43 protein-coding genes and 2 tRNA genes (2 of these 45 only partly in view) are annotated in these 57,671 nt (G+C 58.3%); 16 read left to right on the top strand and 29 right to left on the bottom strand.

The window, feature by feature from the left end; translation table 11 throughout:
* From V6F78_RS11680 to amaB, 4 genes are all read right to left on the bottom strand, one after another.
* Positions 1–821, bottom strand: partial view of an ABC transporter permease subunit gene (locus V6F78_RS11680; protein ID WP_047273149.1) — the 5' portion only. 94 nt of this gene lie to the left of the window's left edge; the window shows 821 of its 915 coding nt (coding positions 1–821); its start codon is at positions 819–821; the stop codon falls past the left edge of the window.
* A gap of 166 nt (positions 822–987) precedes the next feature.
* The gene (locus V6F78_RS11675) at positions 988–2,124 is read right to left on the bottom strand and encodes a branched-chain amino acid ABC transporter substrate-binding protein (protein WP_070414969.1); all 1,137 of its coding nucleotides are present in this window, start codon (positions 2,122–2,124) and stop codon (positions 988–990) included.
* 342 nt (positions 2,125–2,466) lie between these two features.
* Positions 2,467–3,750: an L-pipecolate oxidase gene (gene amaA / locus V6F78_RS11670; RefSeq protein ID WP_169858735.1), complete on the bottom strand. Its 1,284-nt coding sequence runs from the start codon at positions 3,748–3,750 to the stop codon at positions 2,467–2,469.
* Positions 3,751–3,841: 91 nt separating this feature from the next.
* Positions 3,842–5,332 carry an L-piperidine-6-carboxylate dehydrogenase gene (amaB, locus tag V6F78_RS11665; RefSeq protein ID WP_047273146.1) on the bottom strand — a complete coding sequence of 497 codons (1,491 nt, stop codon included), beginning with the start codon at positions 5,330–5,332 and terminating at the stop codon, positions 3,842–3,844.
* Positions 5,333–5,496: 164 nt separating this feature from the next.
* On the opposite strand from amaB, the gene V6F78_RS11660 reads away from it, so the two are divergent.
* The 4 genes from V6F78_RS11660 (at position 5,497) to V6F78_RS11645 (ending at position 9,765) form a co-directional block, all read left to right on the top strand.
* Positions 5,497–6,402, top strand: a complete 906-nt coding sequence (locus V6F78_RS11660; RefSeq protein ID WP_094990091.1) for a LysR family transcriptional regulator — start codon at positions 5,497–5,499, stop codon at positions 6,400–6,402.
* 118 nt (positions 6,403–6,520) lie between these two features.
* Positions 6,521–7,735, top strand: a complete 1,215-nt coding sequence (pncB, locus tag V6F78_RS11655) for a nicotinate phosphoribosyltransferase (protein WP_047291670.1) — start codon at positions 6,521–6,523, stop codon at positions 7,733–7,735.
* A gap of 3 nt (positions 7,736–7,738) precedes the next feature.
* On the top strand, positions 7,739–8,566 hold the full coding sequence (gene nadE / locus V6F78_RS11650) for an ammonia-dependent NAD(+) synthetase (RefSeq protein WP_047273143.1): 828 nt from the start codon (positions 7,739–7,741) through the stop codon (positions 8,564–8,566).
* A 176-nt stretch (positions 8,567–8,742) separates the two neighbouring features.
* Positions 8,743–9,765, top strand: a complete 1,023-nt coding sequence (locus V6F78_RS11645) for a DUF1338 domain-containing protein (RefSeq protein WP_332727277.1) — start codon at positions 8,743–8,745, stop codon at positions 9,763–9,765.
* Between the two features lie 64 nt (positions 9,766–9,829).
* Here V6F78_RS11645 and azu read toward each other — a convergent pair whose 3' ends face one another.
* Entirely contained in the window at positions 9,830–10,276 is a 447-nt protein-coding gene (azu, locus tag V6F78_RS11640) for an azurin (RefSeq protein ID WP_047273141.1), read from the bottom strand.
* A 327-nt stretch (positions 10,277–10,603) separates the two neighbouring features.
* On the opposite strand from azu, the gene V6F78_RS11635 reads away from it, so the two are divergent.
* Complete coding sequence (locus tag V6F78_RS11635; RefSeq protein WP_047273140.1) at positions 10,604–10,807, top strand: hypothetical protein; 204 nt, start codon at positions 10,604–10,606, stop codon at positions 10,805–10,807.
* A 357-nt stretch (positions 10,808–11,164) separates the two neighbouring features.
* Here V6F78_RS11635 and V6F78_RS11630 read toward each other — a convergent pair whose 3' ends face one another.
* The gene (locus V6F78_RS11630) at positions 11,165–13,471 is read right to left on the bottom strand and encodes a YgiQ family radical SAM protein (RefSeq protein WP_047291668.1); all 2,307 of its coding nucleotides are present in this window, start codon (positions 13,469–13,471) and stop codon (positions 11,165–11,167) included.
* 237 nt (positions 13,472–13,708) lie between these two features.
* Between V6F78_RS11630 and V6F78_RS11625 the strand changes: the two genes are divergently transcribed.
* On the top strand, positions 13,709–17,830 hold the full coding sequence (locus V6F78_RS11625) for a dermonecrotic toxin domain-containing protein (RefSeq protein ID WP_332727275.1): 4,122 nt from the start codon (positions 13,709–13,711) through the stop codon (positions 17,828–17,830).
* A gap of 16 nt (positions 17,831–17,846) precedes the next feature.
* Here V6F78_RS11625 and dnaB read toward each other — a convergent pair whose 3' ends face one another.
* The 7 genes from dnaB to rnr all read right to left on the bottom strand — a co-directional run bounded on the left by dnaB (position 17,847) and on the right by rnr (position 25,111).
* The gene (gene dnaB / locus V6F78_RS11620; RefSeq protein ID WP_047273273.1) at positions 17,847–19,241 is read right to left on the bottom strand and encodes a replicative DNA helicase; all 1,395 of its coding nucleotides are present in this window, start codon (positions 19,239–19,241) and stop codon (positions 17,847–17,849) included.
* Positions 19,242–19,362: 121 nt separating this feature from the next.
* Complete coding sequence (rplI, locus tag V6F78_RS11615) at positions 19,363–19,809, bottom strand: 50S ribosomal protein L9 (protein WP_010563337.1); 447 nt, start codon at positions 19,807–19,809, stop codon at positions 19,363–19,365.
* 19 nt (positions 19,810–19,828) lie between these two features.
* On the bottom strand, positions 19,829–20,725 hold the full coding sequence (locus tag V6F78_RS11610; RefSeq protein ID WP_047273137.1) for a hypothetical protein: 897 nt from the start codon (positions 20,723–20,725) through the stop codon (positions 19,829–19,831).
* Between the two features lie 35 nt (positions 20,726–20,760).
* A complete protein-coding gene (rpsR, locus tag V6F78_RS11605; protein ID WP_003171373.1) occupies positions 20,761–20,991 on the bottom strand; it encodes a 30S ribosomal protein S18 in 231 nt (76 codons plus the stop codon).
* 28 nt (positions 20,992–21,019) lie between these two features.
* Complete coding sequence (gene rpsF / locus V6F78_RS11600; RefSeq protein WP_003439045.1) at positions 21,020–21,445, bottom strand: 30S ribosomal protein S6; 426 nt, start codon at positions 21,443–21,445, stop codon at positions 21,020–21,022.
* A gap of 235 nt (positions 21,446–21,680) precedes the next feature.
* Positions 21,681–22,448: a 23S rRNA (guanosine(2251)-2'-O)-methyltransferase RlmB gene (gene rlmB, locus V6F78_RS11595; protein WP_047273136.1), complete on the bottom strand. Its 768-nt coding sequence runs from the start codon at positions 22,446–22,448 to the stop codon at positions 21,681–21,683.
* Entirely contained in the window at positions 22,445–25,111 is a 2,667-nt protein-coding gene (gene rnr / locus V6F78_RS11590; RefSeq protein WP_094990089.1) for a ribonuclease R, read from the bottom strand. Before rnr ends, rlmB begins: the two co-directional genes overlap by 4 nt.
* Positions 25,112–25,335: 224 nt before the next feature.
* Between rnr and V6F78_RS11585 the strand changes: the two genes are divergently transcribed.
* The 8 genes from V6F78_RS11585 (at position 25,336) to V6F78_RS11550 (ending at position 34,181) form a co-directional block, all read left to right on the top strand.
* Positions 25,336–25,422: transfer RNA gene (locus tag V6F78_RS11585), tRNA-Leu, on the top strand.
* A gap of 165 nt (positions 25,423–25,587) precedes the next feature.
* Positions 25,588–25,674 (top strand) — tRNA-Leu (locus V6F78_RS11580).
* A gap of 195 nt (positions 25,675–25,869) precedes the next feature.
* Positions 25,870–26,376, top strand: a complete 507-nt coding sequence (locus V6F78_RS11575) for a sigma-70 family RNA polymerase sigma factor (protein ID WP_047275104.1) — start codon at positions 25,870–25,872, stop codon at positions 26,374–26,376.
* 62 nt (positions 26,377–26,438) lie between these two features.
* Positions 26,439–27,410: a FecR family protein gene (locus V6F78_RS11570; RefSeq protein ID WP_094990088.1), complete on the top strand. Its 972-nt coding sequence runs from the start codon at positions 26,439–26,441 to the stop codon at positions 27,408–27,410.
* Between the two features lie 156 nt (positions 27,411–27,566).
* Positions 27,567–30,371 (top strand): TonB-dependent receptor plug domain-containing protein, encoded by a 2,805-nt coding sequence (locus V6F78_RS11565; protein WP_442965107.1) that lies wholly within the window; start codon positions 27,567–27,569, stop codon positions 30,369–30,371.
* The gene (locus V6F78_RS11560) at positions 30,368–31,480 is read left to right on the top strand and encodes a cytochrome-c peroxidase (protein ID WP_226942022.1); all 1,113 of its coding nucleotides are present in this window, start codon (positions 30,368–30,370) and stop codon (positions 31,478–31,480) included. Before V6F78_RS11565 ends, V6F78_RS11560 begins: the two co-directional genes overlap by 4 nt.
* 122 nt (positions 31,481–31,602) lie before the next feature.
* On the top strand, positions 31,603–32,628 hold the full coding sequence (locus V6F78_RS11555) for an iron ABC transporter substrate-binding protein (RefSeq protein ID WP_047273131.1): 1,026 nt from the start codon (positions 31,603–31,605) through the stop codon (positions 32,626–32,628).
* Positions 32,628–34,181, top strand: a complete 1,554-nt coding sequence (locus tag V6F78_RS11550; RefSeq protein WP_047275100.1) for an ABC transporter permease — start codon at positions 32,628–32,630, stop codon at positions 34,179–34,181. Before V6F78_RS11555 ends, V6F78_RS11550 begins: the two co-directional genes overlap by 1 nt.
* 51 nt (positions 34,182–34,232) lie before the next feature.
* On the opposite strand, the gene V6F78_RS11545 is transcribed toward V6F78_RS11550, so the two are convergent.
* The 12 genes from V6F78_RS11545 to V6F78_RS11490 all read right to left on the bottom strand — a co-directional run bounded on the left by V6F78_RS11545 (position 34,233) and on the right by V6F78_RS11490 (position 48,620).
* Positions 34,233–36,167 carry a methyl-accepting chemotaxis protein gene (locus V6F78_RS11545; protein ID WP_047273129.1) on the bottom strand — a complete coding sequence of 645 codons (1,935 nt, stop codon included), beginning with the start codon at positions 36,165–36,167 and terminating at the stop codon, positions 34,233–34,235.
* A gap of 139 nt (positions 36,168–36,306) precedes the next feature.
* Complete coding sequence (locus V6F78_RS11540; RefSeq protein ID WP_047273128.1) at positions 36,307–37,596, bottom strand: adenylosuccinate synthase; 1,290 nt, start codon at positions 37,594–37,596, stop codon at positions 36,307–36,309.
* A 54-nt stretch (positions 37,597–37,650) separates the two neighbouring features.
* Positions 37,651–38,838, bottom strand: coding sequence for an ATP phosphoribosyltransferase regulatory subunit (locus V6F78_RS11535; RefSeq protein WP_047273127.1), 1,188 nt, complete (start codon positions 38,836–38,838; stop codon positions 37,651–37,653).
* A 323-nt stretch (positions 38,839–39,161) separates the two neighbouring features.
* Positions 39,162–40,040 (bottom strand): protease modulator HflC, encoded by an 879-nt coding sequence (hflC, locus tag V6F78_RS11530; RefSeq protein WP_047273126.1) that lies wholly within the window; start codon positions 40,038–40,040, stop codon positions 39,162–39,164.
* Positions 40,040–41,224, bottom strand: a complete 1,185-nt coding sequence (gene hflK, locus V6F78_RS11525) for an FtsH protease activity modulator HflK (RefSeq protein ID WP_047291656.1) — start codon at positions 41,222–41,224, stop codon at positions 40,040–40,042. Before hflK ends, hflC begins: the two co-directional genes overlap by 1 nt.
* A gap of 96 nt (positions 41,225–41,320) precedes the next feature.
* On the bottom strand, positions 41,321–42,622 hold the full coding sequence (gene hflX / locus V6F78_RS11520; protein ID WP_047291654.1) for a ribosome rescue GTPase HflX: 1,302 nt from the start codon (positions 42,620–42,622) through the stop codon (positions 41,321–41,323).
* Between the two features lie 12 nt (positions 42,623–42,634).
* The gene (hfq, locus tag V6F78_RS11515; protein ID WP_047273123.1) at positions 42,635–42,895 is read right to left on the bottom strand and encodes an RNA chaperone Hfq; all 261 of its coding nucleotides are present in this window, start codon (positions 42,893–42,895) and stop codon (positions 42,635–42,637) included.
* A gap of 89 nt (positions 42,896–42,984) precedes the next feature.
* Complete coding sequence (gene miaA, locus V6F78_RS11510; RefSeq protein WP_047291653.1) at positions 42,985–43,965, bottom strand: tRNA (adenosine(37)-N6)-dimethylallyltransferase MiaA; 981 nt, start codon at positions 43,963–43,965, stop codon at positions 42,985–42,987.
* Positions 43,965–45,878, bottom strand: coding sequence for a DNA mismatch repair endonuclease MutL (gene mutL, locus V6F78_RS11505; RefSeq protein WP_047291651.1), 1,914 nt, complete (start codon positions 45,876–45,878; stop codon positions 43,965–43,967). Before mutL ends, miaA begins: the two co-directional genes overlap by 1 nt.
* A complete protein-coding gene (locus V6F78_RS11500) occupies positions 45,875–47,299 on the bottom strand; it encodes an N-acetylmuramoyl-L-alanine amidase (protein WP_217491807.1) in 1,425 nt (474 codons plus the stop codon). The genes mutL and V6F78_RS11500 overlap by 4 nt, the downstream gene beginning before the upstream one ends.
* The gene (gene tsaE / locus V6F78_RS11495) at positions 47,299–47,772 is read right to left on the bottom strand and encodes a tRNA (adenosine(37)-N6)-threonylcarbamoyltransferase complex ATPase subunit type 1 TsaE (RefSeq protein WP_047291649.1); all 474 of its coding nucleotides are present in this window, start codon (positions 47,770–47,772) and stop codon (positions 47,299–47,301) included. Before tsaE ends, V6F78_RS11500 begins: the two co-directional genes overlap by 1 nt.
* The gene (locus V6F78_RS11490; RefSeq protein WP_332727260.1) at positions 47,760–48,620 is read right to left on the bottom strand and encodes an NAD(P)H-hydrate dehydratase; all 861 of its coding nucleotides are present in this window, start codon (positions 48,618–48,620) and stop codon (positions 47,760–47,762) included. The genes tsaE and V6F78_RS11490 overlap by 13 nt, the downstream gene beginning before the upstream one ends.
* A gap of 62 nt (positions 48,621–48,682) precedes the next feature.
* Here V6F78_RS11490 and queG point away from each other — a divergent pair, with 62 nt between their 5' ends.
* Positions 48,683–49,747, top strand: a complete 1,065-nt coding sequence (gene queG / locus V6F78_RS11485; protein ID WP_047275083.1) for a tRNA epoxyqueuosine(34) reductase QueG — start codon at positions 48,683–48,685, stop codon at positions 49,745–49,747.
* A gap of 10 nt (positions 49,748–49,757) precedes the next feature.
* Here queG and V6F78_RS11480 read toward each other — a convergent pair whose 3' ends face one another.
* The gene (locus V6F78_RS11480; protein ID WP_332727259.1) at positions 49,758–54,440 is read right to left on the bottom strand and encodes an RHS repeat domain-containing protein; all 4,683 of its coding nucleotides are present in this window, start codon (positions 54,438–54,440) and stop codon (positions 49,758–49,760) included.
* A gap of 53 nt (positions 54,441–54,493) precedes the next feature.
* Positions 54,494–55,489, bottom strand: coding sequence for a hypothetical protein (locus V6F78_RS11475; RefSeq protein ID WP_193076450.1), 996 nt, complete (start codon positions 55,487–55,489; stop codon positions 54,494–54,496).
* A gap of 628 nt (positions 55,490–56,117) precedes the next feature.
* On the opposite strand from V6F78_RS11475, the gene V6F78_RS11470 reads away from it, so the two are divergent.
* Positions 56,118–56,402 (top strand): DUF3077 domain-containing protein, encoded by a 285-nt coding sequence (locus tag V6F78_RS11470; protein ID WP_095007730.1) that lies wholly within the window; start codon positions 56,118–56,120, stop codon positions 56,400–56,402.
* Here V6F78_RS11470 and V6F78_RS11465 read toward each other — a convergent pair.
* Together V6F78_RS11465 and orn are read right to left on the bottom strand one after the other, a co-directional pair.
* Positions 56,384–56,995 carry a trimeric intracellular cation channel family protein gene (locus V6F78_RS11465; RefSeq protein WP_047273115.1) on the bottom strand — a complete coding sequence of 204 codons (612 nt, stop codon included), beginning with the start codon at positions 56,993–56,995 and terminating at the stop codon, positions 56,384–56,386. The two genes, V6F78_RS11470 and V6F78_RS11465, sit on opposite strands and share 19 nt — an antisense overlap.
* A 169-nt stretch (positions 56,996–57,164) precedes the next feature.
* Positions 57,165–57,671, bottom strand: partial view of an oligoribonuclease gene (orn, locus tag V6F78_RS11460; protein WP_048377049.1) — the 3' portion only. Its footprint extends 36 nt past the window's final position; 507 of the gene's 543 nt are visible here — the last part of the coding sequence; the start codon falls outside the window, past its right edge; it ends in the stop codon at positions 57,165–57,167.

The following is a 57,671-nucleotide window of genomic DNA, read 5'->3' as shown; positions in this document are numbered from 1 at the left end:
TCAGAGTTGACCAGACCGGCGAACAGCGACTCGGAGATGCCGAGGATGATGCCGCCGAGCATGGCGCCGGGCAGCGATCCAATCCCGCCGAGCACGGCGGCAGTGAACGCCTTGATACCGATGATGAACCCGGCATAAAAGTCGAACGTGCCGTAGTTCATGGTGATCAGCACACCGGCCAGTGCCGCCATGGCTGCACCGATCACGAACACGTAGGAAATCACCCGATCCGTATTGATGCCCAGGATCGACGCCATCTTGCGGTCCTGTTGCGTGGCGCGGCACATGCGACCCAGCTTGGTGTACTTGATGATGTAGGTCAGCAGGCCCATGCCCACGAAGGCGGCGACCAGAATGAAGACCTTGGTGTAGGTGAGCTGGACGAAACCGGTCCCGATATCGACCCGCCACGCACCGCTGAGCAGCGTGGGCACGCCTTGCTGGCGCGAACCTTGTGCAATTTGGACGTAGTTTTGCAGGATCAGGGAAATGCCGATGGCACTGATCAGCGGTGCCAGTCGTGTGGAATTTCGCAGGGGTTTGTAGGCCACTCGCTCAATCACCCAGCCATACACCCCGGTAACCACCACGGTGAAAATCAGGGTGCCCAGCATCAGCAGCGGGAAGGATTCAATACCGAAGTATGCCAACAGAGCCAGACTGATCGCCGCGAGGTAAGCAGAGATCATGTACACCTCGCCATGGGCGAAGTTGATCATGCCGATGATGCCGTAAACCATTGTGTAGCCGATGGCGATCAGGCCGTAGACAGACCCGAGGGTCAGGCCGTTCAGCAGTTGCTGTAGGAAAATACCGTCCATAACGCAATCTCACGCACTGGAGCCAATCCGCAGACACACGCCCCCCACACCGTCCGAAGACAGTTTGAATGACTGGATTTACGTGGCTCCTGGAAAAGAAGACAGGTGATGCAAAGCCTCACCCGCCCGACCGCCACTCAGGCAACGGTCGGGCGAGGGATTCAACTCACTTCTGTTTTTCCAGCTGGTGATATTTGCCGTCTTTGTCCCACTGGTACATCACGTAGTCAGAGACTTTGAGGTCGCCCTTGCTGTCCCAGGCCTTTTCACCCATGACGGTTTTCACCGGGTTGGCCTTGAGCCATTTGGCCGCGTCTTCGCCTTTGTTGGATTTGGCGCCGTTGAACGCATCTGCCAGGGCCTGGATCGAGGCATAGGCGTACAGGGTGTAGCCTTCAGGCTCTGTGCCGCCTTTGCGGAATTGCTCTACCACGGCCTTGCTGTCAGGCAACAGGCGCGGGTCGGCGCCGAAGGTCATGAACACACCATCAACGTATTGATTGCCACCGGCGGTGGTGACCAATTCATCGGTAACCACGCCATCGTCAGACATGAACTTCACGTCTTTAAGACCGTTCTCACGCATCTGACGCACAAGCGGTCCCGCTTCCGGGTGCAGACCGCCGAAGTACACGACGTCCGCGCCCGCGGCACGGATCTTGGTCACCACGGCGCTGAAGTCTTTTTCACCCCGGGTCAGGCCTTCATACAACACGGGTGTCACACCGCGTTTCTCAAGCTGGGCCTTGGTCGCGTCGGCCAGGCCTTGGCCGTAGGTGTCCTTGTCATGCAGGACCACCACTTTTTTACCCTTGAGCACATCGACGATGTAGTCGGCCGCTACGATGCCTTGCTGGTCATCCCGACCGCACATGCGGAACATGGCGCTCAGGCCGCGTTCGGTCACCTGCGGGTTGGTGGAACCCGGCGTGATCGCGATGACACCCGCCTCGTCATACACTTCGGACGCCGGAATCGTGGACGAAGAACAGAAGTGCCCCACCACTGCCGCTACCTTGTCCTGATCGACCAGACGGTTGGCCACCGCAACCGCTTGCTTGGGCTCGCAGGCATCGTCGCCTTTGACCAGCACGATTTTTTCGCCGTTGACGCCACCCGATGCGTTGATTGCATCCGCTGCCGCTTGTGCACCCTTCATGTACTGCTCACCAAATGCCGCGTTGGCGCCGGTCATTGGACCGGCAACCCCGATTTTTACATCCGCCAGAACAAACGAAGACATGCCCATCGCAGCCGAAACGGCGAGGGCCAGAAAACCTTTCTTGTAGAACGTCTGCGACATGAGGTGGTGCTCCTGAGGTTTTTTTAGTTGGCACTTCGACTTCACTTAAAGCGCTGAGCAAGGCGCGTGCCATTGGTTTTTTATTCTTGAAAAAGCCGCTGTCTTATTGTTCTGTCGACTGTTTCGAGCCCATTTTTATTGGGCGTGCAACCGTCTAAACCGAGGAAGGTGTAACTGTTTGTTTTCAGCAGGCGCCACCTTGAGTCTTCAACCTTGCAACCGGGTTGCCCTGCAGCGCCCAATCGACCTGTAACCCGCGACGTCACCGAACTGCACACTCGCGGTGCATCGCTGCTACAGGGCGCACCATTAGAGGCTAGCCGTTACACACATAAACGGCGGCTAAATCACGATCCTTAAACATTGCCCGGCGTGGTACAGGGAAAACCCTGCTTCGTATAAACAACTGCGCAAGCCCGTGCCGCAGAGCGGCTGCATCGCAGAAAAAGGAATGGGCAGCACCTTGGCGTCGCCATGACACAAATAGTCGGCAAACGCCTTGCCCACCACGCTGCCCGTGGTGACCCCGCGTCCGTTGTAACCGGTGACCGCCACAAGACCGGGCGCCGGTTCAAATAAACGCATCAAGTGATCGGGGGTGAACGCAATGCATCCCGTCCAGGTGCATTCCCACTCCACGCCTTTCAAATACGGGAAGTAGTGCTGCTGCACGCGGTCGGCCCACGCCTTGAGGAACCAGCCGGGTTTCTGATTGCCATTGCCGAGGCTGCCCAGCAATAAACGGCCATCGGCATCCCGCCGAATACTGCTGAGTACCTGGCGTGTATCCCACGAACCTTGCCCTCCGGGCAGGATCCGTTGTGCGGTTTCGTCTGTCAGAGGTTTGGAAGCAACCTGGTAGTAATAACCTGGGAAAAAGTTACGTCGCAGGTCAGTCCATTCGCCCTCGGTGTAGGCATTCGAGGCCAGAACCACCTGTTCGGCATCCACGGCGCCGTGCTCGGTTTGCACGGACCAGCGTTGCCCTTGGCGTTCCAGCCCGGTGACCGGGGAATGATCGAACAGCCGCCCGCCCAGATCACCCGCGACCTTGGCCAGCCCCGAGGTGTAGGCCATGGGGTTGAGCGTGCCCGCGCGGCGATCCAGCAAGGCCGCGGCGATTTTCGAGGTGCCGGTGGCCGCTTCGCACGCCGCGCCGGTGAGCAATTGCACCGGAGCACCGCGCAGTCGCCATTGCTGCTCGCGGCTGCGCAGATCGGCTTCACCCTTGGCGTTGTGGGCCATGTGCAACGTGCCTTCGCGGCGCAACTGGCAATCAATGCGGTATTTGTCGACGAGGTCGAACACCAGCGCTGGCGCCGCCCCGAGCATGCGATTGAGCTGACTGCCCACGGCTTTGCCAAATCCGGCTTCGATTTCGTCGGGCGGGATCCACAGCCCCGCGTTGACCAGCCCCACATTGCGCCCCGAACCACCATGCCCGGTGCGATGCGCCTCCAGCACACACACGCTTTTGCCCTGTTCGAGCAAATGAATGGCGGCTGACAACCCCGTAATACCTGCACCGATCACGCAAACGTCAACGCTCAATTCGCCCTTGAAGGCAGGCGCTTGAGGACGTTGCGGCGTGAGGCTTTCCCACAGACATTCTTCGCGTAAAGGCATTGCCAAGCTCCACACATGAAACTTAACCAGAAACCCTCACCCCAACCCTCTCCCGAAGGAAGAGGGTTGGGGTGAGGGCAAGCGTCCTACCTCAATCAAACGTAATACCCTGCGCCAGCGGCAGTTCTTGCGAGTAGTTGACGGTATTGGTCTGACGCCGCATGTAGCCGCGCCAGGCATCCGAACCCGACTCACGCCCGCCGCCGGTTTCTTTTTCGCCACCAAAGGCGCCGCCAATCTCGGCACCGCTAGGCCCGATGTTGACGTTGGCAATCCCGCAATCACTGCCGGTGGCCGACATAAAGCGCTCCGCCTCGCGCACATCGGTGGTGAAAATGCACGACGACAAGCCTTGCGGCACCGCGTTGTTCAGGCGCAGGGCTTCGTCAAACTCGCTGTAGCCAACCACGTACAAGATCGGCGCAAAGGTTTCGTTGCACATCACCTCACTCTGCTCGGGCATTTCAACAATGGCCGGGCTGACGTAGTACGCATGTGGGTACTGGTCGGCCAGTTGGCGTTGTCCACCGAAGACGTGCCCGCCTTCGCTCAAGGCCTGTTCGAGCGCATCCTGCATGTTGTCAAAACTGTGTTTGTCGATCAGTGGGCCAACCAGATTGCCTTCCAGCGGATGGCCGATGCGCACGTTGGCGTACGCGGTCTTGAGGCGGGTGAGGATTTCTTCTTTGACCGATTCGTGCGCAATCAGGCGGCGCAAGCTGGTGCAACGCTGCCCGGCCGTGCCCACGGCACTGAACAGGATGGCGCGCACGGCCATGTCCAGATCGGCGCTCGGGCCGAGGATCATGGCGTTATTGCCACCCAGTTCGAGGATGCTGCGGGCAAAGCGCGCGGCAATTTTGGGCGCCACTTCACGGCCCATACGGGTGCTGCCGGTGGCACTGATCAACGCCACACGCGGGTCGTCGACCAACGCTTCGCCTGCCTCGCGGCCACCGATAATCACTTGGCTTAAATGCTCAGGGGCGTCGCTGAAGGTGCTCAGTACCCGGTCAAACAGCGCCTGACACGCCAGGGCGGTGAGCGGGGTTTTCTCGGACGGTTTCCAGATCACTGCGTTGCCGCACACCAGCGCCAGCGTGGTGTTCCACGCCCACACCGCGACCGGGAAGTTGAACGCGCTGATGACACCGACCACGCCCAGCGGGTGCCAGGTTTCGCGCATGTGGTGACCGGGGCGTTCCGAAGCAATGGTCAGGCCATACAGCTGACGCGACAGGCCGACCGCAAAGTCGCAAATGTCGATCATTTCTTGCACTTCACCCAAGCCTTCCTGGGTGATTTTGCCGGCTTCCCAGGACACCAGCTCGCCAAGATCGGTCTTGTATTGGCGCAGCAGGTCACCGAATTGACGCACCAGCTCACCGCGACGTGGCGCCGGCACAGTGCGCCAGGCTTCAAATGCGTGCTCGGCACGGGTCACGTGCTGCTCGGTTTGCGCCGCACCTTCCCAGTGCACGGCGCCAATCTGGCTGCCATCAATCGGTGTGTGAACGGGCTGTTTACCCTGTTGGTACAGCGCAGGGTCAACCCCTAAACGATCCAGCAATGCAGCGACCATGCAGGCACTCCTTCAACATGAAAACGTTCGCCGCCGGTTGCGGCTCAGGTCTTTAGTTGTAGCTGGCACATCCCGCGCCAACAAACGACCTTTAAGCGAGATATCATTCCGAAAATTCATGCAGCGCTGGTAACGTCAGCGAACAACAAGAAGCAGAGGCTGCCATGCTCAATAAACGCTACCTGCCCTCGATCACTGCCTTGCAGTGTTTTGAAGCGGTGACTCGCCACCTGAGCTTCACCCGTGCGGCTGAAGAGCTGAACCTGACTCAAAGCGCCGTCAGTAAACAGGTCGCGCAACTGGAAGAGTTGCTACAGCACTTGCTGTTTCGCCGGGTACGGCGCCGTCTACAGCTGACGCCAGCCGGGGATTTGTACCTTGTAGAAGTCCGAAAAATCCTGACCCAAGTGGAAATGTCCACGCACACACTGCGTTCCTACGGCGGGGAAACAGAGGTCCTGCGTGTCTCTACACCCTCGACCTTCGGCGCTCGCTGGCTTGTCCCACGCCTTAAAGGCTGGCGTCTGCGACATCCACAGATTCATCTGGATGTATGCAATGAGCAGGAAGCCGATGAGTTGCTGCAAGGGCGCAGTGACCTGGCGTTCTACTTCGGCCAAGGCGCCCGCCCCGGCACCGAATCCCTGAAGCTGTTCGGCGAATCGCTGGTGGCGGTGTGTGCGCCATCGAGCCTGCCCGCTAGCGCGTTCGTCGACGCGACGCAGTTGACCGATCTGGTCCTCTTGCAAAACGCTTCGCGCCCGCAAGCGTGGCATGAATGGTTCGAAAGCCAGGGCCTGCACACGGATCACAGTTATCACGGCCCGCGCTTTGACACGTTCTATATGTGCATCCGGGCGGCTCAAGTGGGCTGCGGGGTTGCACTGCTGCCGCGCTTTCTGGTCGAAGAAGAACTGGCTGACGGCACACTGGTCATTGCCTGGCCGTACGCGTTACCCAGTCACGATGCGTATTACCTCGCCTACCCGGAACACGCGGCCGCAGTTCCCAAGGTCAAGGCGTTTGTGAGCTGGATGATGGAGCAATTTAAAGAAGAACACGCGTTGTAGCCGTTCTCGAAGCAAAAACCACTGGCACAACCGCACGCGGATATGCGCCACTAGCGTCATTCATTGAAAGCGCTGAAAGCCGTGGCAATCAGGCACGGCCAGCAGGGAGATCCGCGTTATGAGCGAGAGTGTGTTTGCCGATCGCATCGTGCAGAACTTGCTCGACACCGACTTCTACAAATTGACCATGATGCAGGCGGTGCTGCACAACTATCCCAACGTGGACGTTGAATGGGAGTTTCGTTGCCGTAATCACGAAGATTTACGTCCGTATTTGAGCGAAATCCGGCATCAGATCGAGCGCTTGGCCGACGTCAACATGAGTCAGGACCAACTCGGTTTTCTGGAGCGGATTACGTTTATGAAGCCTGACTTCATACGCTTCCTGGGCCTGTTTCGGTTCAACCTGCGCTATGTCCATACCGGGATCGAAAACGGCGAACTTTTCATTCGCCTGCGCGGCCCGTGGCTGCATGTGATTCTGTTTGAGGTGCCGTTGCTGGCGATTGTCAGTGAAGTGCGCAACCGTTCGCGGTATGCCAACACGGTGCTGTCCCAGGCCCGCGAGCAGTTGTACCGCAAGTTTGACTGGTTGCAGGCCAATGCCAGTGCCGATGAACTGGCAGGGTTGCAGGTGGCCGATTTCGGAACACGTCGTCGGTTTTCATACCGGGTACAAGAGGAAGTGGTCAACGTGCTCAAGCACGACTTCCCCGGCAAATTCGTGGGCACCAGTAACGTCAACCTGTCCCGCGAGCTGGACATGAAGCCATTGGGCACCATGGCCCACGAATGGATCATGGCGCATCAGCAACTCGGCCCGCGCCTGATCGACAGCCAAAGCGCCGCGCTGGACTGCTGGGTGCGCGAATACCGTGGCCTGCTGGGGATTGCGCTCACCGATTGCATCACCACGGATGCGTTCCTGAAGGATTTCGACCTGTACTTCGCCAAGCTGTTTGACGGTTTGCGCCACGACTCGGGCGACCCCGTGATATGGGCTGAAAAATGCATCGCGCATTACCACCAGTTGGGCATTGACCCGATGAGCAAGACGCTGGTGTTCTCCGACAGCCTGACCCTGCCCCGTTCGCTGGACATCTTTCGCGCGTTGCGTGGCCGCATCAACGTCAGCTTCGGCATCGGGACCAACCTGACCTGCGACATCCCGGGGGTTGAGCCCATGAGCATCGTGCTTAAAATGACCGGCTGCAACGACTCTCCCGTGGCGAAAATTTCAGATGAACCGGGCAAGACGCACTGTTCCGATCCTAATTTCGCTGCCTATTTGCGCCACGTCTTCCAAGTTCCTGAACATTCTCCCAAGGAGTGAATCATGCAGGCCGTACAGCGTCAGATCGCCAAAGACCTCAATGTCCAGCCACCGTTTAAAGACGACGATGCCCTTGAAGCTGAAGTTGCGCGGCGGATTACCTTTATCCAGTGCTGCCTGAACAATGCCGGACTCAAGACCCTGGTACTGGGCATCAGCGGAGGCGTCGATTCATTGACCGCTGGCCTGATGGCACAACGCGCGGTCAAGCAACTGCGCGAGCAGACCGGCGACGAGCGCTACCGTTTTATCGCTGTGCGCCTGCCCTACGGTGTGCAGCACGACGAAATTGATGCCACCGCCGCTGTGGACTTCATCAACCCGGACGAGCGCCAGACCGTCAATATCGGCCCTGCCGTCAAGGCGCTGGCCGCTGAAGTTGCCTCGTTCGAAGGCAAACCCCCGGCCACGGTGGATTTTGTACTGGGCAATACCAAGGCGCGGATGCGCATGGTGGCGCAATACACCATCGCGGGCGCAACAGGCGGGCTGGTCATCGGCACCGATCACGCGGCAGAAGCGGTGATGGGCTTCTTCACCAAGTTCGGGGATGGCTCCTGCGACCTGGCCCCGCTCAGCGGGCTGGTCAAAAATCAGGTGCGGGCCATTGCGCGCTTCTTCGGGGCCCCGGAATCGCTGGTCGAAAAAGTCCCGACGGCGGACCTCGAAGACCTGGAACCGGGCAAGCCCGACGAAGCGTCCCACGGCGTCACCTATGCCGAGATTGATGCTTTCCTGCACGGCGAGCCGGTGAGCGAGCAAGCCTTCGACATCATTTGCAAAACGTATGAAAAAACCCATCACAAACGTGAAATGCCGTTTGCGCCGTGAGCCGTAGGGCACGTGTTGAAATACCCCGTGCCTCTCCCGAGGAGAGGAACGGGGTGAGACATGGTTGATTCCCCAGCCAGAAAAAACGGAATGAACCCCGCATTTTTTTTCGCTTGTGGCACGCCGTCCCAAGGGCTTTGATAGACGCTCGTTTTGTCGCCAGAGCCTTGTCCGCCATGTCTGCTTTCGATGGTTTGTTTTCGCTGGTCGAGTCTGCAATCGGCCAACCCGCCGCTCACTGGTTGCGCGAGCATGTTGAAGTCCCACAGGGCCTGCTGGATTTCAGTTGGCACCCGCAGGCGCTGCATCGGGCATGGCTCGCTGAAGCGCTGAACCTGTGCCTGCTGCACAAGCTGGTGGACGCGGTGCCGGATGGCCGACGTTATGTGCAAGAGCAAGCACAGCAAGGGCGCAAAGTGGTGTTCGATCATGGCGCCATTCGCACGGTGGACTGGCCGGTAAATGGCGAGCTGCCGCGGGGCCGTCTGGCGTTCTCTCGGTTGCTGGAGCCGTTGGGCTTTACCGATGTGCGCACCTATCCCCTGACTCAGCTGAACATGACCGGCTGGGGCTACCGACACATGGACTTGCCTGAGGGCATTGCACAGTTTTTTGTGTCGGAATTGCACCCGGGACGCTTCAGCGAGGGGTTTCAACAGGCGGTCAGCCGGGTGGTCAGCAGCAGCCGCGACCCGCTCAACGCTGAGCACAAGGCCATCCTTCACCGCCTGCAATTGACCCGCCATTGCAGCCTGCGTGACGCGCAACAGGTGTTACATGGTCTGTACCACGCGTTTGATCGCCAGCACGGTGCCGTGCAAGAGGCCGATTATCAGTGTCTGCTCCAGGAAAGCGCCGAAATGGCCTGGATCGCGACCGAAGGCAACAGCTTCAACCACCTGACCGACCGCGTCAGCGATCTGCACGCCACGGTCGCGCAACAACGCGACCTCCAGCGCCCGATGAAAGACAGCATTGAAGTGTCGGCATCAGGACGGGTAATGCAGACGGCCTACCGGGCCTGCACCGTGACACGCGGGCTGGTAGATGAACACGGGGTGTACCGCGAGCATCAGGTGCCGGGCTCGTTTGTAGAGTTCATTCAGCGCGAGACAGACCCGGCGACGCAACGCCTGGACCTGAACTTCGACAGCAGCAATGCCCAGGGAATTTTCAAAATGACGGCGTCAAACGCCTGAGGCAAAACGAAAACAGCCCTGACGGCGTAAACCTGTCAGGGCTGTTTTTAAACGCTGCGCGGCCTTATTTAAGTACCACGGCGCCTTTCATCATCGAGTTGTGGCCCGGGAAGGTGCAGAAGAATTCATATTCTTCACCGGCTTTGAGTTTGGAAACGTCAAACGTCACCGAGTCTTTCTCGCCAGCACCAATAATTTTGGTATGGGCGATCACGCGGGTGTCACCGTCTTTGAGGTAGTTTTTGTCGATACCGGCGGCCATGCCATCGGTCGAGACACCCATCATGTCCGCCTTCGTGCTCAGCACCCAGTTATGACCCATCACGTTCTTCGGCAGGCTGCCAGAGTGGGTCAGTTCTACCGTGAAGGTTTTGCAGGACTTGTCGATGGTGATTTCTTTGGTGTTGTACGACATCTGGTCAGTCGAATCGACAGTTACTTTGCATTCAGCAGCCAACAGTTGGCCGCTGGCCAGAGTCAAAAGGGATACCGCAACAACTTTGGCAAACATGGTGTATCTCCAAGGCAGGGTATTAAAAATCCACAATTTGTATACAGGTTGCCCGAAAATCGTCTCGATTCCAATGACCTGGATCATGGCGCAACGTTTTAATCCGGTGTAATAGCCTGCTAGACGAACGGCGGGCTTATAACCTTAGGTCATGATCCGGTTTTTTGGAGAATAAGTGATCCCACGTAAAACCCGACTTTTCATGGCAGCCAGGGTTATGTTTCAGACGCGAAAAACAGCCTTGCAAAAACCCGGCTAACGGCTAAGCACTAATACAGGGCAGAATACCCACCGCTCACCTCACCTTCGAGCGCAAGAGGATCGCCCATGGCCAAACCAAACTACAACTTCGCAAAGCGTCAAAGAGACCTGGCTAAAGAGCAGAAGAAAGAAGAGAAGCTGCAACGCAAGAAGGCTGCCGCTGAAGGTGGCGCCGCAGAACTGGAGCAGGACGTCGACACTGAAGGTGACGTTGACGTTGAAGCGCAAGAGACTGGCGCAGCACAAGAAGACAAAGCCCCCAACGCGTAACACCCTCGGCCCGGTTATCCACAACCCGGCCCACAGGATCTGTGATCAGGATCAGCAGCCCGGCTGTTGATCCTCGCAGTCACCCTGACCGCCTTGTAACATCGTCTGACGCCCTTCACGCTCCATTCCTGCAAGACGTATTGCCTTCGACCTGCGCGCGTGTGGCAGGCCTCCCAGCGCACCACCTGAAAACCCGGCAACCGCCGACGCGCCGAGCAACACGGCTCAGGCGTCTTTGAGTGACGATCAGGGTTGGGTTGGCACGCGAGATCGGTCTGACCGAACGCTGTGCATTCGATCACAACGGCGTGCCAAGGCAGCGGCTACGGGCAGAAAGCGGTAGCCGCTACCGGACGGTTAGCGCGGGACGACAGGCTTGCGCGCAGGTTTTTTGCCTTTGCCGCCTTTGGCCGCTTCATGGCGCTCTTTGGCAGCCTGCTTGTTACGGGCAAATGCCGCAGCCTTGGCTTGCTCACGCTTGTCCCACGGGTTGCCACCGTCACTGGCGCGTGGCGGCAGCCCGGTGTGCTGGGTGAGGATCTTGGTGGTGGAGTCCTTGGCGACTTTGTGGCTGCCGGCCGGTGTCGAGTTTTTACGACGGGCACTCTGATAGCTGTCAGTGGCGGGCTGATGCAACGGGATCAGCTGGTCCTTGCCCGAACCGATCAGGTCAGCGCGGCCCATGCGGGTCAATGCTTCACGCAGCATCGGCCAGCCTTTGGGGTCGTGGTAACGCAAGAATGCCTTGTGCAGACGACGCTGCTCTTCGCTCTTGACGATGGTCACCGCGTCACTCTTGTACGTGACCTTGCGCAGCGGGTTCTTGCCCGAGTGGTACATCGCCGTGGCCGTGGCCATTGGCGAGGGGTAGAACGCCTGCACCTGATCCGCCCGGAAGCCGTTGCCTTTGAGCCACAGCGCCAGGTTCATCATGTCTTCGTCTTTGGTGCCGGGGTGAGCGGCGATGAAGTACGGAATCAGGTACTGCTCTTTGCCTGCTTCCTTGGTGTACTTCTCGAACATGCGCTTGAACTTGTCATAGCTGCCAATGCCCGGCTTCATCATCTGGTTGAGCGGACCTTCCTCGGTATGTTCCGGGGCGATCTTCAGGTAACCGCCGACGTGGTGGGTCACCAGCTCTTTGACGTATTCCGGCGACTCGACCGCAAGGTCGTAACGCAGGCCGGAGGCAATCAGGATCTTCTTCACACCCGGCAAGGCACGGGCGCTGCGGTACAGCTGGATCAGCGACGAGTGGTCGGTGTTCAGGTTCGGGCAGATGCCGGGGAACACGCACGACGGCTTGCGGCACGCGGATTCGATTTCCGGGCTTTTGCAGGCAATGCGGTACATGTTCGCGGTCGGGCCGCCGAGATCGGAAATGACGCCGGTGAAGCCAGGCACTTTGTCGCGGATCTCTTCGATTTCGCGAATGATCGATTCTTCGGAGCGGTTCTGGATGATCCGGCCTTCGTGCTCGGTGATCGAACAGAAGGTACAGCCGCCAAAGCAGCCGCGCATGATGTTCACCGAGAAGCGAATCATGTCGTAGGCAGGAATTTTTTCCTTGCCGTACGCAGGGTGCGGAACACGTGCGTAAGGCATGCCAAACACGTAGTCCATCTCTTCAGTGGTCATCGGAATCGGAGGCGGGTTGAACCAGACGTCCACTTCGCCATGCTTCTGCACCAGCGCACGGGCGTTGCCCGGGTTGGTTTCGAGGTGAAGCACACGGTTGGCGTGAGCATACAGCACCGCATCGGCACGGACTTTCTCGACGGACGGCAGGCGGATCACCGTTTTGTCACGGGTCATGCGCGGGCTGGCCAGGATCTGCACGACCTTGGCTTCACTCGGGTCTTCAACCGGGCCTTTTTCCTGCTCGATGGCGCAGGCCTGGGTGTCCTGCGTGTTCACGTACGGGTTGATGATCTTGTCGATCTTGCCCGGACGGTCGATACGCGTGGAGTCGACTTCGTACCAGTCTTTGGGCGTGTCACGGCGAATGAACGCGGTGCCGCGCACATCGGTGATGTCTTCGATCTTGTGACCGTACGACAGGCGTTGAGCCACTTCGACGATCGCGCGTTCGGCGTTGCCGTACAGCAGGATGTCGGCACATGCGTCGATCAGGATCGAGTTGCGCACGCGGTCTTGCCAGTAATCGTAATGCGCGATACGACGCAGGGAAGCCTCGATACCGCCCAGGACAATCGGCACATGTTTGTAGGCTTCTTTACAGCGCTGGCTATAGACCAGGCTCGCGCGGTCCGGACGTTTGCCCGCCATGCCGCCGGGGGTGTAGGCGTCATCGGAACGGATTTTTTTGTCCGCGGTGTAGCGGTTGATCATCGAATCCATGTTGCCGGCGGCGACGCCGAAGAACAGGTTCGGCTCACCCAGTTTCATGAAGTCGTCTTTGGACTGCCAGTTCGGCTGGGCGATGATGCCCACGCGAAAGCCCTGGGACTCCAGCAAACGACCAATGATGGCCATGCCGAACGACGGGTGATCGACATACGCATCACCGGTCACGATGATGATGTCGCATGAATCCCAGCCAAGCTGATCCATCTCCTCCCTGCTCATTGGCAGGAATGGCGCTGGCCCGAAACATTCGGCCCAGTACTTGGGATAGTCAAAAATTGGCTTCGCTGCTTGCATGTCGATGACCGGTGTTGAGTGCAAAAAAGGACGCGACATTTACGGAGAAATTCGCGGGCGCGGAATATAGCACAAAAAATAACCAATTCCGACGGCAATGGTCGGCTTTCCCCCTAACCCTTTCGCGGCGCTTGCCTGTAGAGGTTCGGGCCGGGCATTTGGGGCTATATACCTAACCCCTTTACGAAAAATCCATGGATAGCCTGAGGCGACCCAACGCCTTCCATGGATCAGCCAATGAACGAGCCCGATCAAACAACCACAAGTGAGCCTGCCCCCGAGCCCATCCCGCTGGCGCATGCCGACTTCATTTCGTCCCAGTTACCTGAATGGGTGACCCAGGCTCCGCACGCTGTCCGCCAGGCATTGCGTAGCAGCCTGATCAACAGCAATCAATCGCGCCACGAGTTGAAAGCGCTGCTGGACGAAGTCCAGAGCCCGCAGGCTTTTTGTCAGCCTTTATTGGATGCAGCCTTGCGACAAACATTTCTTGGCGCGCTCGATGATAAGAAGCACCTGTTTGTGCGGGACTTGAAAAACAGTCATTTGCTCGGGCTCATCAAAACCCATGTGGGGTTTTCCATGCATTCACTGCTGGAAGCGGCCATGCAGAATTTCCAGCCTGACGAGGCCGAAGAAGGCGGGTTTGAGACGGGCACGGGCCTGTATCCGAAAACAACACCGCTCAAGGCGCCCTTGAACCTGTCAGCGACCCGATTTGCACGCATGTGCCGCTCTCTGGATCTGGGCAGTCAGTATCAGCGCCACCTCAATGAACGCTTCGATCCGCTGCTCGGCTCCCAGGCCAGGCGCACACAGGATCAAGTAAGAAAGCTGTTCGCCCAGAAGGAAAAAGATGCGTTTGAGTGCGCCGCGCACATTGCTTTGCTTCGGGACAAACTGAGCAGTTCCATTTATCAGTCCTTGCTGGATCTGCACCGTGAAGGCCGGCATTCAAGCCTGTTGTGCAGCCACTTAACCATCAATGGCGTGGCGTTACCCAGCGTGCTGGTCATCAACGACCGACATGTCGCTCATCATGTATTGCTGTATACCCCGAACGATCCCTTCGCCCTGTTTCGTCAGCATGCGTCGATGGCGCAACTTGAATCCGAGCTTGCCAAACGCCTGAGAAACCCGCGCTACCTCGCACTGTTCAACCGACTCGTGCCACACCGACATCAAGGCACGCTGTTTACTGTTTCAGGCACCACCATGGACATCCTGCCGGGGAAGTACTCTCGCGGCGTTATTGCACCTCATATTGATCAGTTGGTGACCCGAACAGATATCCAGTGCGATGTATTCGAAGCCATCGCTCAACAACAGATCAATCAAATTAAAAGCTATGCGAAGGCCTTGGTCGTCTCCACAGGCGAGACCGACAGACGCGCTCGTGAACAGCGACTTGAGCACTACCGCGAGATCGGCAAAACCTTGTTGTTTTTCGCGGCTTCATTTATTCCCGTGGTTGGCGAAGTGTTACTGGTGGTCACGGGCGCGCAGTTGATAAGTGCTGTCTATCACGGCATCGAGGCCTGGAGCCGCGGCGACAGCGACGAAGCCTTGAACTGCCTGATGGATGTGGTCGACAACGTCGCGCTGGCAGTGGTTACCGCAGGCGCGGTCAAAACGGCTGGATTCACGGCCGGTTTGGTCAGGGTAAAAATGGGCAACCAAAGCACCCGGTTGTGGAATCCCGACCTCACACCTTATCGCCATCTCAATCAACTACCCGAAGAGGTCATTGCAGATGGTCAGGGGTTGTACCTGCACGATCAGCAACATTACGTAAAACTGGACGACCACCTGCACGCCGTTAACCGAGACCCGAAGACCGGGCTCTGGCAACTGGTACATCCCTACACTGAAGACGCTTACAGGCCGACGTTACTCACGAATGGCAAAGGCAGCTGGCGCTTGGAGCATGAGAATCCACAAGGTTGGGATCTGTTGAAGCTCCTGACGCGGCTGGTCCCTGAAACCTCAAATATCACCCGCCCCAACGTGGCGTCGATTCTGCATATCGCGGACGAAGACGGCGCCACACTGGTGCAACTTCATCAAGAGGTCTTGCGGCCACCCCCTTTACTGCGCGATGTGATCAAACGCTTCAATCTGGATGCCGAAATAAACACATTCGAACTCAACCATGCGGATGGAACGCAACAAACCGCTCACTCACCCCTCATTCAGTTTTACCTGACGGCCTCGCTGCCGGAATGGCCAAAAGACCGGGTTTTACAGGTCATGGATTCACAGAACAAAACAGTCTTGGCGCATGGCAGTTCTGGCCCAGCACTCAAGGTTCCATTAGCGCGTTTTGCAAAAGGCCAGCTCTTGCACACGCTGGCAGAACAACTGCCTTCCGATACCCTGGACAACCTCGTCACCCCCATTGAAGTGCCTGCAGATGCCCTACCTTATTTCAGCGACATCGATAAGCTGGCCATTCGTCTGACCGATGAATTAGATGCGAACAAGCATCAGTTGTTGACGTCGCTGTACAAGCACAGCGAAGCCCCCACGTCGAGCATGGATTTGCACCTGCGCAACCTGCGGCCGGAATTGTCGCAGAGCCATCGCGAAGAGCTAATTGCAGTGCTCAGCGACGAGCAGGTGGAGGCGCAACTCACGCACAACAAGCCACTCGATGACCTGCAGCGCTGGGAAGCAGACCGCTACGCGCAACAGCTCAGTGCGAGCCGTATCAAGGAAGGGATACACCTGGACTCAGCCTCCACGCCCGAAAGCGTGATCAGCATTCTGGCCCTGCTTGAGCGGTTACCGGGTTGGCCCGCATCACATCGTCTGGAAATACGTCAGGGTTTCTCCAGCGGAACACTGGAAGGCGGCGCAGGCGAAATGCGCGAAACAGGCCGCTACATTCTCGCCCCCAAGGGCGAACTGTTCGTGCCCCATTACTCAACTGGCGAGCCGTTGAGTGGCGCCACGGACCTGTATAAAGCAATCGAACTCACGTTGACCCCAACGCAACGTTCGGCGCTTTACGAAGCAACCCATAGTCGTTCGCTAAAACAGGCCGTTCGTGAACTCAGCCTCAGGGACATGGACAGTCACTGGTTGCCAACCAGGGGGCTACGCCCAAAGGTCATCCCGGACTCATCAGCCGGACACCCGTTCGATCCATTATTCGCCGATCCAACCCCCCCGAAGGCACTCACGAAAAGAGCCGACGGAATCTATGAGGGCCCGCCCCAGACGGATGGTTTCTCCCGGCACTACGTATTTGAAGGTGAACGGTTTTACCGCATCAGGTCTGACCCATGGGGGTGGCAATTGATTGATGCCCGCAGCCCGTCAAGAGCCTACAAACCGTATGTCCGCAAAAACGCGCAAGGCATGTGGGAAATCGACCCACAGAAGGGGAAGTTGCTGGGAGGAATGCCGGACTCGCCTTTAATCCGTCGTGCCGCCGAAGCCGGGGAAAGCCAGCCGCCCCACAGCCCCACCGGCGGATTGGAGTCTACGGATGACGAGCTTGAGTCGATGGTCTCCACAGACGATGAGTTTGAATCGGCGCGCTCCTCCGACGAATACGCCTCGGCCGATGAAAGCATTTCATCTGAGCCCTTCAGCTTTACGGAACTCCGAAAAATGCGTTCACAAGAAAACTATCAACACAGTCAGAACTACCGCCGCGTCTATAACCGATACAACAATGGCAGGTATCCGATCCGTGACATTGATGGCCGCCCCTTACGCATACGCTTCATGCAGGCGATTGGTAAGTCCCTGACTTCTGACATCAGAATCCCCAAAAGCAAAATTACGCCCTACATTCAGTGGCAAGGGTACGAAAAGGTCGCTCGTCTCTATGAAGAAAAAATGGAGGTGACCACGTTCACGGCAGCGCATCAGAAATTCCCGCAGGAAGCCGCACTGATAGGAGAAAAGACGGTGATTGCCCGGCGAACGCTTCAAAAGCATGAAGTGCTGGGACTTTACGGCGGGGAATTACTGCCCAGGACCGTGGCTACTTATCGTCAGGACCCTTATCTGTTATCCGTCGAACCTCACCACCTACCTAAACCTGGCGAGCGTGCACCCGCCGCGATAACCAATGATGTATTGCTCTCTGGCGACAACATCACGTCACGCATCAATACAATTTTTGAGTACGAAGAGGACTCCCCCGTCCGGCAGGCCACGTCCGGTTACAACGTCGAGGCCGTACCGTTTGATATGGACGTACAAAAAGGCACCCAGCCCATGCAGCGCTTGCAATTGACTGCTTTGGTCACCAATGACGTGATCCCTGCGGGTACAGAGTTGCGCTGGAACTACCAGTACAGCGAGCCCGTCATCAAAAAGATGTTCGCCCCGCCCCCCTCCTGACACGGGCTGAAGCGGCTTACTCGTCGTCGAAGTTGTAACTGCCGGGCGCCAGGTTTTCAAAGCGGGTGTATTTGCCGATGAACGCCAGACGGGCCGTACCGATCGGCCCGTTACGCTGTTTACCGATGATGATTTCAGCCACGCCCTTGTGCTCGGTTTCGGGGTGATACACCTCGTCCCGGTACACGAACATGATGACGTCGGCGTCCTGCTCGATCGCTCCGGATTCACGCAAGTCGGAGTTGATCGGGCGCTTGTTGGGGCGCTGCTCAAGGGAGCGGTTGAGCTGTGACAGTGCCACCACCGGGCAGTTGAATTCCTTGGCCAGTGCTTTCAAGGAACGCGAAATCTCGGAAATTTCGTTGGTCCGGTTATCGCCGCCCGAACCCGGGATCTGCATTAATTGCAGGTAGTCGATCATGATCAGGCCGATGTCGCCATGTTCGCGCACCAGGCGCCGTGTCCGCGCCCGCATCTCAGACGGGCTGATACCGGCCGTGTCATCGATGAACAGTTTGCGGTCGTTAAGCAGATTGACGGCCGAGGTCAACCGCGGCCAGTCATCGTCTTCGAGCCGGCCCGCACGCACTTTGCTCTGGTCGATGCGGCCCAGGGACGAGAGCATACGCATGATCAGCGATTCACCTGGCATCTCCAGGGAGTAGACCAATACCGCTTTTTCACTGCGCAACACGGCGTTTTCAACCAGGTTCATCGCAAACGTGGTTTTACCCATCGAGGGACGACCGGCCACAATGATCAGGTCGGCCGGCTGCAAGCCGCTGGTCATGTTGTCGAGGTCGGTGTAGCCAGTGGACAACCCGGTGATGGCGTTGTCGGTGTTGAACAGCGTATCGATCCGGTCAATGGCCTTGGTCAGCAAGTCATTGACGCTGACCGGGCCGCCGGTTTTAGGCCGGGCCTCGGCAATCGCGAAGATCTGGCGCTCGGCTTCATCGAGAATTTCTTCGGCAGTGCGGCCTTCAGGGTTGAACGCACTGTCTGCGATTTCAGTACTGATGCCGATCAGTTGGCGCAATGTCGCCCGCTGACGAACGATCTGCGCGTACGCCTTGATGTTCGCCACCGACGGGGTGTTCTTGGCCAGTTCGCCCAGGTAGCCCAGACCGCCCACTTGCGACGTCTGACCTTCCTTGTCCAATTGCTCGGCAAGGGTCACGACGTCAATCGGGGAGTTCTGGTCCGCCAGCTTGGCGATCGCCCGGAAGATCAGGCGGTGGTCATGTCGATAGAAATCGCCGTCCGATACTTGATCCAGCACGCGTTCCCAGGCGTTGTTGTCCAGCATCAAACCACCGAGCACGGCCTGTTCGGCCTCGATGGAATGCGGTGGCACCTTCAGGGATGCGGTTTGCAGGTCATATTGCTCAGGAGCGGAGATATCGTTCATGGCCACGTGTAATTTTGGGGTGAAAATCAGGGTCTGCAGAAAGACAAAGGGCACGACCTGTGAACAGGATCGTGCCCGATGTTAACCGTCCGACACACAAGGTGCCAGTCAGTCAGACTGCTTAAGCAGCTACCACAACAACGCGTACGGTTGCTTCAACTTCGGCGTGCAGGTGCACGGCCACGTCGAATTCGCCAACGTTACGGATAGTGCCGTTCGGCAGACGAACTTCGCTTTTTGCAACTTCAACGCCAGAGGCGGTCAGTGCATCAGCGATGTCGTGAGTGCCGATCGAACCGAACAGCTTGCCTTCGTCACCAGCGGTGGCAGTGATAGTCACTTCCAGCTCAGCCAGTTGGGCAGCGCGAGTTTCAGCCGAAGCTTTCTTGTCAGCTGCTGCTTTTTCCAGCTCAGCGCGACGCTCTTCAAACGCAGCCAGGTTGGCAGCGGTTGCAGCGGTGGCTTTGCCGTATGGCAGCAGGTAGTTACGACCGTAACCGGCCTTAACATTTACTTTGTCGCCCAGGTTGCCCAGGTTTGCGACTTTTTCCAGAAGGATCAGTTGCATGTGAAAATCCTCTTAACTTTTAACCTTCACCGTTCGCAGAGTCTTTATCGACGTCTTTCGGCGCCAAACGTCCGCGAAAATCAATCAGGCTGTCGACAATGGCCAAAACCACGAGCAACGGATAGATCAGCTGCATAAACAGCAACAGCGTGACGTACAACCCCACCAGCCAAAACTTGGCCAGTCGCTTTTGCGCCACCAGCCCATGAATCAGGGCCAGCCCGGCGAAGAACAACACTACGCTGCACAACGGCGTGAGCATGGCCATTTGTGGTCCGAAGTTCGGACCGACCAGCATGCACGCCAGCAACAGTAGCGCTGGACCCAGCGGTAGGCGGATGCTGCGAAATTCGCTGGCAAAACCGCCCGGGTTGTACAACAACGCTTGCCAATAACGCCCAAGCATCAGGCTCAGCACGCTGACGACCTGCATCAAAGCTGCAATCAAACCGGTCAGGACAGGTGCAATCAGTGCTCCAAGGCGCGCTCGCTCTACGTCAGATAACTTGTCGTAGAGTCCATTGAGGACCTGCGGCAAGAGTTTTTCCAACTCTTGCGCCATCGCACCAATGGGTTCGCGGAAAACCGTGCCCAGGATAACGCCATACACACCACCCAACGCCACGCTGACCAGCAGCACGCGGTGCCAGGGCTGCCCGGCGCGCAAAAACAACGCCAGACCCAGAGTTCCCAGCAGCACCATCAAGGTGCGGGGTTCTCCGATAAACCACCAGACCAAGGCCGGCAGTAACGCCCATGAGAGGATGCTCAACGCATCTCTCGGACCGCGCCGCAGGAGCACAAGGCTACCTGCAGCAGCACTCAACCAGAACAAGAACGGCAATGCCGCACATCCGGCCACGACTAACGTGGCCTGCACACGGCCTCGCATGATGAACTCAGCTAAGGCGCGCATGCTTCAATCCTTTACTGCTTGTCGACTGCCCGGTCTCAGCGGCCGTGGCTGTCGGTGTAGGCCAGCAGGGCCAGGAAGCGGGCGCGCTTGATAGCGGTGGCCAGCTGACGCTGATAACGAGCTTTAGTACCGGTGATGCGGCTTGGAACAATTTTGCCGGTCTCGGATACGTAAGCTTTCAGAGTGTTGAGATCCTTGTAATCGATCTCTTTCACTTCTTCTGCTGTGAAGCGGCAGAATTTACGACGACGGAAGAAACGTGCCATGTAATTGGCTCCTCAAAAGGTCCGTGGATTACTCGTCAGCGTTATCGCTGGCGTCGCTGTTATCGCTGTCATCGCCATCGGCGCTGTCAGAATGCTCAGGACGGTCACGACGCTCACGGCGCTCACTGCGGTTCTCTTCAGCCTTGAGCATCTCGGACTGGCCAGTTACGGCTTCGTCGCGACGGATGACCAGGTTACGGATCACAGCATCGTTGTAACGGAAGTTGTCTTCCAGCTCAGCCAGGGCTTTGCCAGTGCACTCAACGTTCAGCATCACGTAGTGAGCCTTGTGAACATTGTTGATTGCGTAGGCCAGTTGACGACGGCCCCAATCTTCCAGACGGTGGATTTTGCCGCCGTCTTCTTCGATCAGCTTGGTGTAACGCTCTACCATGCCGCCGACTTGTTCGCTTTGATCCGGGTGGACCAAAAAGATGATTTCGTAATGACGCATGAATGCTCCTTACGGGTTGTAGCCTGCCGCTAACTGAAAAGCGGTCAGACAAGGAGTGAATGACACTTGTGTGTCTTGCCTAGAGAGGCACATATGCGCCCGCCATGACGGCAAGGGGCGCAATTGTAGAGAAGGCACAACAGAGGCGCAAGGCAATTGGTGATTATTTGAACAATCAGGCCATGCCTTGCCTGGAGTCGCTACCGCAGAGCGCGGCAGCGGCTACACAGCGGGCTTATTTCTTTTTAGCGGGCGACTTGGCTTTAACGCTGCGCTGACGCAGGGCTTCGAACAGGCAAACACCTGTGGCCACCGAAACGTTCAAGCTGCTGACGCTGCCTGCCATCGGCAAGCGCACCAGGTAGTCGCAATGCTCACGCGTCAGGCGACGCATGCCTTTGCCTTCGGCACCCATAATCAGGATGGTCGGCCCGGTCAGGTCTTGCTCGTACAGCTCCTGCTCGGCTTCACCGGCAGTGCCGACAATCCAGAGGCCGCGCTGCTGAAGCTTTTTCAGGGTCGCTGCAAGGTTGGTCACCGCCACCAACGGGATGACTTCCGCAGCACCACAGGCAACTTTTCGCACCGTCGGTGTCAGCGTTGCCGACTTGTCTTTAGGCACGATGACAGCCAAAGCACCTGCCGCATCGGCAGTACGCAAGCAAGCCCCCAGGTTATGCGGGTCTGTTACGCCGTCCAGTACCAGAATCAGCGGCGCACCTTCGGTACGGTCGAGCAGCTCGTTGAGCATTGCCTCGCCCCACACCTGGCTCGGGCTGACATCAGCCACGACACCTTGGTGTACGCCTTCGACCCACACGTCCATTTCGCGACGCTCGGCATTGCCGACCGGCACGCGATTTTCATCAGCCAGCGTGATCAGCGTCTGCACGCGAGGATCGCTACGACCCTCGGCCAGCCACACTTGCTTGACGCGTTTTGGGTGATGACGAAGCAACGCTTCTACGGCGTGAATACCGTAGATTTTTTCCAACTGACTCATGACTTGGCCTTAGGTTTGCGCGACCCGCCGCTTTTGGCGGCAGGCGCGGCGCCCGATTTTGGCGGGCCTTTACGGTGTTTGCTTGGCTTGGAAGGCTTGCCCGCATCTTTAGCGGGGGCTGCCCTCCCCGACTTTCCCGGCGCCGATGTCCGACCGCCGTTTTTCGATTCGCTCAGCAGCGCCTGCTTCAATTCACGGCTTTTGCGCAGCTCGGCATTTTTGGCCGCTGCGTCGCTTGGGCGATAGGCGTCGTCCGAGTTTTTGCTGGATTTGGCAGGTGCGCGACGTGGCGCCTTGGCGGGCTCAGCCACTTTCTCAGTGTCGTACCCGCTTGGCTTTCCGGCTGGCTTGGTCGATTTGACGGCCGGTTTCTCAGCCCCACGATTTTTACGACCGATTGGCGCGCTGAGGGTTTTCTCAGCCATCTCGAAGTCGATCTTGCGCTCGTCGAGATCGACGCGCATGACCCGCACTTCAACGGTGTCGCCCAAACGGAAGCTACGGCCAGTGCGCTCGCCCGCCAGGCGGTGGTGCACAGGGTCGAAGTGGTAGTAGTCACCCGGCAAGGCCGTGACATGCACCAGGCCTTCGACGTAGATATCGGTCAGTTCCACGAACAGGCCAAACCCGGTCACGGCCGTGACAACGCCCGGGAACGACTCGCCTACGCGGTCTTTCATGAACTCGCACTTGAGCCAGTTGGTCACGTCACGCGTGGCTTCGTCGGCACGGCGCTCGCTCATGGAGCATTGCTCACCGAGCTGTTCGAGGGCGGCTTCGTCGTACGGGTAAATACGCGCTTTGGGAATGGTCATCGCACCTGCACGGCGAACGTGCGGGGTGTCCATTTTGGAGTGGATCACGCTGCGAATCGCACGGTGCGTGAGCAAGTCCGGGTAGCGACGGATAGGCGACGTGAAGTGCGTGTAGGCTTCGTAATTCAGGCCGAAGTGGCCCTGATTATCAGCGCTGTATACCGCCTGGCTCAGGGAACGCAGCATAACGGTCTGGATCAGGTGGAAATCCGGACGGTCTTTGATGCTGGCCAACAAGGCCTGATAATCCTTCGGCGTAGGGCCGTCCTTACCTTTATGCAAGGTCAGTCCCAATTCACCCAGGAAGGCACGCAGTTTTTCCAGACGCTCTGGCGGCGGGCCATCATGCACGCGGTACAACGCAGGGATTTCGTGCTTCTTGAGGAATTCAGCCGTGGCCACGTTGGCCGCCAGCATGCACTCTTCAATCAGTTTGTGTGCGTCATTGCGGGTGGTTGGGCGAATTTCAGCGATTTTGCGATCAGACCCGAAAATAATGCGGGTTTCCTGCGTTTCAAAATCAATCGCACCACGGGTGTGACGGGCCGCCAGCAAGACCTTGTACAGCGAGTAAAGCTGCTTGAGGTGCGGCACCACGTCGGCGTATTCGCTGCGCAGTTGCTTGGCTTCGCTGGTTTTAGCGTGCTCAAGCATGGTGCTGACTTTGTTATAGGTCAGACGCGCCTGGGAATGGATCACCGCTTCATAGAACTGGTAATCGGTCATTTCGCCGGTTTTCGAGATGGTCATCTCGCACACCATCGCCAAACGATCGACTTTCGGGTTCAGGGAGCACAGGCCGTTGGACAGCTCCTCGGGCAGCATCGGAATCACGCGCTCAGGAAAATACACCGAGTTGCCACGCACTTGCGCTTCAGCATCCAGCGCCGAGCCGATTTTCACGTAACTGGAAACGTCGGCGATGGCCACGTACAGCTTCCAGCCACCGGAGAACAGGCGCAATTTGCCCGGTTTGGCCTCACAGAAGACCGCGTCATCGAAGTCACGTGCATCTTCGCCGTCAATGGTGACGAACGGCAGATGACGCAGGTCGATGCGCTTCTCTTTGTCTTTTTCTTCCACTTCCGGCTTGAGGCGACGCGCTTCTTTTACAACACCTTCAGGCCAGACATGCGGGATGTCATACGTGCGCAGGGCAATGTCGATTTCCATGCCCGGCGCCATGTAATTACCCACGACCTCAAGCACATCACCTTGCGGCTGGAAACGCGGCGTCGGCCAGTGGGTGATCTTCACTTCCACAAACTGACCGACTTTTGCACCGGCGTTGCGACCTGGCGTGACCAATACTTCTTGCTGGATCTTCGGGTTGTCGGCGACGACAAATCCGATACCGCCTTCTTCGAAGTAACGACCCACGATGGTTTCGTGAGCGCGCGATACCACTTCAACAATGACGCCTTCACGACGGCCACGGCGATCCAGCCCTGAAACACGGGCCAGCGCACGGTCGCCATCAAAGACCAGGCGCATTTGCGCCGGGCTCATGAACAGGTCATCACTGCCGTCATCCGGGATCAGGAAACCGAAACCATCGCGGTGACCACTGATGCGGCCGAGAATCAGGTCAAGTTTGTCCACCGGGGCATACGTGCCACGACGGGTGTAAATAAGTTGCGCATCGCGTTCCATCGCTCGCAGGCGACGACGCAGGGCTTCGATCTGGTCTTCCGTGGTAAGACCAAACTCCTCTACCAACTGCTCGCGAGCAGCTGGCGAGCCGCGCTCGGCCAGATGCTGAAGGATCAGCTCGCGGCTAGGGATAGGGTTTTCGTATTTTTCCGCTTCACGTGCGGCCTCGGGATCGAGGGTCTGCCAATCGGCCATTAGATAGTTTTCACCTTGTCTATATGCGGGTTAGTTTGGCATACGCGTATTGAAACGGGAAATGTCGGACTCACTCAGGGCCTTATTAGTCCTTTCTGACGCGCTTTGCGGCTGCCTTGTAACCGTTCGCGAAAAATTTTCGATATTTTTATTCACAACGCTTTACAGGTCAAAGGGCCATCCGTATAGTGCGCGCCATCGACAACGGCAACGTTGAAGATGCTGCCCAGATGGTGAAATTGGTAGACACGCCAGCTTCAGGTGCTGGTGACCGCAAGGTCGTGGAAGTTCGAGTCTTCTTCTGGGCACCAATTTAGAGATGGAGATTAGTACAATCTTCAGCCTCACACAAAAACCCGCGAAAGCGGGTTTTTGCGTTCTAAGCCACTGATTTAATAAAACTAAAACAGGGGTTTACAGAATTAAAAGTGCTCCGTATAGTGCGCCACATCAACAGCGGCAACGTTGCTGATACTGCCCAGATGGTGAAATTGGTAGACACGCCAGCTTCAGGTGCTGGTGACCGCAAGGTCGTGGAAGTTCGAGTCTTCTTCTGGGCACCAATTCAGGTTTACAGCTCTACGCTGCAAATCACTCAAAAAGCCCGCGAAAGCGGGCTTTTTAGTTTCTGTCTTTTGAAACCTCCCCTCTCCCGCCAAGACCTTCTATCCGCTACCTAACGCTGCATTTGATAATCCATCTCAATCGCACTAATATCCGGCCATCTTCAGATCGCTCATGCGTACGCCTGGAACCCCGTGTCCGACACCAACGAAAGGCTTCAACTCTACCTCGCGCATCGCCATGCCCTGGTGGACTATGCCGCCCCCATCGTGGGCTGCCGCGCCAAGGCCGAGGATGTCGTCCAAGACGCCTGGTTACGATTCAGCCAAGGGGCAGACAGCACCAGCCTCTTGACCCAACCCGTTGGCTACCTCTATCGAATCGTGCGCAACCTGGCGTTTGACCTCAATCGCCGCGTCAGCCTTGAGAATCGTCACACCACCCGCGATGATGCGCCCGATGAGCACATGTCCAGCGCACCTTCGCCCGAGCAGCAAGCCCTGCATCTGGACGAGCTGCGCAAATTGCAACATGCTCTGACCCGCCTGCCGGAACGCACCCGCCAAGCGTTCATCCTGCACCGCTTGCAAGGCATGACGTTCCAGCAAATCGGCACACACCTAGGGATTTCTGTCAGCCTGGCCCATCAATTGGTACGCGACGCCCTGACTTACTGCGCGGAACAAATGAGCGATGACTGACTTTTTCGATACGCCGCCACCGGTCGCACCCGCCCACATTTTTGCTTCGGGTGGCGTGTGCCGTGACGTCTGAAAACCCGAACCCGGTCTGGGAGACTGCGCTCGACTGGCTGCTGCTGATTCAGCAACACCCTGACGACCCCGAACTGAGCACACAGCTGAACGCCTGGCGCGCCAGCGCACCCGAACATGACGCGGCGTACCGCAAAGCCCTGAAAGTCTGGCGCCTGAGCGGCGAGGCACTGAGCCTGCCGCATGAGCCCGCGCCCTCGCCCGTGCTGATGCCCGCGCCTGCACCGCGACACCTCCGTCGGCGCAAACGCTCGCTGATCGGCGCAGCCGTCGCGGCCTGTGCGGTGTTCATGTGGCTGCCGGACTGGCAAGCCTTACGCGCCGACTTTCACAGCCCCACGGCTGAACACCGCGACATCACCTTGAGCGACGGCAGCCACGTACTGCTCGACAGCGACAGCCTGGTGGACGTGCAGTTCGACCCGCAGCAAAGGGAGGTGACGTTGTTGCGGGGCCAGGCGTTTTTCTCGGTACAGCCCGATGCCGCGCGCGCGTTCTACGTCAATGCCGGCCCTGTACGCGTGCAGGTAACCGGGACGGCGTTTGCCGTGAACCTGCAGGGCAGCCGCGTAGATGTCAGCGTTGAAAGCGGCACGGTGGCCGTCAAGACCTCGCAATCATCGTCCACTCCCGATCACCTGCTGCACCACGGCGATCAACTTCGGTATAACGCGTCTGACGACAGCACCCGCCTGGCTCAACTGCCCAACGAGCAGATCGCGCCCTGGCGGCGCTGGCAACTGGTGGCGATTGACCAATCGGTGGAGGACGTAGTCGCACAATTGCGGCGCTATCAGCCGGGACTGATTTTGCTGACAGACAAAACCCTCGGCCAACGCCGTATTACCGCCGCCCTTAACGTGCGCGACCCCAAACGCGCCCTGCAGGCCGCCATCGCGCCACTTGGCGGACAGTTGCAAGACAGCGTGCCGTATACGTTGATCGTTTCGGCAAAACCTTAGCGGCCACACCCGTCCGAGGCGCTAACACGCACTCCCGGGGCGTGCCTGCGCCAGCCTTTTCAGCTTTCAAATTTATTTTCATTTATTTCTGGAAATCCTGTTTCGCCGGGCGTCTTTACCTACGAACGTCACTGATAAAGATTCGCATTAGTGACTATGGCGTTTCATTTCGTAGGTCATCTCATGCCTTCTCCGCGTTTGCGTTGTTGCGTCAGCCTGCCTCGCTCCAGGTCGTTTTGCTTTGCTGCGTGCCTGCTTCTGCCCTCTCTGAGCTGCGCCGCGCTCCCTGAGGCGAAGGCTCAAATGAGCCAGCAACAACTGCGCTTCCAGATTCCGGCCCAGTCGCTGGCCACCGCCCTGATTGCGTTCTCACACCAGTCCGGCTGGCAAGTCAGCGCGGAAAGTACACTGCTGGCCACCCACGACAGCGCGGCCGTGAACGGCCACATGAGCCCCGAGAAAGCCCTCGCCCGCCTGCTCAGTGGCAGCGGCCTGCAATGGGAGGCCACCTCCGCCGACAGCGTGTCGATTCTGCCGCCTGCCGAACACGACGTGCTGATGATCAAAAGCACACCCATTACCGCCATGGACGCGGTGTACCAAGGCGAGCAAGTGATCGACCGGCAAATGATCGACAGCCTGCCGTCCGGTAATGGCGACATCACCAGCCTGCTGCGCACCAACCCTAACGTGCAGTTCGATAACAATCAGCTCAACAGCAAATCCCCCGGCGAGATCGCCCCGGCCAACATCAGCATCAACGGCGCACAGCCCTGGCAAAACCTGTTCATCGTCGACGGCATGAACATGAACAACGACCTCGACCCTGGCAACACTAACGATGACATGGACGAAATACCGGGTCGCAGTCAGGGTCTGGCCCTCGACACCGACCTGCTCAATGACATCAAGGTCTACGACAGCAACGTGCCCGTCGAATACGGCGGCTTCAACGGCGGCGTGGTCCAGGCCGACACCCGCGACCCGAGCATGGACCTGCACGGCAAAGTGTCGGTGCAGATGACGCGCTCCGAATGGACCCGTTATCACCTCAATGAAGACGACCCGGATCTGGAGAATTACGAAGCCGGGTTCGGTAACAGCTCCCAGCCGAAATTCAAAAAAATCATCACCCGCGCCACGCTCGAAGGGCACTTGACCGACAACTTCGGCTTGCTCGGCAGCTTCTCGCGCAAGGACTCCACTATCCCGACCCGCGTTTTTTCAGTTTCCAACCAGACGCAAACAGCCAATGCCTCCGAGGTTCAGACCCGACGCATCGACAACTATTTCCTCAAGGCCGCCTGGCAAATCAACGAGGACTGGAAGCTGGACATGAGCGTGACCCATGCGCCTGAAACCGCTGAAACCTTCGGCCCGAACGCAATTTATTCCGGCCGCATGATGAAGGCCGGTGGTGACAGCCTCAGCGCGCGCATGGTCTGGAACGCCCCACTGGCCCGGGTTGAGCAAAACCTCAGTTGGAGCCAGATGAACACCTCCCGGACCTCAGACAGCGATTACATGGTGTTCTGGCGCACCTCCACAACCAAAGACTGGACCAATGCGCTCACCGCCACGGAAGGTGGTTTCGGGGATATCGACGAGGCACAGAAAACCCTGGCCTACAAACTCAAGGCGCACTGGAACAGCGTCAACTGGCTGGGTGTCGATCATGCCGTGCAAACCGGTCTGGAGCTGACGCAAAACACGGTGATGTACGAACGCGCCACGCCCTACACCAGTTATTCAGTGGCCAAGGCCACGTCCTGCCCGGCCAATGACCCGTTGTGCTCGATGGGTATGACCGTCAATGGCTGGGAAGGCCAATACGCCAACAAAAAAACCGTGACCCAAGGTAAAACGTCCTTCGACACCCGCTCATGGGCGCTCTATATCCAGGACGAAATGCGCTACAAACGCCTGACGGTACGACCCGGCGTGCGCATCGACGGCGACGACTACATGAAACACGTCACCCTGGCGCCGCGATTTGCCGTGGAACTGGATGTGTTCGGCAACGGCCAGACCCGCCTCACCGCTGGCGCCAACCGGTATTACGGACGCAACCTGTACGCCTACAAACTGCGCGACGGGGTGGCCGCCATGAACACCGAATACACACGCACCAACCCGTCCGCCGATTGGGTAATGAGCAAGCGCACCCCAAACGACAGCAAGTTCAACCAGCTCAAAGTGCCCTATGACGACGAACTCACCCTCGGCCTGAGCCACGTGCAGTGGGACACCGAATTCGCTATCAAATACGTCAACCGCAAAGGGCGCGAACAAGTCAGCCGCGCCTGGGGCTCACAGATCGGAGCGCCCACCGACGACCCCACCACCCTGGCGGCCAATTACTACACCTATTACAACGGCGGCCAAAGCGAAGCCGACATTTACACCCTGACCATCACCCCGCTGCGCCCCTTCATAGTGGGCAGCACCCGCACCACGGGGCAATTCGCCATGGACTGGAGCACGGTGCAAAACACCGGCCTGTCCAACTACAGCGCCAACATTGGCGCCATTTATGTGGAAGACCCGACGATCCAGTACGACGGCAAGTTCATGAAGTATTCGGACATGCCCGCGAGCAATTACAACCGCCCCTGGACGGCACGCCTGACCACCGTCACCGAAGTTGAACCGCTGCACCTGACGTGGAGCAACTTCCTGCGTTACCGCGACGGCTACCGCCGGATCGCGGCCACGGGTAAAACCACAGAGTTTCAGGGCGCTGCCGTGCGCGTCTGGGAAGAGACGCCGTTTTCCGGGGCACTGACCTGGGACACCCGCCTGGCCTGGGAAATGCCCACCGCCAAGGACCAATCGGTGTTCGTCAACCTGGATGTCACCAACCTGCTGGACAAACAAATCGTCAGCACCACCGACACCACGGGCCTGACAACCTTTGAAGTGGGTCGCCAATTCATGGTCGAAGTGGGTTACACATTTTGAAAGCGCTCATTCATCGCAGCGTGCTTGGGCTCTGGCTGGGCGCGCTCGCCTGCACCGCGAACGCGGCTCAACCCTGCGTCGCAGCTGCCGCCGACTACAAAACCTGCATCGCCAATCTGTATCGCCAGCCCGTTGCGCAGTGGCCTGCGCCCACTGTGGACGCCGACGTGCAATGGCAAGAGATGGCCGCGCTCCCTGCCCACGCCCCCGCGCCGCCCGACAACCCGTTCAGCGATGCCAAAGCGGCGCTCGGCAAAAAACTGTTCAACGACCCCAAGCTGTCGCGTTCAGGGCAGATTGCCTGCGCGTCTTGCCATGAAGCCGACCTGGCGTTTGCCGATGGCCGACGCGTGTCTTTTGGCCATGACCGCCAAAGCGGCCGCCGCAATGCCCCCAGCCTGGTGATGAGCGGTTACAGTGCTGCGCTGTTCTGGGATGGCCGCGGCGGCAGCCTTGAACAGCAGGCCATGCACCCGATCATTGACCCGGTGGAAATGGCCTTCGATATTCCGCAACTGCTACAACGGCTCAATTCAGACACGTCCTACGGTACGCAGTTTGCCGAAGTGTTTGGTCCAGGGCCGATCACGCAAGAAAAAACCGCACAGGCTTTGGCAACGTTTCAGCGCACGCTGGTGACGGCCACCCGCACGACCGCGTTCGAACAATTACTGCGCGGGCGCCCGCAGCGCATGAGCGAAGAGCAGCTTTACGGCCTGCATCTGTTCCGCACCAAAGCGCGCTGCATGAACTGTCACTTCGGCCCCGCTTTGAGTGACGAACAGTTCCACAACGTGGGGCTCAGCTATTACGGACGCAAATACGAAGACCTGGGGCGCTACCAAGTGACCGGCAAGCCCGAGGACGTGGGCGCCTTCCGTACACCGTCTCTGCGGCTGGTCAGCAAAACCGCGCCGTGGATGCACAACGGCCTGTTCGTGAATATGGAAGGCACGCTGGCGTTCTACAACATGGGCATGCCGCGCCCACGCCCCAACGCGCAGCAAGCCAACGATCCGCTGTTCCCCACCACCAGCGAACGTCTGAAAGTGCTGAACATGGATAAGGATGAATTACGGGCCTTACGCAGCTTTCTCGACACACTATGAAGGCCAGCGGCATCACAGTTGGTCGCGTTTGCGCAATTGGACGCTGGGTCAAGCGCACTTGAGAAACAATATCGTTTATTATTGTTACAAGTTTTGTAGTACCCAAGCGAGGAACCCAGCGAATGATGCTCCGAAATACCCAGCTTGCGACATTCCTACTGCGCGGCCTGTCGATCGCCGCTCTTGGTCTCACACTCACCGCACCTACCGCCTACGCCGCCGACAAAGTTTCCCTGACGCTCTACAACGGTCAGCACAAGGAAGTCGGTGACAACCTCGCCGCCGCGTTCGAAGCCAAGACCGGCATTCACGTGAATGTGCGCAAAGGCAGCAGCAATCAATTGGCCAGCCAGATCATGGAAGAAGGTGATCGATCGCCCGCCGACGTGTTCTACGCCGAAGAATCCCCGCCCCTGAACAACCTGGGCGAACAGGGTTTTCTGGCCAAGGCTGATGACGCCACGCTGCAAGCCCTGCCCAAGGAATACGTGGCCGCCAATGGCACCTGGATCGGTGTGACTGCACGTACCCGCGTGGTCGCGTTCAACCCGAAAAAGATCGATGAAAAAGACCTGCCAGCGTCGGTGATGGACTTCGCTGACCCCGAGTGGCAAGGCAAGATCGGTTTTGTACCCACCAGCGGCGCGTTTCAGGAACAAGCCGTGGCGATCATCAAGCTGCATGGCCGTGAAGCCGCGGAAGAGTGGCTGACGGGCCTGCGCGCGTTCGGCAAGACCTACACCAACAACATGGTGGCGCTCAAAGCGGTCGAGAACGGCGAAGTGGCGGCAGTGTTGGTCAACAACTACTACTGGTTTGCCTTGCAGCGCGAAAAAGGCCAACTGGATTCCAAGCTGCATTACTTCACCGACGGTGATGCGGGCGGCTTGATTACGGTCTCCAGCGCAGGCGTGCTCAAAGCCAGCAAGCATCCGAAAGAAGCCCAGCAATTGCTGGCCTACATGGCCAGCGAAGAAGGCCAGCGGGTGATTACCAACACCACCGCCGAATACCCGATGCGCAAAGGCATGGTCTCGGAGCGCGGGCTCAAGCCGTTCGATGAGCTGCAACCGCCCAAAGTGACCCCGGCCGATCTGGGCAACGCCGAAGAAGCGCTGGACCTCGAACGCGACGTTGGCCTGCTCTGATGCTTGCGGCCGCCCAACCTGCGCGCTTCACCCTGAAACGTAAAAGGCCTTCCATCTGGCTGCTGCTGCCCGTCCTGTTGCTGGTCGGGTTGAGCCTGTTGCCGTTGCTGTATGTCGGCACCAAAGCCTGGCAGGCCGGGTGGGCGCAAGCGGCGCATATGTTGTGGCGGCCTTATGTGTTCGGCCTGATGCGCAACACGTTACTGCTGATGGTGGGCGTGACCGTGACCTGCGCGCTGGTCGGGCTGTCACTGGCGTGGTTGCTCGAACGCAGCAACCTGCCGGGACGCCGCCTATGGGGGGTGATTTTGTGCCTGCCGTTCGCGGTCCCGGCGTTTGTCAGCAGTTTCACCTGGGTGTCGCTCAGTTCCAGTTTTGAAGGGTTGGGCGGCGCCATTCTGGTGATGAGCCTGTCCAAATACCCGCTTATTTTCCTGCCGGTTGCGGCCACATTGCGCAACCTCGACCCAGCCCTTGAAGAGTCGGCCCGGACCTTGGGCCAGAATCGTTGGGGCGTGTTTTTCAGGATTACCCTGCCGCTGCTGTGGCCGTCGTTGCTGGCCGGTTCGCTGCTGATTGCCCTGCACATGCTGGTGGAATTCGGCGCGCTGTCGATCATCGGCCTGCAAACCTTCACCACCGCGATTTATCAGCAATTCGAACTGGAATTCAGTAACGCCAATGCGGCGATGCTGTCAGCCGTGTTGCTGGTGATGTGCCTGACGTTGTTGTGGCTGGAGCTCAAAGTGCGCGGCAAGGGGCGTCATGTACGCATCGGCCAGGGCGCTGCGCGTCACGCCGGACAAGTGCGTCTGGGCAAATTGGCGCTGGCGGGGCAAGCGTATTGCCTGGCGCTGGCGATCATTGGCAGCGGCATTCCGTTGGGCATGCTGGTGTACTGGCTGGTTAAAGGCAGCTCGGCGGCGTTCCCAATGGCTGAAATCGGTGAAGCGTTGTTCTCGTCGCTGTCTCTGGCATTGGGCGGTGCAGCGCTGTGCCTGCTGCTGGCGGTGCCGGTGGGGTTGCTGGTGGTGCGTTATAAAGGTCAGTTGGCGATTTGGGCCGAGCGCTTGCCGTATCTGCTGCACGCCTTGCCGGGTCTGGTGATTGCCTTGGCCTTGGTGTACTTCGCGCTGCATTACGTGCCGGCGCTGTACCAAACCTCGACCTTGCTGCTGATCGCATACGCTTTGTTGTTTTTGCCGCTGGCACAAGCCCCGATCCGCACGGCACTGAACAAAGCCGCGCCGCAACTTGAAGAAGCGGCGCGCACGTTGGGAGCCTCATCGTTCTCGGCATTTTGCCGCGTGACATTGCCGATTATCTTCCCGGCGCTGGGTGCGGCGTTTGCGCTGGTGTTCCTCGATGCCATGAAAGAGCTAACCGCGACCCTGCTGCTGAGCCCGACCGGGCTGAACACGCTGGCCACGCAAGTGTGGTCGCACACCTCAAACATTGAGTTTGCCGCCGCAGCGCCGTATGCGGCGCTGCTGATCCTGGTGTCGGGGCTGCCCGTGTATTTGCTGACCACGCGGATGTATTTGAGCCGCTGAACAGCACGCCATCACGCCACCCTCTCCCACCGGGGAGAGGGTGATTTGATTTCACGCCCGGAACTGCCCAAGGCTCGCTTTCAGCTGCGCGGCCAACCCATCCAGCACCCTTCCGCTGGCGGTGGTTTCATTGACCGCCTGCGCCGCACGCTCGGTCTGCGCATGGATCACCTCTACCCGTCCGCGCACCGCATGCGCGCCCTGTGCCTGATGGGCTGCGGCCCTGGTCGCGTCGCCAATGGCGGCATGCACTTTTTCGACCGACGCCTGCACGGTTTTCTGCAATTGCACGCTGCCGCGCAACACCGCCAGCCCTTCATCGGCTTGCCGCCCAGCCAGCCCGATAGCGGCGACCGCTTCTTTCGCGCCTTGCTGCAAGGCCACGATGTGCGCCTGAATGTCGCCGGTCGAACTTTGTGTCTTGCTCGCCAGTGCCCGGACTTCATCGGCCACGACCGCAAACCCGCGCCCGGTTTCTCCGGCTCGCGCCGCTTCAATGGCGGCATTGAGGGCCAGCAGGTTGGTTTGCTCGGCGATACCGTGAATCACGGTAAGCACCACTTCGATCTGCTCGCTTTGCTGAGCCAGTCGCTCGATGACTTTGGCGCCCGCCCCCACTTGCACCGCCAAGGCCTCGATCAAACCGCCGACCTGCGCCGAGGTCCGGGTGTTTTCATCCGTGGCCTGGCGAATGTCCATCACCTGCTGGAGCGCCGCCTGCATCGCATGGCTTTCCGTTTGCGCAGCATCGGCCATGGTCGACAAGGCATCCAGACTTTGTGCCACCTCGTCGCGCTGCAGTTGCGCGGCGGCGTCTGCACCGGCATTGCGCAGGGTCATGGCACCGATTTCAACACCCGTGCGCTGCGCCACATCGCCAGCTTCACGCACGATGGGCTGTAACTTGTCGACAAACCGGTTGACCGCACCCGCCATGTCACCGATTTCATCTTTGCTGTTCAGGCCCACACGCTTGGTCAGGTCCCCTTCCCCGGCCGCCAGGTCATCCAGCGCTGCGATCAACAACAGGAGTTTGTTGACCACCCGCCGCCCCAGCACCACGGCCACCAGCAGCAAGACAGCAAACCCGACAATCGCCAGCCCCAGCCCGATACGCCAGCGCAAGGTATCCGCCGCATCGCGCACGGTGCTGGCGGTATTGGCCTGCATTTGGGCCGCGGCGGCCTGGGCCGATTCCAGTCGCGAACGCAACGCGCCCGCACTGTCGGCAGCTGCCCCTTGCAGGCTGTCGCTGACCAACTGCTCACTGCTGGCAATCAACCCGTTAAACCGCTGATCGAGCGCCGCCACGTCCTGCTCAATCGTCGCGGTGGAAACCCCCATGAGGACTTTGCCGATCTCCACGCCATTGGGGCTGATCGGGGCTTCGATGTAATACACCGCCGGATCATGCCGGGCCGCATCCAGCACTTTATCCAGCGCGCGGTCGCCCTGGCCCTTTTCCAGCAGTGCCTTGTTGATCGGGTTTTCACGGTTGAGGTAACGCGTGAGGTGCTGGCCGGTGGCGTCGTCGTACACCACAAACAGCACGTTGGGGTTGCGCTGAGCGCGACGGGCGAATTCAGACAGCGTGGGGACGTCGCTGTCCCACATGGCACGCGGCGCTACGGCGGCAAGCAGTTGCGCCATGTCGTTCGCAGAATCCATCAGGCTTTTTTCAAGCGTTGTACGCACCTGCGCCTGTTCTTCTTTCAAGCGCGGGGACAAACCTGCCGTCAGGCGTTGGCGCGTACTCGCAGACAGTCCTTCCAGACTGCCTTTGACTTCACGTCCGGCTTGCTCCAGCTCCACTGATAGTTTTTGGCTGTCGGCCCCCAGACGCGCATCCAGGTCCGACTCCAACGCCGTGACCGTGCTCCGTGTCAGTGCAACCGCGACCAGCACTTGCACCAAAAGAGCGATACCAAGGGTAACGAACACGGGCCGCAACAGTCGGCTTTGTAACAGAGAAAGAATGGCTGACATGACGAACCCCTCTACGACGTGCCATTACATTGATGGCACCTTTGATAAGGTTCTCTACAGCAAGGGTCGTGCCGTGAATGGCCTGCGCGGCAAAAACAACAAAGGGCCCCGAAGGGCCCTTTGGTTGACAGCATGCGACTTAAGCGAACGGGTGACGCAGAACGATGGTTTCGTTGCGGTCCGGGCCGGTCGAAATGATGTCGATCGGCGCGCCGATCAGTGCTTCTACGCGCTTGATGTAAGCACGTGCGTTGGCTGGCAGTTCTTCCAGGGTTTTGGCACCCACGGTCGATTCAGTCCAGCCCGGCACTTCTTCGTACACAGGCTGCAGGCCCACGTAGCTGTCAGCGTCGGTCGGTGCGATCTCGTTACCGTCTGCGTCTTTGTAGCCTACGCAGATGTTGATGGTTTCCAGACCGTCCAGTACGTCCAGCTTGGTCAGGCAAATGCCCGAGATGCTGTTCACGTCGATAGCGCGGCGCAGGATAACGGCGTCGAACCAGCCGCAACGACGGGCACGGCCAGTGGTGGCGCCGAACTCGTGACCTTGCTTGGCCAGGTGAGCGCCGACGTCGTCGAACAGCTCAGTCGGGAACGGGCCCGAACCCACGCGGGTGGTGTACGCCTTGGTGATGCCCAGGATGTAGTCCAGGAACATCGGGCCTACGCCCGAACCGGTCGCAACGCCACCGGCCGTGGTGTTGGAGCTGGTCACGTACGGGTAGGTGCCGTGGTCGATGTCGAGCAACGAACCTTGCGCGCCTTCGAACATGATGTCTTTGCCAGCGCGACGCAGGTCGTGCAGCTCGGCTGTCACGTCCAGCATCAGCGGCTTGAGCAGCTCGGCGTATTCCTTGCACTCGGCCAGGGTCTTGTCGAAGTCGATGGCCGGTTCTTTGTAGAAACCCACCAGCATGAAGTTGTGGTATTCCACCAACTCACGCAGCTTGGCTTCAAAGCGCGGCATGTTCAGCAGGTCGCCGACACGCAGGCCACGACGTGCAACCTTGTCTTCGTAAGCCGGGCCGATGCCGCGACCGGTTGTACCGATCTTCAGCTCGCCACGGGCCTTTTCACGGGCCTGGTCCAGCGCCACGTGGAAGGACAGGATCAACGGGCAGGACGGGCTGATACGCAGGCGCTCACGCACCGGTACGCCTTTCTCTTCCAGCTTGATGATTTCACGCAGCAGGGCATCGGGAGCGACCACGACGCCGTTGCCGATCAGGCATTGCACGCCTTCGCGCAACACGCCCGACGGAATCAGGTGCAATACGGTTTTTTCGCCGTCGATAACCAGCGTGTGGCCCGCGTTGTGGCCGCCCTGGTAACGCACTACAGCGGCAGCATGTTCGGTCAGCAGATCAACGATCTTGCCTTTGCCCTCATCACCCCATTGGGTGCCCAGGACTACGACATTCTTACCCATAACACTTGTCCTCATTCGCGCAAACTTGGTGCCGGCAGCCGCCGGCAGGAAAACTCAAGAAGCGAGCGGCATGACTTGCCACGCGCCGTTCTGCAGAATCAATTGGCGGTCACAATCGGCCTCGCGGGCGGCGGTCAGCGCCTGCCCAGGCAATGCCTGAACCACGCGTTGGCCTTGGCTGCGAAGCTGGCAAACGTGCTGCCAGAGTGCCGCATCCGTGCTGTCAGGCATCCAGATACCACCAGACGGTAACTCGACTTCAGCACGCCCCAGGGTGACCAGGGTTTTCAAATCGGTCGAGAAGCCGGTTGCCGGACGGGCACGACCGAAGTCGGCACCGATGTCGTCATACCGACCGCCCTGAGCGATGGAGTCCCCAACGCCCGGTACAAAAACCGCAAACACCACACCGGTGTGGTAGTGATACCCACGCAACTCACCCAGGTCGAAATACAACGGCAACTGCGGAAAACGCACCGACAACCGCTCGGCAATCGCCAGCAAATCATCCAGAGCCGCCATGACCTGCGCCGGTGCCCTGGCCAATCGCTCACGCGCAGCAGCCAACACCTCGCGACCGCCACACAAATCAACCAATGCCCGCAGCATGTCCGCCAGATCGGCCGGCAAGCCTTCGGTCAAGGCCGTTACTTCGTCGATCGCCTTACGTTGCAGGGCGTCGAACAATTGTTGTTCCACTTCAACCGACAGTCGGGCCGCACGGGCCAGACCACGGTAAATACCGACATGCCCCAGGTCCATGTGGACATCCGGGACGTCAGCCAGTTGCAGCATTGCCAGCATCAGGCTGATGACTTCAACGTCGCTGCTCGGGCTCGCATCGCCATACAACTCGGCACCCAGCTGAATCGGGCTGCGCGAGGATGACAGGGCACGCGGCTGAGCATGCAGCACGCTGCCGGCGTAGCACAAACGGCTAGGACCGGCCCGGCGCAAGGTATGCGCGTCGATACGCGCCACTTGCGGCGTGATGTCGGCACGAAAACCCATCTGGCGACCCGTCTGCGGGTCAATAACCTTGAAGGTCCGCAGGTCGAGATCCTGGCCAGCCCCGGTCAGCAGGGACTCCAGGTATTCGATATGCGGGGTGACGACGAACTCATAGCCCCAGCTCTGGAACAGATCCAACACCTGACGGCGCGCCACTTCAATGCGGGCTGCTTCAGGTGGAAGTACTTCTTCGATGCCATCTGGCAGGAGCCAGCGGTCTACCGTTGCCATTACGCCATTCCCCTATGATCCGGGCGGCCAGCCAGCAGGCGAGCCTTGAGTAAAGCAGAACGTGGCTGCGTCTTGAACGCGCACAGCAAAAAAGCCTTAAACGAAAGGCTCACACAGCACATTCCTCGAAAAATCTGCCGACGCTGTACCAGCCGATCGGTCAATCAAACATGCAGACGCAAAAAAGCCGGGAATTTCCCGGCTGCCGCATCATACACACGTTTTCTTAAAGGATCACCCCGCCAGGCCATTTGCCCGCCAGGCGGAGTGAAAGCATGCGCCCGATTGTTACGTCAGAGACCACAATCGGACGGCATGACGCCTTATTGTTGCTGCGGCTTGGACTTTTCCAGGTAACGGAAGAAGTCGCTGCTCGGGTCCAGAACCAGTACGTCGCTCTTGTTCGCAAAGCTTTCGCGGTAAGCGCGCAGGCTGCGATAGAACTTGTAGAACTCTTGATCCTGGCCGTAAGCCTTGGAGTAAATCGCGGCAGCCTGGGCATCACCATCACCGCGCAGTTCTTCAGACTGACGATACGCCTCAGCCAGCAGAACACGACGTTGACGGTCGGCGTCGGCACGAATGCCCTCCGCCAGCTCGTTACCCTTGGCCCGGTGCTCGCGGGCTTCACGTTCACGCTCGGTGCTCATGCGCTCGAACACGCTACGGTTGACTTCTTTTGGCAAGTCGATGGCCTTGACGCGAACGTCGACCACTTCGATGCCCAGCTCTTTTTCAGCCATTTTGTTCAGCGAGGCCGTGATGTCAGCCATCAAGGCATCCCGCTCACCCGACACCACTTCGTGCAGGGTGCGCTTGCCGAACTGGTCACGCAGGCCGGATTCCAGACGGCGCGACAAGCGCTCGTCAGCAATCTGCTTCATGCCGGAGGTGGCGGTGTAGAAGCGCTCGGCATCTTTCACGCGCCACTTGGCGAAGGCATCAACCATTACAGCTTTCTTTTCCAGCGTCAGAAAACGCTGAGTCGGCGCATCCAGCGTCATCAGGCGGGCGTCGAACTTGCGCACCTGGTTAACGTAAGGAATCTTCACGTGCAGGCCGGGCTGGACATCCGCCTGAACCACACGGCCGAAGCGCAGCAGAACCGCGCGTTCGGTTTGCGAGACGATGTAGAAGCTGTTCCAGGCCACCACTGCCACGACTACGCCGACAATAAGGGCGATCAGCGATTTATTGCTCATCAGCGGCTCTCCCTGGTACGCGGCTGTTGCGGCAGATCGGTGCTGACATGTGAAGCAGCATCGTTATTGGTGCTCGCGGCGGCGGCAGAACCGCTTGCCGGCGTGCTCTTGCCATTACGGCCTTCAATCATTTTGTCCAGTGGCAGATAAAGCAGGTTGCTCTGGCCGTTTTTGTTGCCGGTCACGAGTACCTTGCTGGTATTGCTGAAGACGTCCTGCATGGTGTCCAGGTACAGACGGTCACGCGTGACTTCCGGTGCCTTGCGGTACTCGGCAACCAGCTTGGTAAAGCGATCAGCCTCACCCTTGGCGCGCGAAACCACTTCGTCACGGTAGCCGTTGGCATCTTCAATGATGCGCTGGGCCTGACCACGTGCTTCCGGCACCACACCGTTGGCGTAGCTTTCGGCCTGGTTACGGGCACGTTGCTCGTCTTCACGGGCACGGATCACGTCATCAAAGGCTTCTTGCACTTCACGCGGTGCGGCGGCGTTTTGCACGTTGACCTGAGTCACGGTGATACCGGTTTTGTAGGTATCGAGGAAGCGCTGCAAGCGTTCCTTGATCTCTATCGCCATCTGCTCACGGCCTTCGGTCAGCACCTTGTCCATCGAGGTCGAACCCACGACGTGACGCAAGGCGCTGTCGGTCGCCTGTTGCAGACTGACTTCCGGTTGATCGACATTCAGCACGAAGTCGCGCAGGTTGCTGATCTTGTACTGCACGGTCAGCGGCACTTCGACGATGTTTTCGTCTTCAGTCAGCATCTGGCCCTGCTTGGTGTACGCACGCTCACGCGTGACGTTTTCCATGTACTTTTTATCGAACGGCGGGAAATAGATATTCAGGCCCGGTCCTACTGTGTCGTAGTACTTGCCCAGTCGCAGCACCACGGCTTGCTCCTGCTCATCGACCACGTAAACAGCGCTGTACAGCCAGACGGCTGCCATGACGACCAGCACGATACCGAGCACGCCAAAACCGGCGCTTTTGCCGCCGTTTGAACCGCCATCGCTACCGCCTGTACGTTTTTTCCCACCACCGAACAACCCATTCAGGCTTTCCTGCAGCTTTCGGAAGGCCTCGTCGAGATCTGGTGGTCCCTTGCGGTCGCCATTTTTAGGGCGTTTGCTACCCCAAGGATCCTGATTGTTCGAGTTGCCACCCGGCTCATTCCAAGCCATAGCGCTCTCCATCTGATAAAGCAAAGACGCGCCCACGGCGCGCCGACCAATGCTACAGAATGCCTATCACAGCGGCACGACCGCTTTGCGAGGCTTTTATTGCAAAGTGTGTTCTTCGATGAACACCGCTGGTTCCATCCCTTCGCGGCTGACCAGGCGATTAAGCTCGGCTCGCGGCAGGCGTACATCCAGCAGGCACACGCCTTCATCGTCGTGTTCTTCTTTTTGCACCGCGCCCAATTCAAAGAATTGGGCACGCAGTCGAGCAAAACGCTGCGGCAAGCGCAAGGTACCGACAAACAATTCGTTGCCCAACAACTCGGCAATGGCCTGTTGCAGCAGGTCTAGCCCCTCGCCGTCGCGGGCCGACAACCAGACCCGTTGCGGCTTGCCATCGGCATCCCGCTGGATCTGCGGCTCGACCGCTTCAAGCAAATCGATTTTGTTGTAGACCTCAAGGATCGGCAAGTCCTGGGCGCCAATCTCGTTCAGCACCACCATCACCTGCTCGATCTGCGCCATGCGCTCCGGTTCGTGCGCATCAATCACATGCAGTAACAAATCCGAATTGCTCGACTCTTCGAGCGTAGACCGGAAAGCTTCAACTAGCTTGTGCGGAAGATGACGAATGAAGCCCACGGTGTCAGCCAGTACGATTGGCCCCAGGTCGTCCAGATCCAGACGGCGCAGGGTCGGATCGAGCGTGGCGAACAACTGGTCGGCGGCGAACACCTCAGAACCGGTCACCGCATTGAACAGCGTGGACTTGCCCGCGTTGGTATAGCCCACCAGCGACACTGTAGGAATATCGGCGCGTTGGCGCCCTCTACGGGACTGCTCGCGTTGACTGCGGACTTTTTTCAGACGGGCCTTGATCTGGCTGATGCGCACGCGCAGCAGACGCCGGTCGGTTTCAAGCTGGGTTTCACCCGGCCCGCGCAAACCGATACCGCCACCCTGACGTTCAAGGTGAGTCCAGCCGCGCACAAGACGCGTGCTCATGTGATCAAGCTGGGCCAGTTCGACCTGCAGCTTGCCTTCATGGGTACGGGCACGTTGAGCGAAGATATCGAGAATCAGCCCGGTACGGTCAAGCACGCGACACTCGAAAACACGTTCGAGGTTACGCTCCTGACTGGGCGTGAGGACGTGATTGAAAATCACAATGTCGACCTTCTCGGCCTTGACCAGGTCGCGTAATTCCTCGACCTTGCCACTGCCAATCAGGTACTTGGCCGATGGCCGATGACGCGGCACGTTAAAAAACGCGACGGTCTCGGCGCCGGCCGACACAGCTAACTCCTGGAACTCCTGCGGATCTTCGCGCGCCTCAGGGTCCTGACCTTCCAAGTGAACGAGGATTGCTCGCTCACCACCACCGTGGCGCTCAAAGAACAAAGCAGACTCCTATCAGGCGTTACCTGGCTCAGCGTCTGCTTGTTCCGATTCTGCTGCGCTTGGCAGACGAATTGGACGCACAGGAACGACTGTCGAGATAGCGTGTTTGTAAACCATTTGGCTGACGGTGTTTTTCAGCAGAATCACGAACTGGTCGAAAGACTCGATGGTCCCCTGCAGCTTGATCCCGTTGACCAGGTAGATGGAAACGCCAACCTTCTCTTTACGCAAAGTATTCAAGTAAGGGTCTTGTAGCGAATGCCCTTTTGACATATGCCGCACTCCTGTAAGGATAAAAAAAGAAACAAAATTTAGAGGGTCGATGACGCCACACCCATAGGATAGACGGCATTTCCGGAGACTCAGCTCAATATGGAGACCGATCCCAGGTATTTCAAGGCTCGTGGCAGATTGTCGCAGGCCAGGCTATCAAGCCAATGCAGGTCATCCCAGCCGCGCAACCAGGTGAACTGCCGCTTGGCCAACTGGCGCGTGGCAATGATGCCGCGCTCCTTCATCTCGGCCTGCGACAGCTTGCCGTCGAGGTAGTCCCAGACTTGTCGATAGCCCACTGCACGTATAGACGGCAACCCCGCATGCAGGTCACTTCTATTACGCAGGGCTAGGACCTCATCTATGAACCCCTGTTCCAGCATTTGCCCGAATCTTTGTGCAATTCGTTCATGCAGTACCTGACGTTGCGCCGGAGCGATGGCCAGATGCGCGACAGTATAGGGCAATTGGCTAGCGCCTGAAGCCGCTGCTTTAGTAGATTGCTCAGATTGTTTCTGGCGATGCGCAGTCATGCTCAGACCGCTGACGCGATAGACCTCAAGCGCACGCGTCAAACGCTGGGGATCGTTGGGATGAATGCGCGCCGCGGACTCGGGATCGATCGCCGCCAACTGATCGTGCAAAGCCTGCCAGCCCAGGCGCTGCGCCTCTTCTTCGAGCTGTGCACGCACCTCGGGATCGGCGGCCGGCATGTCTGCCAGCCCGTCAATCAACGCTTTGTAATAGAGCATGGTGCCGCCCACCAGCAGCGGAATATTGCCGCGCGCGGTGATATCGGCCATGGCCTTTAACGCATCCGCACGAAAGTCGGCCGCTGAATAGCTCTCGGCGGGATCGAGAATGTCGATCAATTGGTGCGGATGTTTGGCCAATATGTCGTGCGAAGGCTTGGCAGTGCCAATGTCCATGCCGCGATACACCAGCGCCGAGTCAACACTGATCAGCTCGCAGGGCAGCACTTTGCTCAGCTCAATGGCGAGGTCGGTCTTGCCGGCAGCCGTCGGCCCCATCAGAAAAATGGCGGGGGGTAATGCGTTGGAACCTGTCATCAGCGACCGCGCAAAAAGAGTTTGTCCAAGTCGTCCAGACCCATTTGGGTCCAGGTGGGACGACCATGATTGCACTGACCACTGCGCTCGGTGTTTTCCATGTCACGCAACAAGCCGTTCATTTCCGGGATCGCCAAGCGGCGATTAGCCCGGATCGCACCGTGGCACGCCATGGTGCCAAGCAGTTCGTTGAGGTGCGCCTGAATCCGGTCACTGGTGCCGTATTCCATCAAGTCGGCCAGCACGTCATGCACCAGACGCTGAGCTTCTGCTTGTTTGAGCAAAGCCGGAATCTGGCGGATGGCCAATGTTTCCGGGCCCAGACGCTGCAATTCAAAGCCCAGGCGCTGGAACCATTCGGCGTGTTCTTCAGCGCAATCGGCTTCGCGCTGACTGACGGCGATCGACTCGGGCACCAGCAACGGCTGCCCGCTCAAACCTTCGCTGGCCATGGCGATTTTCAGCCGCTCGTACATGATCCGCTCATGCGCGGCGTGCATGTCCACCAACACCAGGCCCAGCGCGTTTTCGGCAAGGATATAAATGCCCTTGAGCTGCGCAAGCGCAAAGCCCAGCGGCGGGATGTCGCCCTGCCCTTCAGGCAGTGGCGAGGCATTGGCTTCGGGCAGTGGCGCGAAAAATTCGCGGTAGGCAGTGCGTGCTTCTTCGGCGGGCACCGAGGGCGTGGAAGGCTGTGGGCGGTACTGGTACTGATACCCCGCTCCGGCGCCTGATCCGGCAACGTGCGGGGTGGGCGCGGACTGCGGCTGTTCGAGCACATGGGCGGCCAAGCGCATTTCACCTTGCGGACCAAACTCCCCCGCGTCCAGACCGGTCGGGCGCTCAGCCCCTGGCACGGGTGCCGGAGCTGCCAGTTGGTCCTCGGGGCGCACATCACCCAGCGCGCGGTGCAAGGTGCCGTACAAAAAGTCATGCACCATGCGCCCGTCGCGAAAACGCACTTCGTGTTTGGTCGGGTGAACGTTCACGTCGACCACCGAAGGATCGACCTCGAAAAACAGCACAAACGTCGGGTGACGCCCGTTAAACAGGACGTCGCGGTACGCCTGACGCACCGCATGCGCGACCAGCTTGTCGCGCACGGCCCGGCCATTCACGTAGAAGTACTGCAAGTCGGCCTGGCTGCGCGAGAATGTCGGCAAGCCCACCCAGCCCCATAAATGCAAGCCGTTGCGCTCGACTTCAATCGGCAGCGCCTGCTCCAGGAACGCCGAACCGCACACCGCGGCTACGCGCCGGGCACGCGCTACGTCGTCACGCGCTTCGTGCAGGTTGAGGATCGACTTGCCGTTGTGGCGCAAATTGAAGGCCACGTCGAAGCGCGCCAACGCCAGACGCTTGATGACTTCTTGCAGGTGATCGAATTCGGTTTTTTCAGTCTTGAGAAACTTGCGGCGCGCAGGGGTGTTGAAGAACAGGTCGCGCACTTCAACCGACGTGCCCACGGGATGGGCCGCTGGCTGAACCCGGGGCGCCATGTCGCGGCCTTCGGTTTCGACTTGCCACGCCTGATCGGCACCACGGGTGCGCGAGGTCAGGGTCAACCGCGCGACGGAACTGATGGACGCCAGCGCCTCACCGCGAAAACCGAGGCTCATCACCCGCTCAAGGTCTTCAAGGTCACGAATTTTACTGGTGGCGTGTCGCGCCAGCGCCAAGGGCAAATCGTCGCTTGAGATACCGCTGCCGTCGTCGCGCACACGCAACAACTTGATACCGGCTTGCTCAACGTCCACATCAATGCGCTTGGCGCCGGAGTCCAGGCTGTTTTCCAGCAGCTCTTTGATCACCGACGCGGGACGCTCAACCACCTCGCCCGCAGCAATCTGGTTGGCCAGGCGCGGGCTGAGCAGTTCAATCCGCGCACTGCTCGTGAGTTCAACGTCACTCATTGCTTGGACACCAGTTCAGCAGCCGGAATGCTCAGGGTCTGGCCCACTTTGAGTTCATCGCTTTTCAGGCTGTTGCTGGAGCGCAACGTGGCCACGCCAACCTGATAGCGCACGGCGATCATGGCCAGCGTTTCGCCCGGCAACACACGGTGCTCGCGGGCGCTTTGGGCGATTTTGCCCGTGTCTCGCAACCAGGCGATGTACGTGCCCGGCGGCGGGTTTTGCTGGAAGAACTGGCGAACACCGCTGCTGATCGAGCGCGCCAGTGCTTGCTGGTGATTCGCCGACGCCAGCTTCGAGGCTTCGTTGGCATTGGAGATGAAGCCGGTTTCCACGAGGATCGACGGGATGTCCGGGGATTTGAGCACCATAAACCCGGCCTGTTCCACGCGTTGCTTGTGCAACGGGGTCACGCGGCCAATGTTGGTCAGGACTTTCTGGCCCACGTTCAAGCTGGAGGTCAACGACGCCGTCATCGACAGGTCGAGCAGCACACCGGCCAGCATGCGGTCTTTGTCGTCCAGGCTGACGTTACCGGCACCGCCGATCAAGTCAGAACGGTTTTCACTGTCGGCCAGCCAGCGTGCGGTTTCAGAGGTGGCGCCGCGTTCAGACAACGCAAACACCGAAGCACCAAACGCAGCCTTGGAAGGCGCGGCGTCAGCGTGAATCGAGACAAACAGATCGGCGCCCTTTTTACGGGCAATTTCAGTACGGCCGCGCAGAGGGATGAAGTAATCCCCCGTGCGGGTCAGTTCGGCGCGAAAGCCTTTCATGCCGTTGATCTGACGCTGCAATTCTTTGGCAATGGCCAGCACCACGTCTTTCTCGCGTTGACCGCGTGAGCCGGAAGCACCCGGGTCTTCACCACCGTGACCGGCGTCAATCACCACCACAACACTGCGCTTGCCACTCGGGATTGGGGGCAATTTGACATCAGGCTGCGCAGGGGTCACCGGCACCACAGGCACCTTCGCCACGTTGGTGGCAGGCAGACTTGGCGCCAAGTCCACGCCCTGGTCATACAGGTCAACCACCAGACGGTTGCCGTACTGGGCATTAGGCGCCAGCACGAAACTCTTCGGGGTGACGGCCTTTTTCAGGTCAATCACCACGCGCAGGTCGGTGGGTGTGCGCTGTGCCGAACGCAAACTGGTAATCGGCGTGTTGGCCGTCGGCACATTCAATGCACCGGCCAGAGTGGCGCCGTTGATGTCGATCACCAGACGGTCAGGCGATGTGAGGGTAAATACGCTGTGTTGCACCGGGCCTGTCAGGTCAAACACCAAACGGGTGTTGTCCGGGGCACGCCACAGCCGCACGCTTTTTACCTGAGTCGCGGCCAAGGCATTGACGGCCATGACACTGAGCAACACTCCAACGACACTCACTAACGCGCGAAAGCGCATACCAAACCCCATCATTGATTGTTTTCCGGTGCCAAGGCGGCACACCAAGACTCGCCACGCGAACCTTGGGGCGTCAGCTTCAGCAAACGCCCGGTGTTATGCGGGGTAATGGTAATGGTCAGGTCGGGCTTTGGCAAAAAGCCTGCACCCTTTTCGGGCCACTCGATCAAACACAGTGCGTCATCTTCGAAATAGTCGCGAATGCCCAGAAATTCCAGCTCTTCAGGGTCAACCAAACGGTAAAGGTCGAAATGGAAGGCGCGGATGTCGCCAATCTCGTAGGGCTCAACCAACGTAAAGGTCGGACTTTTAACCGCGCCCACATGCCCGAGCCCGCGGATCAGGCCGCGTGACAGGGTGGTCTTGCCCATTCCAAGGTCGCCTTCAAGGAAGATCAGACCATGGCCTTGCGTGATGCCCGCCAGCTTTGCGCCAAACGCGGTCATGGCCGCTTCATCGTCCAGTTGCAGTGTTAATTCGTGCACGGTGCGTGTTCCTCCAACAACTGACGAATGGCTGGAATCAAATCAGTGGCCGCCAGCCCTCGGCCCAAAGTTCCTTGTTGCTCTCCGGCGCTGGCATGCAGCCACACCGCCAGACACGCAGCCTCAAACGCTGCCATGCCTTGTGCCATGAAGGCGCCAATCACCCCTGCCAGCACATCACCCAACCCGGCGGTGGCCATGGCAGGGTGACCGAGATCGCAGCGCGCCAACTGACCCTCCAGCCCGGCAATCAGGCTGCCTGCGCCTTTCAGCACGCACACAGCTGAGTATTTTTTAACCAACGCCCGCGCCGCCGCCGGACGATCGGCCTGCACCTGTTCAGTGCTGATGCCCAGCAACCGCGCCGCCTCACCAGGGTGCGGCGTCATCACCGCGCCCGGAGCCAAGGCAAAGTCAGCGTTGGACAACAGATTCAACGCATCGGCATCCCACACCTGCGGGATTTTTACCTGCGCCGCTGCGGACAACACGCTACGGCCCCATGCCGCCTGCCCCAAACCGGGGCCGACCACCAACACCGAGGCTTGCGCCAAAAGGCCCATCACCTGATTGGCCGACGACACGCCTGAAGTCATCACTTCAGGCAAGCGGGTCAACGCCGCGGGCACATGCTCAGGGCGTGTGGCCAGCGACACCAGCCCGGCGCCGCAGCGCAAAGCCGCCTGAGCGCTCAAGATAATCGAGCCGCCAAAACCTCGGTCGCCACCGATAAGCAGCACGTGCCCGAACTGGCCTTTATGGGCATCTGGCGCGCGTGCAGGCAGGCGTGGCAGCGTGGCTGCACGCAGGAGGTCGGGTTCAGATAACAGGTGTTTGGTCTGCGGCATACGTGTCGGGCTCCGATGTCTGGCAGAATTATACGCATCTCAGCCCCGGTTTCTCTTGCCTCATGCCTGCTAATACTGTCGACCTGCCCGCTCTCGCTCAATCCATTAAGGAATGGGGCCGCGAGTTGGGCTTTCAACAAGTCGCCATTGCCGGCCTCGACTTGGGGGAGCACGAGCAACACCTCGAACGCTGGCTCGCGGCGGGCTACCACGGCGAAATGGACTACATGGGCGCCCACGGCAGCAAACGCTCGCACCCCGAAGAGCTGGTACCCGGCACCTTGCGCGTGGTCTCGCTGCGCATGGACTACCTACCCGGCGACACGCACATGGCGCACTTACTGGCCCAGCCTGAAAAAGCCTACGTGTCGCGTTACGCACTGGGGCGTGACTACCACAAACTGATCCGCAAGCGCGTGCAACAACTGGCAGACCGTATTCAAGCCCAGATCGGGCCGTTCGGCTTTCGCGCTTTCGTCGACAGCGCCCCGGTACTGGAAAAAGCCATCGCACAAAAGGCCGGTTTAGGCTGGATCGGCAAGAACACCTTAGTTCTCAATCGCAAGGCCGGCAGTTACTTCTTTTTGAGCGAACTGTTCGTCGACCTTGCGCTGCCCGAAGATGAACCCCACGAAACCGAGCATTGCGGGCGCTGCACAGCCTGTCTGGACATTTGCCCGACCAATGCCTTTGTCGGGCCGTATGTGCTGGATGCGCGGCGGTGTATTTCATACCTGACGATTGAGCTCAAGAGCGCCATCCCGGTCGAACTGCGGGCCATGATCGGCAATCGGGTGTTTGGTTGCGATGACTGCCAGATCGTGTGCCCGTGGAACCGCTTCGCCCGTACCACGGCCGAAGGTGACTTCAAGCCACGGCACAATCTGGACAACGCCGAACTGGCGCAACTGTTCATGTGGGATGAAGCCACGTTCCTCAGCAGCACAGAAGGCTCGCCGCTTCGCCGCGCCGGTTATGAGCGTTTTCTGCGCAATCTGGCCGTGGGGCTGGGCAATGCGCCGTCGACCATTCCTGTGCTGGAAGCATTGAAGGCACGCCGCGATTACCCCTCAGCGCTGGTGCAGGAGCATGTGCAGTGGGCGCTTGATCAGCACGCGGCGCGTTAGGGGTTTTGGCTTACTTTTTCATCAGGGCGTGCCCGCCCACCTGGAGTATTTCTACTGAATCCTTGTGCAATAAAAACGTTACGCGGTCCTTTCCACCTATTCGAATCTCATATTGATGTACGTTTTTAGCCGTGCCACTCATTTTTGTGTACTTGGCGTCACCCAGTTTTTGCGCAGCTATACCCGGGTGTAAATTTTGCTCTTCAATACTTTTAACAAAACGCTGATAGTCATTCATGGCACTCTCACTCAAATCCGAACGTATATTTTTCGGCTTGGGCGCAATAACTTTCCATTTGACTGCGGGTGCCGTCGCTTTCCCCTTGGCACCTCTTGCCATTGCCTTTCCCGCCTTTAGTGCCCCTTTTCCATCGAGCCCACCCTTAAAGGCATCGTGCAAACGATTACCAACATGGCTGAGAGCTTTGCCCATGGCAGCAAGGCCTATACCCACTGATAGAAGCCCAAGCCCCAGACTTACATAACCCAATATTTCGCCTGCACCTGACTCCGGGCAAGCCCCTTGGAATACAGCACTGGCAATCCCTGCGATGCCACTGGTCACGCCCGCCACCAGTCCCGCGATCGCCAGCGGTGTAGCCACACCAAAAGTTGCAATGCTTGCCAGGATACCCAGCGCGGCCATACCGGCGCCTAGCAGAGCTTCCCAAACGGAATGCCCTGTAGGATCGCTTCGATTGATCGGATCACCCAAACAATAGGCATAGGGATTCAACCCTCCGGCTCCAAACGGACTCTGGTTGTCCGGACTTTGAAAACGCATCAGTAAGGGATCGTAAGCCCGATAGCCATTCCCCAGCAGGTAGCACTCAGTCACCGAGTCAAGCCGCTCGCCATTGAAACCGAGCCCGGTCAGCACCTCACCCTGCATCGACCGGTTGCCATAAGGGTCATATGCAACCGAAGAAAAATGATCAGTCACAGAGGCTCCCAGTACGGTTTTCTGTGAATCACCCGCCAATAAGACTGTTCGTACCGCTGCCCCTTGCTCCTCCTGCCCCAGCAGCATATTTCCCATACGGAAAAACGTCTTGGTATCCGACCCTTTCACTTCATTGACCAAACAGTCATCGCGGTAAAAAAAATGCCTGGGCGCCGTGCCGCTATCGATCACCTCAACCAACCGATCCCCCGCGTCGTAGCCGTACTTGCGAACGGCAGCATTAACCGCCAGCGATACCTGTGTGAGACGACCCAAGCCGTCATAACTCAACGTCCGACCGGCAGCATCCAGAATCAGATGCCCATTGGCGTCATAGCGCAATGTAACCGCCGGTGGATAGTCCGCGTGAGAGTGCTCAACCTTGATCAACTGCGTCGGATCACTCTCGCTCATGGTGTAGGTCGTAGTGTTTTGACCGCCCTCAAAGTCTGTCTGCAGCAACACAATGTTGTCCCAGGCATCAAATTCGAAGCGCTGGGCCACAATTTCTTTCCCGAACGGGTTGCAGGGGCGCTGGGAGCCATTACACCGGTAATGGATAAGTCGTCCCCGACGGTCATAGTCGAAATGCTCATCGCGCAGGACGACCCCGTTATTCAACAGGCTGCGCTGAGCAACTTTACTGGCACGGGTGTAACGGGTTTTCAGGGTGAATTTTTCGATGCCATTGGCCTGCACCACGCGCTGCACTTCCCGTCCCAGCTCGTCATGATTCAAGGTCGTTATGAGCTGTTGGCGCGCTGCATCACTGGCTTTGATGATGTGCATCTGCCCCTGGGCGTTGTACTCGCATTCAGCCTTTAAGGCACCGTTACTCATGGTTTTCAGCCGGCCGTATACGTCATAGCCGTGTTCGCTTCGCGAACCGTCTACACCAACCTGGCTCAGCACGCGCCCCCCCAGAGAGTAGGTGTAGAAAGCCTCGTACAACTGCCCCGCCAAGGCCCATTGCTCGCGCTTTAGCCTTCCTGCACGGGAATATTCATAGGTGCTGGTTCGTTCTTGTTCGCTGGCGCGAGTGAGCAATCCGGAACGGGGGTCATAACCATAAACGGCGGTTTGACTCGCGCTCGTACGTCCAACCACTGCGCCATCAAGCTGCGCCTCATAGTCGCGGGTGCTGCGCTGACCATCGGGTCGACTGACTGCACGTGGCAGTGAGCTACCCGGCGCATATTCATAGGTCGTTTTCCGCCCCCCGGTGTTGCTTGCGACCAAACGGCCCAAGCCATCGAATGTCTGGGTGCCGATCACTTTGTTAGCCGCTTGAATTTGCACCGGCAGTTCCTCGCTACTGAACAAGGCATACCGGGTTTCTACAACCGTCGCGTCGGGCAAAGTGCTTCGACAGAGGCGCCCAAAGGCGTCGTACTCAAATGCTGTCTCATTGCCTTCGGGGTCTGTTTGCCGGGTGCATCGGCCAAAGCCATCGTAGACATGGGTGGTTTTGGACTGGCTAACGCCCTGCAAGTCGAAGGTCTCCACACTGACAGGCTTGCCTTGGGTATTAAAGAACGTGACCGTTTTACCTTGCCCCTGCCTCCAGCAGATCTCCGATAAATTTTCAGGGGATCGCTCGACATGTGCCTGCACACCATCAGGGTGCAGCGTTGTTTTGACCTGCCCCCAATCGTCATAAACATAGCGTGTCTGAAGCACCAACGGCGTGCCTCCCAGCCAGTCTGTCACTGTTTCGCTCTGAAGCTGACCCAGGCTGTTGTACTGGTTGCGCTTGATAAGCCGCAGTGGCTGTTCGGTCGAAGTACTTTCTACGTCTTGTTCCTCGATCGTGCAGACACGGCCAATACCGTCGTATGTGACTCGCTGCTGCATACCATTGACATCAGTAATGAGGAGCGTGGGGTACTGCGACTCGGATTGGGGAAGCTGGTAAGTCCGTGTTTTTGAGGCTTCGTAGGATGAAGCCTTGGAAACGGTTTCGCGTATCACCCGCCCCAACGCGTCATATTCATATTCGACAGGCGCCTTGTCCTCTTCGCTACGCGATAAACATGCCCCCGTTACTGCGCAGTAAACAACGCGGTCCGTTGCGCGGCTTTCGTCATGGCCCGTCAGTACAGTTTCTACCGTCACTGCTTGATGGCTGATGGAGTAGTTACTCGTTTCTTTGGTAGCCAAGCCGTTGAGGGTCGACGTTTTGGCGACTTGGCGACCATGCAGAGTGGGATCCTGAGGTGTTGCGGCGTATTCATAATCGGTTTGCTCATGCAAAACCTCGGTTTCACCCACACGTACAAAAAACTGCTCGCGCACGGGAACAACCGAAGCAACTGTCGAGCCCTCCAGCAACGGTAAGGCGGTATACCGAAATCGCGTGATGTGATGAGGGTCTTGCGCGTGGGCGCCAGAGAAAACCGTTTTTTGACGTGGGAACCGTACAAACGTCAAGGGGTCCGCCGGGCAATCGACAGCGCCTTCGCTGGGAAAATAGTCCGTCAGCGTGGTAAGGCCATCAGGCGTTATACGTTTGACTTCATTGCCAGACGCGTCGAATTCAAACTGTGTGACCTCTTCACGCAAAGTGCCTGTCTTGACATCCTCGTAGCGCTTCAGCGAGCGCTTTGGCAGTCGACATTGAGCGGGCTGGTCCCTGAAGCACTTGCCTGGCTCGGTGTGATAATCCACCCGCTCGGATATTTTTTTAGCACCACACTGAGTCACTTCAGCGTCCAGCAAATGAAACGTGTTGAAGGTGCGCACTGTCTCACTGTGCACCTCACTCCCTGACATCAGGGTTTCGGTCGATGCATAGCTGTAATCTCCAACAACTTTGTACAGCCTGTCGCCAGACGTTTCAGATGAGAAACCGGCCGCGCCAAAGCCCAGAAAGTTGGTATCTGAAAAGCTGAAGCGCTTGTGAATATAGGGCTGCCCATGACCCGGGAATACAGAATGTGTTGCCACCGAAGCCATTGCAGGCATGCCGCTCCCCTCAGGAAAGCGCAGACCCATTGTTTTGTAACTTATGTGTTCAACTGCCCCCAAGGGTGAGTACAAACGCGACACATAGGCCAGCCCGTCGAGAACCAGATAACGTATTTCCCATCGCCCCCCCTCGGGCAAAGTAATACTTGAGAGGCGGCTATTAACTAGATGAATAACGAAAGTGGCTTCCTCAGCGGAGCCGGGAAAGCGCTTGAGCTCTAATCCAGCGCCCGTACGCGTGATCGACAACAGCGTGCGACGGCTATCGCGCACCTCGCTCAGCATCGGATGACCGTTATAAAGCGTGTAAGCCAGTTCAAGACTTGCCCCGTTGGCACTCCATATTCGTTGCGTCACTGCAACGTTGCTGAGCCCCATCATGGCCAGTTCTTCACGTTGGCCATTTTGGGCAGTCAAGAGGAAGCGGTTTTCCCCTATTACAAGCAATTTGTGGCGCTCGAGTTTTTGATCCGTCAGCAGAACCCTGGACGGTAACTCCTGCGTTTTATAGGTTTCTCCGCCTGCCAGCGATAGCGTTTTAGCTGTCCGATCATAACGCGTACCCGTCAGCGTCCAGCCGAGACCAAAACCGCGATCAACGGTATTAAGCGGGTTGAAGTGAAGGCTCAGCGGCAGGGCTGGACCATTGAGCGCATGAGACTGGAGGTTGCCCAGCGACAATCTGCAACTGTAAATACCTGTGCGAGGATCCACACCTCCCGACAGGAAACTATCGAAGTTAAAAGCATTTGAATAAATGTCGCTATTTTCCGTGACTGGCATTACGCACCCCTTTCAAATTTTATATATCACGCGAATAGAACTCCCCCTTTTCGTTATTTCAACTCGAAGCCTTGCTCATACTCATTAACGACAATATGCAGCGCATGTTCCGTCCCGTACTCGTCAATAACGGTGATGAAACAAGGATTTTTTTTCACCGGACGAGATCGGTCCCCCCATCCAGAAAGCCCTTGAACAATGGTTAATTCGCCAGCCCTGTCATTCACATCTACGATGTAGTTCTGCCTGAAACGCCCTGAATATTCTGCCGAATCTGTAGGCAGCCAGAGATGAGCCTGCTTGTTCCTGGTAGGCGTTAGAGTAGCCACAACATACAAGGGAGAGTTGATTGTGCCTCCCGTCCAAGCATCGCAGTAAAATGGCTGCCCTCTAAATACATCTATATCTTTAGTAATCCATTCTTGAAGGGCAATGTTGCTTGCACCCACACGCAATCCCAAATACCACTTGTAAATTTTGTGTCCTCGACCCGCAGGCTCAGCAACTTTCTCCAATCTGAAATACTCGGCGCCATAACGAACAGGTGCAATCGCCTCCAATGTCACTGAACTGTCACTGCCACCCATTAAAGAGTGAGGGTTATTGCTTTTCACCACCTGACCATTGGGGAGGGTAATAGCGGCAGCTATCCTGGTTTCATCCAATTGATCACAGCTGACCCAGCGCTCAACCACCACCCCGTTTTCATCTTCATCGCTGGCGTGACGACGCTGACGCCCTCCCGCGCCTGAGATGTCATGCCTGTATTGGTTGGGCACTTCACGGACAATCCACTGCGACCCAAGATCATGCCCGCCATGATAGTGAATCAGTTTAAGGCTTTTGAGCATGGCATCCGGAGGGCGAACATCTCGTCCATTGTTATCGATGCAGCTTATTAATACGGTGATTCGCGCTTGCATCCTCGCATTCGCATAAATTTTTTTAGCCACATTATTGGGGTGTGAGTCAAAAACCACACTTAACTTTGAAACCCCTGCAATGTCGTTCACATCGACTGCAGCACTATCCTTTAATAATTCGCTCATCAGTACGCTCCCTGTCTAATTTTGACCGCACAGATCCTTCCATGCCTTTGCAGATTAGCTCAGCCACTCAGCAACAGAGAACCGTATGTTCTCTACAAGCTGTAGGCTGATTCTCCGCAATCGCATCAGACTAAGTTGCTCAGCTAGCGAATACCGTTCACGCGCCTTTAAAAAGAACATTCAGTTCAGAAAACTATTATCAGGACAATTGAGTTATGCACCGTCGCACACAGGGAGTATTTAAATCCACATGACGGGCAAACTTCCGCCTACAAAAAATAGCGTTGAGTTAGAAAAGTTTCCCACATAAATTGCAACGCCTGCACCTGCATCGTCGCTTTCGTTTGCGGGATGTTTCCTTGAAAGTCCGCACCACCTTGGGCGTTGGAAGTGCGCGGATAGTCTCGCCAAGACGCAGAGATCAGTGACCGGTTTTGACAGACCGCATGAGAACGAGCAAGGCAATCGCAAGCCATTTCACCGTGTCATGGCGATTGTGTGCGGGGCACTTTCGGGTGCGCCGGGTCTTGGTTGTTCTCCCCGGCCTGTCAACCTGCACACAACTGCCACCTTTCGATTGACCGCGAAACTGCAGCAGCTCTTCCAACTTGAATGTGGGAACAAATCGATGAAAACAATCGTCCCCGACCCACCCCTCCATTCCCTGCACACCACGGCCCATTCCGGCTCCTCTTTATTCAGCATCAACCCCGGCGTCACGGCTCAGGAAGCCTTGCAGCAGATCTCGCTGTTGCTCAAAGGGGCAGAATTGAACGCCGACGACATCAGCTCCCGCCTCAACCACTTTGAAGCTGAACGGTTGTGGAGCGTGATTCACAACGTGGAGATGGCGCGCGCCGTGGTCGACGCGCTGTTGGCAGGTGTACAGCCGACTCAGTGCGCGTCGTTGTAGACGAACTTGGGCATTTCCCAGTTAAAGCGGATTGCCAACAGGCGCAACAAAAGCCCACCGAACAGGGTGACAAAAATCGCCTGCTCGTTGGGCATGTTCCAGTAGGTACACAGCAGAAAGCACCACGCAGCCGCAAATGAAACGCTGGCGTAAAGCTCACGGCGGAAGATCAATGGGATGTCGTTACAGAAGATGTCTCGCAGGATGCCGCCAAACACACCGGTAATCACGCCACTGACGGATGCGACCAGCATGCCTTGGCCCATTTCCAGCGCGGTCATGCAGCCGATCAGGGTGAAAGCCACCAGCCCCAGCGCATCGAGCACCAAAAACAGTGAGCGCAGGTGACGCATCAAGGGGGCAATAAAGATCGTGACCAGCGCTGCAAACGTGGTCAGGACCAGGTATTCCGGGTGTTTAACCCAAGTCAGCGGGTAGTGACCGAGCAGCATGTCGCGCACCGAGCCGCCACCGAGCGCCGTGACGCACGCAATCAGCACCACACCAAACCAGTCCATGCCCCGACGCCCGGCAGACAGCGCCCCGGTCATGGCTTCGGCAGTAATGGCAACTAAATAGAGCATCAGCAACATGGCGGCGTTCCTTGCAATAAGGCGCGCAGTCTACTCAGTTGGCGCGGGCACCAAAAGGGGGCGGCGTGGGCACGACTGTTGTGAAGGTTGTCGGCAGGCCACGCCACCGCTGAAAACGGGTTGCCGCTGCGCCCTTAGCAGCCTGGGGTAGCGGCGACCGGCACGTGCTTCAGAACTTGATGAAGTGTTTGCGGTAGTGCTGCAACTCGGCAATCGACTCACGGATGTCGTCCAGCGCCAGGTGCGTGCCTTTTTTCACCAGGCTGTCGCGCACTTCGGGTGCCCAGCGAGCCACCAGTTCCTTGAGCGTCGAGACGTCAAGGTTGCGGTAATGAAAGTAGCTTTCCAGGGTTTTCATGTGGGTATAAAGAAAGCGTCGGTCCTGGCAGATGCTGTTGCCACAGATCGGCGACTTGCCTTTGGGCACCCATTGTTCGAGGAAGGCAATGGTCTGTGCCTCGGCCTCGGCCATGCTGGTGGTGCTGTCTTTGACGCGCTGGGTCAGGCCGCTGTTGCCGTGGGTGCGGGTGTTCCACTCGTCCATGCGCGCCAGTACGTCGTCGCTGTGGTGGATGGCGATGACCGGGCCTTCAGCCAGGGTGTTGAGGTTGCTGTCGGTGACGATGGTGGCCATTTCGATAATGACGTCGTTGTCTGGGTCCAGACCGGTCATTTC

The organism is Pseudomonas sp. ESBL9, from assembly GCF_036668715.1.
In the GTDB taxonomy this organism is placed as follows: Bacteria; Pseudomonadota; Gammaproteobacteria; order Pseudomonadales; family Pseudomonadaceae; genus Aquipseudomonas; species Aquipseudomonas lundensis.
Note: the sequence above shows the minus strand (reverse complement) of the source record. Positions and strands in the feature narration are given on the sequence as shown.

What these genes read in the sequence shown, in the direction of transcription:
- V6F78_RS11535 (WP_047273127.1), bottom strand. Translation starts at nt 38,838, where the DNA reads ATGGCAACGGTAGACCGCTGGCTCCTGCCAGATGGCATCGAAGAAGTA.
- V6F78_RS11545 (WP_047273129.1), bottom strand. Translation starts at nt 36,167, where the DNA reads ATGTCAGCCATTCTTTCTCTGTTACAAAGCCGACTGTTGCGGCCCGTG.
- queG (WP_047275083.1), top strand. Translation starts at nt 48,683, where the DNA reads ATGCCTGCTAATACTGTCGACCTGCCCGCTCTCGCTCAATCCATTAAG.
- V6F78_RS11480 (WP_332727259.1), bottom strand. Translation starts at nt 54,440, where the DNA reads ATGCCAGTCACGGAAAATAGCGACATTTATTCAAATGCTTTTAACTTC.
- pncB (WP_047291670.1), top strand. Translation starts at nt 6,521, where the DNA reads ATGAGCGAGAGTGTGTTTGCCGATCGCATCGTGCAGAACTTGCTCGAC.
- hfq (WP_047273123.1), bottom strand. Translation starts at nt 42,895, where the DNA reads ATGTCAAAAGGGCATTCGCTACAAGACCCTTACTTGAATACTTTGCGT.
- V6F78_RS11635 (WP_047273140.1), top strand. Translation starts at nt 10,604, where the DNA reads ATGGCCAAACCAAACTACAACTTCGCAAAGCGTCAAAGAGACCTGGCT.
- miaA (WP_047291653.1), bottom strand. Translation starts at nt 43,965, where the DNA reads ATGACAGGTTCCAACGCATTACCCCCCGCCATTTTTCTGATGGGGCCG.
- mutL (WP_047291651.1), bottom strand. Translation starts at nt 45,878, where the DNA reads ATGAGTGACGTTGAACTCACGAGCAGTGCGCGGATTGAACTGCTCAGC.
- V6F78_RS11675 (WP_070414969.1), bottom strand. Translation starts at nt 2,124, where the DNA reads ATGTCGCAGACGTTCTACAAGAAAGGTTTTCTGGCCCTCGCCGTTTCG.
- V6F78_RS11610 (WP_047273137.1), bottom strand. Translation starts at nt 20,725, where the DNA reads ATGCGCGCCTTAGCTGAGTTCATCATGCGAGGCCGTGTGCAGGCCACG.
- V6F78_RS11555 (WP_047273131.1), top strand. Translation starts at nt 31,603, where the DNA reads ATGATGCTCCGAAATACCCAGCTTGCGACATTCCTACTGCGCGGCCTG.
- V6F78_RS11465 (WP_047273115.1), bottom strand. Translation starts at nt 56,995, where the DNA reads ATGTTGCTGATGCTCTATTTAGTTGCCATTACTGCCGAAGCCATGACC.
- amaA (WP_169858735.1), bottom strand. Translation starts at nt 3,750, where the DNA reads ATGCCTTTACGCGAAGAATGTCTGTGGGAAAGCCTCACGCCGCAACGT.
- hflC (WP_047273126.1), bottom strand. Translation starts at nt 40,040, where the DNA reads ATGAGCAATAAATCGCTGATCGCCCTTATTGTCGGCGTAGTCGTGGCA.
- V6F78_RS11540 (WP_047273128.1), bottom strand. Translation starts at nt 37,596, where the DNA reads ATGGGTAAGAATGTCGTAGTCCTGGGCACCCAATGGGGTGATGAGGGC.
- rlmB (WP_047273136.1), bottom strand. Translation starts at nt 22,448, where the DNA reads ATGAGTCAGTTGGAAAAAATCTACGGTATTCACGCCGTAGAAGCGTTG.
- V6F78_RS11625 (WP_332727275.1), top strand. Translation starts at nt 13,709, where the DNA reads ATGAACGAGCCCGATCAAACAACCACAAGTGAGCCTGCCCCCGAGCCC.
- V6F78_RS11565 (WP_442965107.1), top strand. Translation starts at nt 27,567, where the DNA reads ATGGCGTTTCATTTCGTAGGTCATCTCATGCCTTCTCCGCGTTTGCGT.
- V6F78_RS11550 (WP_047275100.1), top strand. Translation starts at nt 32,628, where the DNA reads ATGCTTGCGGCCGCCCAACCTGCGCGCTTCACCCTGAAACGTAAAAGG.
- rpsR (WP_003171373.1), bottom strand. Translation starts at nt 20,991, where the DNA reads ATGGCACGTTTCTTCCGTCGTCGTAAATTCTGCCGCTTCACAGCAGAA.
- V6F78_RS11475 (WP_193076450.1), bottom strand. Translation starts at nt 55,489, where the DNA reads ATGAGCGAATTATTAAAGGATAGTGCTGCAGTCGATGTGAACGACATT.
- V6F78_RS11660 (WP_094990091.1), top strand. Translation starts at nt 5,497, where the DNA reads ATGCTCAATAAACGCTACCTGCCCTCGATCACTGCCTTGCAGTGTTTT.
- rpsF (WP_003439045.1), bottom strand. Translation starts at nt 21,445, where the DNA reads ATGCGTCATTACGAAATCATCTTTTTGGTCCACCCGGATCAAAGCGAA.
- hflK (WP_047291656.1), bottom strand. Translation starts at nt 41,224, where the DNA reads ATGGCTTGGAATGAGCCGGGTGGCAACTCGAACAATCAGGATCCTTGG.
- V6F78_RS11470 (WP_095007730.1), top strand. Translation starts at nt 56,118, where the DNA reads ATGAAAACAATCGTCCCCGACCCACCCCTCCATTCCCTGCACACCACG.
- rnr (WP_094990089.1), bottom strand. Translation starts at nt 25,111, where the DNA reads ATGGCCGATTGGCAGACCCTCGATCCCGAGGCCGCACGTGAAGCGGAA.
- amaB (WP_047273146.1), bottom strand. Translation starts at nt 5,332, where the DNA reads ATGGTCGCTGCATTGCTGGATCGTTTAGGGGTTGACCCTGCGCTGTAC.
- dnaB (WP_047273273.1), bottom strand. Translation starts at nt 19,241, where the DNA reads ATGAACGATATCTCCGCTCCTGAGCAATATGACCTGCAAACCGCATCC.
- azu (WP_047273141.1), bottom strand. Translation starts at nt 10,276, where the DNA reads ATGTTTGCCAAAGTTGTTGCGGTATCCCTTTTGACTCTGGCCAGCGGC.
- V6F78_RS11645 (WP_332727277.1), top strand. Translation starts at nt 8,743, where the DNA reads ATGTCTGCTTTCGATGGTTTGTTTTCGCTGGTCGAGTCTGCAATCGGC.
- V6F78_RS11490 (WP_332727260.1), bottom strand. Translation starts at nt 48,620, where the DNA reads ATGCCGCAGACCAAACACCTGTTATCTGAACCCGACCTCCTGCGTGCA.
- nadE (WP_047273143.1), top strand. Translation starts at nt 7,739, where the DNA reads ATGCAGGCCGTACAGCGTCAGATCGCCAAAGACCTCAATGTCCAGCCA.
- rplI (WP_010563337.1), bottom strand. Translation starts at nt 19,809, where the DNA reads ATGCAACTGATCCTTCTGGAAAAAGTCGCAAACCTGGGCAACCTGGGC.
- V6F78_RS11630 (WP_047291668.1), bottom strand. Translation starts at nt 13,471, where the DNA reads ATGCAAGCAGCGAAGCCAATTTTTGACTATCCCAAGTACTGGGCCGAA.
- V6F78_RS11500 (WP_217491807.1), bottom strand. Translation starts at nt 47,299, where the DNA reads ATGGGGTTTGGTATGCGCTTTCGCGCGTTAGTGAGTGTCGTTGGAGTG.